Annotated in this window: 42 protein-coding genes and 1 rRNA gene (1 of these 43 only partly in view); 23 read left to right on the top strand and 20 right to left on the bottom strand. The window is 64.8% G+C overall.

Features of this window, described 5'->3' with window-relative positions; genetic code table 11:
- From dnaJ to grpE, 3 genes are all read right to left on the bottom strand, one after another.
- Window positions 1-613 carry the 5' portion of a molecular chaperone DnaJ gene (gene dnaJ / locus Q7C30_RS10335; protein ID WP_116887552.1) on the bottom strand. 512 nt of this gene lie to the left of the window's left edge, so only the first 613 of its 1,125 coding nucleotides appear in the window; it begins with the start codon at window positions 611-613; its stop codon lies off the left edge, out of view.
- 201 nt (window positions 614-814) lie between these two features.
- Window positions 815-2,740, bottom strand: a complete 1,926-nt coding sequence (gene dnaK / locus Q7C30_RS10340; RefSeq protein ID WP_039575114.1) for a molecular chaperone DnaK — start codon at window positions 2,738-2,740, stop codon at window positions 815-817.
- Between the two features lie 102 nt (window positions 2,741-2,842).
- The gene (grpE, locus tag Q7C30_RS10345; RefSeq protein ID WP_280790895.1) at window positions 2,843-3,415 is read right to left on the bottom strand and encodes a nucleotide exchange factor GrpE; all 573 of its coding nucleotides are present in this window, start codon (window positions 3,413-3,415) and stop codon (window positions 2,843-2,845) included.
- Window positions 3,416-3,576: 161 nt separating this feature from the next.
- Between grpE and recN the strand changes: the two genes are divergently transcribed.
- Complete coding sequence (recN, locus tag Q7C30_RS10350) at window positions 3,577-5,250, top strand: DNA repair protein RecN (RefSeq protein WP_039575111.1); 1,674 nt, start codon at window positions 3,577-3,579, stop codon at window positions 5,248-5,250.
- An 82-nt stretch (window positions 5,251-5,332) separates the two neighbouring features.
- Here recN and fur read toward each other — a convergent pair whose 3' ends face one another.
- Complete coding sequence (gene fur / locus Q7C30_RS10355) at window positions 5,333-5,737, bottom strand: ferric iron uptake transcriptional regulator (RefSeq protein WP_028695114.1); 405 nt, start codon at window positions 5,735-5,737, stop codon at window positions 5,333-5,335.
- Between the two features lie 97 nt (window positions 5,738-5,834).
- On the opposite strand from fur, the gene Q7C30_RS10360 reads away from it, so the two are divergent.
- On the top strand, window positions 5,835-6,359 hold the full coding sequence (locus tag Q7C30_RS10360; protein WP_317871432.1) for an outer membrane protein assembly factor BamE: 525 nt from the start codon (window positions 5,835-5,837) through the stop codon (window positions 6,357-6,359).
- Window positions 6,360-6,435: 76 nt separating this feature from the next.
- Here Q7C30_RS10360 and Q7C30_RS10365 read toward each other — a convergent pair whose 3' ends face one another.
- Window positions 6,436-6,870: a type II toxin-antitoxin system RatA family toxin gene (locus tag Q7C30_RS10365; RefSeq protein WP_029613098.1), complete on the bottom strand. Its 435-nt coding sequence runs from the start codon at window positions 6,868-6,870 to the stop codon at window positions 6,436-6,438.
- A 160-nt stretch (window positions 6,871-7,030) separates the two neighbouring features.
- Here Q7C30_RS10365 and smpB point away from each other — a divergent pair, with 160 nt between their 5' ends.
- Window positions 7,031-7,513, top strand: coding sequence for an SsrA-binding protein SmpB (smpB, locus tag Q7C30_RS10370; RefSeq protein WP_029613099.1), 483 nt, complete (start codon window positions 7,031-7,033; stop codon window positions 7,511-7,513).
- 62 nt (window positions 7,514-7,575) lie between these two features.
- Here the strand turns inward: smpB and Q7C30_RS10375 are convergent, their stop codons facing one another.
- Window positions 7,576-8,343 (bottom strand): FCD domain-containing protein, encoded by a 768-nt coding sequence (locus Q7C30_RS10375; protein ID WP_029613100.1) that lies wholly within the window; start codon window positions 8,341-8,343, stop codon window positions 7,576-7,578.
- Window positions 8,344-8,590: 247 nt separating this feature from the next.
- Here Q7C30_RS10375 and Q7C30_RS10380 point away from each other — a divergent pair, with 247 nt between their 5' ends.
- From Q7C30_RS10380 to Q7C30_RS10420, 9 genes are all read left to right on the top strand, one after another.
- Window positions 8,591-10,261 carry a lactate permease LctP family transporter gene (locus Q7C30_RS10380; RefSeq protein WP_317871433.1) on the top strand — a complete coding sequence of 557 codons (1,671 nt, stop codon included), beginning with the start codon at window positions 8,591-8,593 and terminating at the stop codon, window positions 10,259-10,261.
- A gap of 61 nt (window positions 10,262-10,322) precedes the next feature.
- Window positions 10,323-11,468, top strand: coding sequence for an FMN-dependent L-lactate dehydrogenase LldD (gene lldD / locus Q7C30_RS10385; protein WP_295486059.1), 1,146 nt, complete (start codon window positions 10,323-10,325; stop codon window positions 11,466-11,468).
- A gap of 72 nt (window positions 11,469-11,540) precedes the next feature.
- Window positions 11,541-14,351, top strand: coding sequence for an FAD-binding and (Fe-S)-binding domain-containing protein (locus tag Q7C30_RS10390; protein ID WP_116887547.1), 2,811 nt, complete (start codon window positions 11,541-11,543; stop codon window positions 14,349-14,351).
- Between the two features lie 119 nt (window positions 14,352-14,470).
- Window positions 14,471-15,694, top strand: coding sequence for an MFS transporter (locus Q7C30_RS10395; RefSeq protein WP_317871434.1), 1,224 nt, complete (start codon window positions 14,471-14,473; stop codon window positions 15,692-15,694).
- A gap of 183 nt (window positions 15,695-15,877) precedes the next feature.
- A complete protein-coding gene (locus Q7C30_RS10400) occupies window positions 15,878-17,173 on the top strand; it encodes an NCS2 family permease (RefSeq protein WP_317871435.1) in 1,296 nt (431 codons plus the stop codon).
- The gene (gene trmA, locus Q7C30_RS10405; RefSeq protein ID WP_317871436.1) at window positions 17,170-18,255 is read left to right on the top strand and encodes a tRNA (uridine(54)-C5)-methyltransferase TrmA; all 1,086 of its coding nucleotides are present in this window, start codon (window positions 17,170-17,172) and stop codon (window positions 18,253-18,255) included. Before Q7C30_RS10400 ends, trmA begins: the two co-directional genes overlap by 4 nt.
- A gap of 264 nt (window positions 18,256-18,519) precedes the next feature.
- Entirely contained in the window at window positions 18,520-18,957 is a 438-nt protein-coding gene (locus Q7C30_RS10410) for a cupin domain-containing protein (RefSeq protein ID WP_317871437.1), read from the top strand.
- 172 nt (window positions 18,958-19,129) lie between these two features.
- The gene (locus tag Q7C30_RS10415; protein WP_317871438.1) at window positions 19,130-20,038 is read left to right on the top strand and encodes a LysR family transcriptional regulator; all 909 of its coding nucleotides are present in this window, start codon (window positions 19,130-19,132) and stop codon (window positions 20,036-20,038) included.
- A gap of 100 nt (window positions 20,039-20,138) precedes the next feature.
- A complete protein-coding gene (locus Q7C30_RS10420; protein WP_317871439.1) occupies window positions 20,139-20,576 on the top strand; it encodes a cupin in 438 nt (145 codons plus the stop codon).
- Window positions 20,577-20,616: 40 nt separating this feature from the next.
- Here Q7C30_RS10420 and pcaG read toward each other — a convergent pair whose 3' ends face one another.
- Both pcaG and pcaH read right to left on the bottom strand, forming a co-directional pair.
- Window positions 20,617-21,222 (bottom strand): protocatechuate 3,4-dioxygenase subunit alpha, encoded by a 606-nt coding sequence (gene pcaG / locus Q7C30_RS10425; RefSeq protein ID WP_317871440.1) that lies wholly within the window; start codon window positions 21,220-21,222, stop codon window positions 20,617-20,619.
- A gap of 11 nt (window positions 21,223-21,233) precedes the next feature.
- Window positions 21,234-21,953, bottom strand: a complete 720-nt coding sequence (gene pcaH, locus Q7C30_RS10430) for a protocatechuate 3,4-dioxygenase subunit beta (RefSeq protein WP_029613106.1) — start codon at window positions 21,951-21,953, stop codon at window positions 21,234-21,236.
- A 199-nt stretch (window positions 21,954-22,152) separates the two neighbouring features.
- Here pcaH and Q7C30_RS10435 point away from each other — a divergent pair, with 199 nt between their 5' ends.
- Together Q7C30_RS10435 and Q7C30_RS10440 are read left to right on the top strand one after the other, a co-directional pair.
- Window positions 22,153-23,040: a neutral zinc metallopeptidase gene (locus Q7C30_RS10435; protein WP_317871441.1), complete on the top strand. Its 888-nt coding sequence runs from the start codon at window positions 22,153-22,155 to the stop codon at window positions 23,038-23,040.
- 183 nt (window positions 23,041-23,223) lie between these two features.
- Window positions 23,224-25,143 (top strand): methyl-accepting chemotaxis protein, encoded by a 1,920-nt coding sequence (locus tag Q7C30_RS10440; protein ID WP_317871442.1) that lies wholly within the window; start codon window positions 23,224-23,226, stop codon window positions 25,141-25,143.
- 47 nt (window positions 25,144-25,190) lie between these two features.
- Here the strand turns inward: Q7C30_RS10440 and ggt are convergent, their stop codons facing one another.
- The 3 genes from ggt to Q7C30_RS10455 form a co-directional block, all read right to left on the bottom strand.
- Window positions 25,191-26,858, bottom strand: a complete 1,668-nt coding sequence (ggt, locus tag Q7C30_RS10445; protein WP_317871443.1) for a gamma-glutamyltransferase — start codon at window positions 26,856-26,858, stop codon at window positions 25,191-25,193.
- Window positions 26,859-26,973: 115 nt separating this feature from the next.
- Window positions 26,974-27,870, bottom strand: a complete 897-nt coding sequence (locus Q7C30_RS10450; protein ID WP_317871444.1) for a LysR family transcriptional regulator — start codon at window positions 27,868-27,870, stop codon at window positions 26,974-26,976.
- A gap of 109 nt (window positions 27,871-27,979) precedes the next feature.
- Entirely contained in the window at window positions 27,980-28,570 is a 591-nt protein-coding gene (locus tag Q7C30_RS10455) for an NAD(P)H-dependent oxidoreductase (protein ID WP_317871445.1), read from the bottom strand.
- A gap of 159 nt (window positions 28,571-28,729) precedes the next feature.
- Here Q7C30_RS10455 and Q7C30_RS10460 point away from each other — a divergent pair, with 159 nt between their 5' ends.
- The 8 genes from Q7C30_RS10460 to Q7C30_RS10495 all read left to right on the top strand — a co-directional run bounded on the left by Q7C30_RS10460 (window position 28,730) and on the right by Q7C30_RS10495 (window position 35,336).
- A complete protein-coding gene (locus tag Q7C30_RS10460) occupies window positions 28,730-29,044 on the top strand; it encodes a putative quinol monooxygenase (RefSeq protein WP_317871446.1) in 315 nt (104 codons plus the stop codon).
- A gap of 129 nt (window positions 29,045-29,173) precedes the next feature.
- Entirely contained in the window at window positions 29,174-29,779 is a 606-nt protein-coding gene (locus Q7C30_RS10465) for a CDP-alcohol phosphatidyltransferase family protein (RefSeq protein ID WP_116887539.1), read from the top strand.
- A gap of 30 nt (window positions 29,780-29,809) precedes the next feature.
- Window positions 29,810-31,558 (top strand): bifunctional alpha/beta hydrolase/class I SAM-dependent methyltransferase, encoded by a 1,749-nt coding sequence (locus tag Q7C30_RS10470; protein ID WP_317871447.1) that lies wholly within the window; start codon window positions 29,810-29,812, stop codon window positions 31,556-31,558.
- Window positions 31,558-32,880, top strand: coding sequence for a phosphatase PAP2/dual specificity phosphatase family protein (locus Q7C30_RS10475; protein ID WP_317871448.1), 1,323 nt, complete (start codon window positions 31,558-31,560; stop codon window positions 32,878-32,880). Before Q7C30_RS10470 ends, Q7C30_RS10475 begins: the two co-directional genes overlap by 1 nt.
- Window positions 32,880-33,311, top strand: coding sequence for a hypothetical protein (locus tag Q7C30_RS10480; protein ID WP_317871449.1), 432 nt, complete (start codon window positions 32,880-32,882; stop codon window positions 33,309-33,311). The genes Q7C30_RS10475 and Q7C30_RS10480 overlap by 1 nt, the downstream gene beginning before the upstream one ends.
- A gap of 8 nt (window positions 33,312-33,319) precedes the next feature.
- Window positions 33,320-33,943, top strand: coding sequence for a lysophospholipid acyltransferase family protein (locus Q7C30_RS10485; protein WP_295486013.1), 624 nt, complete (start codon window positions 33,320-33,322; stop codon window positions 33,941-33,943).
- A gap of 1 nt (window position 33,944) precedes the next feature.
- Window positions 33,945-34,877 (top strand): phosphatidate cytidylyltransferase, encoded by a 933-nt coding sequence (locus Q7C30_RS10490; protein ID WP_039575048.1) that lies wholly within the window; start codon window positions 33,945-33,947, stop codon window positions 34,875-34,877.
- 114 nt (window positions 34,878-34,991) lie between these two features.
- Window positions 34,992-35,336, top strand: coding sequence for a cupin domain-containing protein (locus Q7C30_RS10495; RefSeq protein WP_029613387.1), 345 nt, complete (start codon window positions 34,992-34,994; stop codon window positions 35,334-35,336).
- Window positions 35,337-35,439: 103 nt separating this feature from the next.
- On the opposite strand, the gene mmsB is transcribed toward Q7C30_RS10495, so the two are convergent.
- Complete coding sequence (gene mmsB, locus Q7C30_RS10500) at window positions 35,440-36,333, bottom strand: 3-hydroxyisobutyrate dehydrogenase (RefSeq protein WP_317871450.1); 894 nt, start codon at window positions 36,331-36,333, stop codon at window positions 35,440-35,442.
- 10 nt (window positions 36,334-36,343) lie between these two features.
- Window positions 36,344-37,867 (bottom strand): CoA-acylating methylmalonate-semialdehyde dehydrogenase, encoded by a 1,524-nt coding sequence (locus Q7C30_RS10505; RefSeq protein ID WP_295486004.1) that lies wholly within the window; start codon window positions 37,865-37,867, stop codon window positions 36,344-36,346.
- Window positions 37,868-37,998: 131 nt separating this feature from the next.
- Here Q7C30_RS10505 and Q7C30_RS10510 point away from each other — a divergent pair, with 131 nt between their 5' ends.
- Window positions 37,999-38,949, top strand: coding sequence for a LysR family transcriptional regulator (locus Q7C30_RS10510; protein ID WP_116887532.1), 951 nt, complete (start codon window positions 37,999-38,001; stop codon window positions 38,947-38,949).
- Window positions 38,950-38,980: 31 nt separating this feature from the next.
- Here Q7C30_RS10510 and Q7C30_RS10515 read toward each other — a convergent pair whose 3' ends face one another.
- From Q7C30_RS10515 to rrf, 7 genes are all read right to left on the bottom strand, one after another.
- Window positions 38,981-39,481, bottom strand: a complete 501-nt coding sequence (locus Q7C30_RS10515; protein ID WP_317871451.1) for an OmpA family protein — start codon at window positions 39,479-39,481, stop codon at window positions 38,981-38,983.
- Between the two features lie 3 nt (window positions 39,482-39,484).
- A complete protein-coding gene (locus tag Q7C30_RS10520; protein WP_317871452.1) occupies window positions 39,485-40,753 on the bottom strand; it encodes a diguanylate cyclase in 1,269 nt (422 codons plus the stop codon).
- Window positions 40,750-41,319 (bottom strand): YfiR family protein, encoded by a 570-nt coding sequence (locus Q7C30_RS10525; RefSeq protein ID WP_317871457.1) that lies wholly within the window; start codon window positions 41,317-41,319, stop codon window positions 40,750-40,752. Before Q7C30_RS10525 ends, Q7C30_RS10520 begins: the two co-directional genes overlap by 4 nt.
- An 82-nt stretch (window positions 41,320-41,401) precedes the next feature.
- Window positions 41,402-43,477 (bottom strand): exodeoxyribonuclease V subunit alpha, encoded by a 2,076-nt coding sequence (gene recD / locus Q7C30_RS10530; protein WP_317871453.1) that lies wholly within the window; start codon window positions 43,475-43,477, stop codon window positions 41,402-41,404.
- A complete protein-coding gene (gene recB, locus Q7C30_RS10535; protein ID WP_317871454.1) occupies window positions 43,474-47,151 on the bottom strand; it encodes an exodeoxyribonuclease V subunit beta in 3,678 nt (1,225 codons plus the stop codon). The genes recD and recB overlap by 4 nt, the downstream gene beginning before the upstream one ends.
- On the bottom strand, window positions 47,148-50,627 hold the full coding sequence (gene recC / locus Q7C30_RS10540; RefSeq protein ID WP_317871455.1) for an exodeoxyribonuclease V subunit gamma: 3,480 nt from the start codon (window positions 50,625-50,627) through the stop codon (window positions 47,148-47,150). The genes recB and recC overlap by 4 nt, the downstream gene beginning before the upstream one ends.
- Window positions 50,628-50,777: 150 nt before the next feature.
- Window positions 50,778-50,867 (bottom strand): 5S ribosomal RNA (rrf, locus tag Q7C30_RS10545); the annotation flags it as partial.

Raw genomic sequence — 50,867 nt, forward strand, 5'->3', positions numbered from 1 at the left:
CGCCATGGCACGCCGAGCACGGATCGGTGATGATCTTGCCCTGACCGTGACAGCGCGGGCAGGTCTGCTGAACAGAGAAGAAGCCCTGCTGCATACGGACTTGACCGATACCGCCGCAAGTTGGGCAGGTAGACGGGGTCGAGCCCTTCTTCGCACCCGTGCCGTCGCAAGGCTGACAGTTGACCAAGGTCGGCACACGAATGCTGACCGTCGTGCCACGCACCGCCTCTTCCAGGTTCAACTCCAGGGTGTAGCGCAGATCGCTGCCGCGCTGGGCACCACCGCGACCACCGCCACGGCCACCGCCGAAGAAGTCACTGAAGACGTCGCCGAAGATATCGGAGAAGTTGGCGCCGCCAAAACCGGCACCGCCGCCGCCCATGCTTGGATCGACGCCGGCATGGCCGTACTGATCGTAGGCTGCGCGCTTGCTGGCGTCGGACAATACTTCATAGGCCTCGTTGGCCTCCTTGAACTTGTCTTCCGACTCTTTATCGCCCGGGTTGCGGTCCGGGTGGTATTTCATCGCCAGGCGGCGATAGGCCTTCTTGAGATCGCTTTCGCTGGCGCCACGCTCGACACCCAGGACCTCATAAAAATCACGCTTTGCCATAGGTCATTCGCACTCTTGAGGGCTTTCGGCATCTGTGCACCGTGCCGTCAGCACCTGCCGCAACACGCCTGATGCGCCCTGACAGATGCTGGAAATATTTCCCGTGTTCCAGACACGCCAACGCGGGAGCAAGCCCCCGCGCGGCGACATCCTACCAGCTCAGCGACCAATGCCGCTGAACCGGCCGACAACATGCAGAAATTACTGCTTGTTGTGATCTTTCACTTCTTCGAACTCGGCGTCGACCACGTCGTCGTGCTTGGCTTCAGGTTCCGCCTGCTGGGCGCCGCCCTGAGGCTGTTCGCCCTGCTGCTCGGCATACATCTTCTGAGCGACTGGCGCGGACACCTTGGACAGCTCCTCGACCTTGGCGTCGATGGCCGCCTTGTCGTCACCCTTCACCGCAGCTTCGAGCGCGACCACGGCCGCTTCGATCGCCGCCTTCTCGTCGGCAGTGACCTTGTCGCCTGCGTCGGCCACCATCTTGCGGGTCGAGTGAACCAGTGCGTCGCCCTGGTTACGGGCAGCGGCCAGTTCTTCGAACTTGCGGTCTTCCTCGGCGTTGGCCTCGGCATCGCGCACCATGCGCTCGATTTCCTCGTCCGACAGACCGGAGTTGGCCTTGATCACGATCGACTGCGACTTGCCAGTAGCCTTGTCCTTCGCGCTGACGTGCAGGATACCGTTGGCGTCGATGTCGAAGGTCACTTCGATCTGTGGCATGCCACGCGGCGCTGGCGGGATGTCGGCCAGGTCGAACTTGCCCAGCGACTTGTTCTGCGTGGCTTGCTTGCGCTCGCCCTGCAGCACATGGATGGTCACCGCAGCCTGATTGTCGTCGGCAGTCGAGAACACCTGCGACTTCTTGGTCGGGATGGTGGTGTTCTTCTCGATCAGCGGCGTCATCACGCCGCCCATGGTTTCGATACCCAGGGTCAGCGGGCTGACGTCCAGCAGCAGCACGTCCTTGACGTCACCGGCCAGAACCGCGCCCTGAATGGCGGCGCCCATGGCGACAGCTTCGTCCGGGTTGACGTCCTTGCGCGCTTCCTTGCCGAAGAAGTCGGCAACGGCTTTCTGCACCATCGGCATACGGGTCTGGCCACCGACCAGGATCACGTCGTCGATCTTGCTGGCGTCGATACCGGCATCTTTCAGCGCGATGCGGCAAGGCTCGATGGTGCGCTTGACCAAGTCTTCGACCAGAGATTCCAGCTTGGCGCGGGAGATCTTCACGTTCAAGTGCTTCGGACCGGTTGCATCGGCAGTGATGTACGGCAGGTTGACGTCGGTGGACTGGGCCGAGGACAGCTCGATCTTGGCTTTCTCAGCGGCTTCCTTCAGACGCTGCAGCGCCAGCGGATCGTTCTTCAAGTCCATGCCGGACTCTTTCTTGAACTCATCGACGAGGTAGTCGATCAGGCGCATGTCGAAGTCTTCGCCACCGAGGAAGGTGTCACCGTTGGTGGCCAGTACTTCGAACTGATGCTCGCCATCGACTTCGGCGATTTCGATGACCGACACGTCGAACGTACCACCACCCAGGTCATAGACGATCACGGTGTGGTCGCCCTTGGCCTTGTCCATGCCGTAGGCCAGTGCAGCGGCGGTCGGCTCGTTGATGATGCGCTTGACGTCCAGGCCGGCGATGCGACCGGCGTCCTTGGTGGCCTGACGCTGGCTGTCGTTGAAGTAGGCCGGAACGGTGATGACCGCTTCGGTGACCGGCTCGCCGAGGTAGTCTTCGGCGGTCTTCTTCATCTTTTTCAGGACTTCGGCGCTGATCTGCGGCGGAGCCATTTCCTTGCCAGCAGCCTCGACCCACGCGTCACCGTTGCCGGCCTTGACGATCTTGTAAGGCACCAGCTTGATGTCTTTCTGCACGACGTCTTCTTCGAAACGACGACCGATCAGACGCTTAACGGCGAACAGGGTATTGTGCGGGTTGGTGACGGCCTGACGCTTGGCCGACTGACCGACCAGGATTTCGCCATCGTTGGCGTAGGCCACGATCGAAGGGGTAGTACGCGCACCTTCGACGTTCTCGATGACCTTGACGTTACCGTTTTCCAGAATGGAGACGCACGAGTTGGTGGTCCCCAGGTCGATACCGATGATCTTGCCCATGTTAACTCTCCCGAAACTTGAATGAGGTAGCAGCGACTGCTATTGGCCAACTGCGGAAATACTTGAAGGCTTGACACCTAAATGGGGATGCCCCGACGGATTTCAAGCCTTTTCATCGATCGACGGTTGAGGCGCTGCTGGCGCCTTGCTGACCACCACCATGGCGGGGCGCAGCAGGCGACCGTTGAGCAGATAGCCTTTCTGGAACACCTTGAGCACGCTGTTCGGCTCGACCTCGGCGCTTTCCTGCATGGCCATGGCCTGGTGGTGCTCGGCATTGAACGGTTCGCCGTGCGGATCGACCGGCTCCAGGTTGTAGCGCTTGAGGGTGTCCTGGAACATCTTCAGGGTCAGCTCGATCCCTTCGCGCATCGGCTTGATGGCTTCGTCCTCGGCACTGGACAGCTCGAGGCCGCGTTCCAGGCTGTCGATCACCGGCAGCAGGTCGCCGGCGAATTTCTCCAGGGCGAACTTGTGGGCCTTCTCGACATCCTGCTCGGCACGCCGACGAATGTTCTGCAGGTCTGCGGCAACGCGCAGCGATTGATCCTTGGCGGCGGCCAGCTGCTCCTCGAGCACCTGAACGCGGGCACCGAGGTCCTCGGAACCGACTTCTTCGGCATTAAGGTTTTGTTCATCCAGCTGTTCGTCAGCCATCGGGGCTCTCCTCCGCATTTTCCGGTGTACAGGCCATGCCTGCCGTGTGTGGCGTTTATATGGGGTCGGAAAAATCAGCTTCAAGGGCTGGGTGATAATCCCTGTCGCCGAACGGCGCTTGGCAGGCTGGAAAAAAGTACTGTATAAATAACCAGACATGACCCTCGGGAGCGGCCCTCATGCTGGTGCATCTGTCCATACACAACTACGCCATCGTCGAACACCTGGATCTCGAGCTTGCCCGCGGCATGTCGGTCATCACCGGCGAGACCGGCGCCGGCAAGTCGATCATGCTCGATGCGCTGGGCCTGGCCCTGGGCGACCGCGCCGACAGCGGCGTGGTCCGCCCGGGCGCCGACAAGGCCGACCTCCTCGCCACCTTCGATCTGGCGGACATTCCCGAAGCGCGGACCTGGCTCACCGAGCGCGACCTCGACCACGATGGGCCGTGCATCCTGCGCCGAGTCATCACTGCCGAGGGCCGCAGCCGCGGCTATATCAATGGCACACCCTGCCCGCTCGGCGACCTCAAGGCGCTCGGCGAGCTGCTCATCGATATCCACAGCCAGCACGAGCACCAATCGCTGCTCAAGACCGACACCCATCGGCGGCTGGTCGACGAGTACGCTGGCGCCGTCGACCTGGCGCGCCAAGTGCAATTGGCCGCCCAGCGCTGGCGCCAGACCCGACTGGAACTGGAGCGCCTGTCCAACTCCAGCGATGAGCAACGTGCGCGACACCAACTGCTGAGTTACCAGCTCGAAGAGCTGGAAAACCTGGGCTTGGGCGAAAACGAACTCGAACAACTGGAGCAGGAACACAAGAACCTGACCAATGCCGAGGCGTTGTTCGGCATCTGCCGCCAGGTGATCGACCAGTGCAGCGAAAGCGACTCCGGCAATGTGCTCAGCGCCCTGACCAGCAGCCTCAATCGCCTTTCCGCCGTCAGCGATGCGCCCAAGGCGCTGGGCGAAGCGGTGAACCTGATCGCCAGCGCACAGATCCAGGTCGAGGAAGCGGTCGGCGAACTCAATCGCTTCCTCGACCACTTCGACGCCGACCCGATGCGCCTGCAAGCCCTGGAGGAACGCCTCGACACGCTCTACACCCTGGCACGCAAGCACCGTGTTCATCCGTCCGAGCTGCCACAGTTGCAGCAGCGCTTGATGGACGAACTCGAAGGTCTCAACGCCAGCGACGAATCCGTCGAACGCCTGGGCGACGAGCTGGCGGCCTATGCCCAGCACTATAAAGAGAAGGCCAGCGAGCTCAGCGGATTGCGCCGACAGGCTGCGGCGCAGTTGGCCTTGGCGGTGGAACAGGAAATCCAGCGCCTGGGCATGCCTGGCGGACGCTTCTGCATCGAATTGACGCCACTGGAAGGCAACGAGCTGTCACCGCATGGACTGGAGCAGGTCGAACTGCTGGTCAGCGCCAACCCTGGCCAACCACTCAAGGCCTTGGCCAAGGTGGCGTCGGGGGGCGAACTGTCGCGCATCAGCCTGGCGATCCAAGTCATCACCGCGCAGACCTCGCGCATTCCGACGCTGGTGTTCGACGAGGTGGACGTGGGTATTGGCGGACCGACCGCCGAGATCGTCGGCCAGCTGTTGCGCCGGCTGGGCGAGCGTGGCCAGGTACTGACCGTGACCCACCTGCCCCAGGTGGCTGCTCAAGGTCATCACCATCTGTTCGTTCACAAGGTGCGCAACAGCGAGACCACTCACACGGCAGTGGCCAACCTGGGCAAACGCGAGCGCGTCGAGGAAGTGGCGCGCATGCTCGGCGGCATCGACCTGACCAAGGAGTCGCTGGCCCACGCCCGCAAGATGGTGGTCAGCGGCAAAGCCTGACGCCTCACGCCTCAACAAGACACTCAGAAAACACAAAGGCGACCCAAGAGTCGCCTTTGTCGTCAGTCACGATCAGAAATCGTTACTTCTTCTTGCGCACATAAAGGACCAGGTTGTGGTCCACCAACTCGTAACCGTGCTCGGCCACGATCTCCCTTTGGCGACGCTCGATTTCAGCATCCATGAATTCGATCACTTCGCTGGTCTCCACATTGACCATATGGTCGTGGTGACCTCCGTCGGCCAGCTCGAACACCGCGTGGCCGCCATCGAAGTTATGGCGAACCACCAGACCCGCTGCTTCGAATTGGGTCAGTACACGGTAGACGGTCGCCAGACCGACGTCCTCACCTGCTTCCATCAGCGCCTTGTAGACGTCCTCGGCACTCATGTGACGCTGCTCGGCAGAATCGAGCATTTGAAGGATCTTTACTCGAGGCAGTGTCACCTTGAGACCGGCTTTGCGCAATTCGCTATTTTCAACCATGGTCAGCTTTCTCGCCGATGCTGCTTCGCAGCTTCTCTTAATACGGGTATGATCGGGGTTTACGTTGTCCAGCCAAGATAGTGGAAGTCGCCCACCGATGCAAAACAACACCAAGCTCTTGCTAACCAGCCTCACCCTCGTGGGACTGCTCGCACTCGCCGGTTGCTCGTTTCCCGGGGTTTACAAAATCGACATCCAGCAGGGCAATGTCGTCACGCAGGACATGATAGACCAATTGCGTCCGGGAATGACCCGACGGCAGGTAAGGTTTATCATGGGCAACCCGCTCCTGCAGGACCCCTTCAATACCAATCGCTGGGATTACCTCTATAGCATTCAGCCAGGCGGCGGTAAGCGTCAGCAGGAACGCATGAGCGTGTTCTTCAATGAAGGCGACCAACTCGTGAGCCTGTCCGGCGACTTCATGCCAGGCGTCAGCCGCGACCAGGAAATCCTGGGTGGAAGCGGCGATACCACGGTCAGCCCGGCCAAGCAGCCGTCCGGCCAGCCTGAGACGCCTGCCAAGCCCGGTTCGACCGAAGAGTCGATCCAGCGCGAAATCGATACCATCGAAACCACGCCGGTGCCGACACCCGCGCCGCTCGAGACCTCGCCCCAGTAAAGGCAGCGCTCATGAAAAAGCCCGGACATGCCCGGGCTTTTTGTTGGCCGTTGCAGCGATGAGCGTCCATGACCGTTCAGCCATGCAATTCCTTGGCGCGCTGGCAGAAGGCATCGACCAGGGTATTGGCCGCCTGATTGAACAATGGCCCAAGTGTGGCGCGAACCAACGGCCCGGCATAATCGAACGACAAGTCCAGACTGATCTTGCACGCCTTCTCACCCAGCGCCTTGAAGACCCATACCCCGTGCAACTGCGTGAACGGCCCTTCCTCCAGCGTCATCTCGATGGACTGCCCAGGCACCAGCACATTGCGCGTGACGAATTGCTGACTCATGCCGCCTTTGGCCACCTCGAGCCTGGCACGCATGTGCGTATCGCTCGACTCGATCACCGTCGAATCCGAGCACCAGGGGAGAAACTCAGGGTAACTGGCCACGTCGTTGACCAGGTCATAGAGCGCCTGGGCAGGGTATGGCAGCAGGGCGGAGCGTTGAATATGGGTAGTCATCCAGGCATCACTTCCAAGCTGGGCGGCAGCACCTCGCGGCGCTTCGGGACGTTTCCGTTCAAGGGAACTATTCCGGCATTGTCCGGGATTCATCCTGTCGGCTCAAGCACACCGAACCCCATAGCCAGAGGCCATGGCGACTGCCTATAATGCCGCCCCTATGGCTAAGCAAAAGAAACATCCGACCGGGACCATCGCGCAGAACAAGAAAGCGCGACACGATTACTTCATCGAACACAAGTTCGAGGCCGGACTGGTCCTGTCCGGTTGGGAAGTAAAAAGCCTGCGGGCCGGCAAAGCGCACCTGACCGACAGCTACGTGCTGCTCAAGGATGGCGAAGCCTGGCTGTTCGGCAGCCACATTGCCCCGCTGACCGCCGCCAGCACCCACGTCGTCGCCGACCCCATCCGTACGCGCAAGCTGCTGCTGAACAAGCGCGAGCTTGAGCGCGTGGAAGCGGCCGTGGCGCAAAAGGGTTACACCTGCGTGGCCTTGGCGCTGTACTGGAGCAAGCACCTGATCAAGTGCGAGATCGCACTCGGCAAGGGCAAGAAGGAGTTCGACAAGCGCGACACCCTGCGCGAACGCGACTCCAATCGCGAGCTGCAGCGCGCGGTGCGCAACAAGGGCAAGGAAGAATAACGCCCCGTGTCGGGCGACCCCGCTACCACGTCATCCGTGGCAGTGGGCTCGCCAGCACAACTTCACCGCCCGCTGCGCCGCTGCGCCCTTGCCACACGCTGGGCTTCCTGACGTGCCTCCTCGAGCACTTCCTGCACATAGATGATGTGTCGACTCGACACCTCCCGCGCCTCTTGCGCGCGCCCCTCGACGATCGCCTGGTACAGCTCGCGATGCTGCGCGATCAGCATGTCGCGCGTTTCCGGCCGCTGCTGGTACATGCCGCCGATATTGGTCACCACATTGCGCTTGAGCAAATCGAACAGCCCACGGATGGTGTGCAGCAGCACCGCGTTATGGCTGGCCTCGGCGATCGCCAGGTGAAAGCGCGCATCGGCCGCCCCCTCTTCTGCGCGGCTGACCTCATCGGCGCGGGCGTAGCAGTCCTGAAGCGTATCGAACGCGGCCTTGAGCCGCGCCCGATCAGGTTCGGTGGCACGCTGGGCAGCGTAGTAGGCGCATGACGCTTCCAAGGTGTGACGAAACTCCAGCAGGTCGCGCTGGGCCTCGGGATTGTCTTCGAGCAACAGCAGCAGCGGATCGCTGAAGGTCGAGCCCAGCGACTCGGCGACATAGTTGCCGCCGCCCTGACGGCTTATCAGCAATCCCTTGGCCACCAGCTTCTGGATCGCCTCGCGAAGCGACGGTCGCGAGACGCCGAACTGCTCGGCCAACGCGCGCTCAGCGGGCAGGCGCTGCCCAGCGCTCAGGGTGCCCTCGAGAATCATCGCTTCCAACCGGTCGACGATATCGTCGGACAAGCGCCGCTGGCGCACCTGATCAAACACCATCACCTGCCTCTCCACTGACCCCGCTATCGATCGCGGGGCGCCCATTGTGCGCCTCTGCCGAGCGTTCAGCCACACCACCGGCCGTGCCCAATGGATGCTCCGCTCATCGGCCTGCGACCAAAGTTCTGCTTGGGACAAATTGACACACCCCTGACCGGGCTTTTAACCTAGCCACCAGCCATTGAAAATTGGTCTTACCAATTATCCAATGCCAGCGCTGACCAACAACAATTAGGGGTTACCCCATATGCAAACCTGGCAACAACTCTACGCCCCACTCGGGAGTCTCGGCCTGTCCGCACTGACGGCAGTCATCCCCATCGTATTCTTCTTCCTGGCCTTGGCCGTGTTCCGACTCAAGGGGCATGTGGCGGGCAGCATCACCCTTGGCTTGTCGATCCTGATGGCGATCTTCGCCTTCCACATGCCCGCCGACATGGCCCTCGCCGCGGCCGGCTACGGCTTCGTCTACGGCCTGTGGCCCATCGCCTGGATCATCGTCGCAGCCGTGTTCTTGTACAAACTGACGGTCAAGAGCGGCCAGTTCGAAGTGATCCGCAGCTCGGTGCTGTCGATCACCGACGACCAGCGCCTGCAAGTGCTGCTGATCGGCTTCTGCTTCGGCGCATTCCTCGAAGGTGCCGCAGGCTTCGGTGCCCCGGTGGCCATCACTGCCGCACTGCTGGTGGGCCTGGGCTTCAATCCGCTGTACGCCGCTGGCCTGTGCCTGATCGCCAACACCGCGCCAGTGGCCTTCGGTGCGCTGGGCATCCCGATCATCGTCGCCGGCCAGGTGACTGGCATCGACGCCTTTCACATTGGCGCCATGACCGGCCGCCAACTGCCGCTGCTGTCGCTGTTCGTGCCGTTCTGGCTGGTGTTCATGATGGACGGCCTGCGCGGCGTGAAAGAAACCTGGCCAGCGGCATTGGTCGCCGGCCTGAGCTTTGCCGTCACCCAGTACTTCACCTCCAACTTCATCGGCCCGGAACTGCCTGACATCACCTCGGCCCTGGCCAGCCTGATCGCCCTGACCCTGTTCCTGAAGGTCTGGCAGCCCAAGCGCGCGCTCACCCAGACCCAGGGCAGCACAGGCGCGGCGGTGGTCGCAGGCGTCGGCGGCCAGCCATCGCCCTATAGCTTCGGCGAGATCTTCAAAGCCTGGTCGCCTTTCCTGATCCTGACCGTACTGGTGACCATCTGGACCCTCAAGCCCTTCAAGGCCGCTTTCGCGCCGGGCGGAGCGATGTACAACTTCGTGTTCAATTTTGCGATCCCGCACCTGGATCAACTGGTGATCAAGACCGCACCGATCGTCACCGCTCCCCTGGCCATGCCGGCGGTGTTCAAGTTCGACCCGATCTCGGCCACCGGCACGGCGATCTTTCTCTCGGCACTGATCGCCATGGCCGTGCTGAAGATCAACGTCAAAACTGGTCTGACCACTTTCAAGGAAACCGTCTGGGAACTGCGCTGGCCGATTCTGTCGATCGGTATGGTGCTGGCCTTTGCCTTTGTCACCAACTATTCGGGCATGTCCTCGACCATGGCCCTGGTACTGGCCGGCACCGGGGCGGCATTCCCGTTCTTCTCGCCGTTCCTCGGCTGGCTGGGCGTGTTCCTGACCGGCTCCGACACCTCCTCCAACGCCCTGTTCAGCTCCTTGCAAGCCACTACGGCGCACCAGATCGGCGTCAGCGACACCCTGCTGGTCGCCGCCAACACCAGCGGCGGCGTGACCGGCAAGATGATCTCGCCGCAGTCGATCGCCGTGGCTTGCGCCGCCACCGGGCTGGTGGGCAAAGAGTCGGATCTGTTCCGCTTCACCTTAAAGCACAGCCTGTTCTTCGCCACGATCGTCGGCCTGATCACCTTGATTCAGGCCTATTGGCTGACCGGCATGCTGGTTACTCACTAAAGTGAAAGGGGCCGGGCGCCCAGGCTTCCGGCATCTCCTTCAACCCACGCTGCGAGATTCCATGATCATTTCCGCCTCCACCGACTACCGCGCCGCAGCCCAGCGCAAGCTGCCCCCCTTCCTGTTCCACTACGCCGACGGTGGCGCCTACGCCGAGCACACCCTGCGCCACAACGTCTCGGACCTGGCCAGCATCGCCCTGCGCCAACGCGTACTAAAGAACATGTCCGAGCTGAGCCTCAAGACCGAGCTGTTCGGCGAGACCTTGAGCATGCCGGTGGCCCTGGCGCCGGTCGGTCTCACCGGCATGTACGCCCGCCGGGGCGAGGTACAGGCGGCGCGCGCGGCGGCCGAGCACGGCATCCCGTTCACGATGTCCACCGTGTCGGTCTGCCCGATCGAGGAAGTGGCGCCGGCGATCGACCGACCGATGTGGTTCCAGCTCTACGTGCTCAAGGACCGTGGCTTCATGCGCAATGCGCTGGAGCGGGCCAAGGCCGCTGGCGTGCGCACCCTGGTGTTCACCGTCGACATGCCCACCCCGGGCGCCCGCTACCGCGACGCCCACTCCGGCATGAGCGGCAGGAACGGCCCGCTGCGCCGCATGCTGCAGGCCATGACCCATCCGCAATGGGCCTGGGATGTGGGCGTCATGGGCCGTCCGCACGACTTGGGCAACATCTCCGCCTACCGCGGCAACCCGACGGGCCTGGCCGACTACATCGGCTGGCTGGCCGCCAACTTCGACCCGTCGATCTCCTGGAAGGACCTGGAGTGGATCCGCGAATTCTGGGACGGCCCGATGATCATCAAAGGCATCCTCGACGCCGACGATGCCCGCGATGCCGTGCGTTTCGGTGCCGACGGCATCGTCGTTTCCAACCACGGCGGTCGCCAACTCGACGGCGTGCTCTCCAGCGCCCGCGCCCTGCCGGCGATTGCCGACGCGGTAAAAGGCGATCTGAAGATCCTCGCCGACTCTGGCATTCGCAGCGGCCTGGACGTGGTGCGCATGATCGCCCTGGGCGCCGACACCGTGCTGATCGGTCGCGCGTTCCTCTGGGCCTTGGCCGTGCATGGCCAGGCCGGAGTGAAGAACCTACTGGAATTGTTCGAGAAGGAAATGCGCGTGGCCATGGTGTTGACCGGCACCAAGACGATCGGCGAGATCACCCGCGACTCGCTGGTCCGCGAACTGGGCGCCTGAGCCCTGCGTAACCAAGCCTGATAGCCCGGGGCACGCCGCGCACCAGACGCGCCGGCCCCGTGAGGAGATTGCATGAGTCTGCCCGCTGCGTTCCTGCGCGATGCCGAGCGCCTGATCCCCGCCGAACGCCGGTTCGACGACCCGACCTCGACCCTGGCCTTCGGTACCGACGCCAGCTTCTACCGCTTGATTCCCAAGCTGGTGGTGCGCGTGGAATCCGAGGACGAGGTGATCGGCCTGCTGCGCCTGGCCCAGCGCGAGCGCGTGCCGGTCACCTTCCGCGCCGCCGGCACCAGTTTGTCCGGCCAGGCCCTGAGCGATTCGGTGCTGATCGTGCTGGGCGAGCGCTGGAATGGCCGCGAGATCCGCAATCAGGGCGAACAGATTCGTCTGCAACCGGGAGTGATCGGCGCCCAGGCCAATACCTGGTTGGCGCCCTATGGGCGCAAGATCGGCCCGGACCCGGCGTCGATCAACGCCTGCAAGATCGGCGGTATCGTCGCCAACAACGCCAGCGGCATGTGCTGCGGCACCGCGCAGAACACCTATCACACCCTGGCTGGCCTGCGCCTGGTGCTGGCCGACGGCACCTGCCTGGACAGCGAGGACCCGGCCAGTGTGGCCGCCTTCGAACGCAGCCACGCCGATCTCCTGGACGCGTTGGCGCGCCTGGGCCGCGAGACCCGCGCCAACCTGCCCCTGGCCGAGCGCATCCGGCACAAGTACCGGCTGAAGAACACCACCGGCCTGTCGCTCAATGCACTGGTGGACTACGACGCGCCGCTGGACATCCTGCAGCACCTGCTGGTCGGCTCCGAAGGCACGTTGGGTTTCATCAGCGCCGTCACCTACCACACCGTGCCCGACCACCCCCACAAGGCCAGTGCGCTGCTGGTGTTTCCCAGCGTCGAGAGCTGCTGTCGGGCGGTCACCGTGCTCAAGCAGCAGCCGGTGTCCGCCGTGGAACTGCTCGACCGCCGCAGCCTGCGCTCGGTTCAGCAAATGCCAGGCATGCCGGACTGGGTCCGGGGATTGTCGGACCACGCCTGTGCCCTGCTGATCGAGTCGCGCGCGGCCAGCCAAAGCCTGTTGCACGAACAACTGAACCAAGTGATGGCCTCCATCGCCGATTTCGCCCTGGAACAGCAGGTCGATTTCAGCGAAGACCCTGCCGTCTACAACCTGTTGTGGAAGATCCGCAAGGACACCTTCCCGGCGGTCGGTGCCGTGCGCCAGACCGGCACCACGGTGATCATCGAGGACGTGACCTTCCCGGTGGAACTGCTCGCCGAAGGCGTCAACCGACTGCTGCAGTTGTTCGACAAGCACCACTACGACGAGGCGATCATTTTCGGCCACGCCCTGGAAGGCAACCTGCATTTCGTCTTCACCCAGGGCTTCAACAGCGCCGAGGAAGTGGCGCGCTATCAGGCGTTCATGGACGATGTGGCGCAGTTGGTGGCCGTGGAATTCGGTGGTTCGCTCAAGGCCGAACATGGCACCGGACGCAACATGGCACCCTTCGTCGAACTGGAGTGGGGCCAGGACGCCTACCAATTGATGTGGCAGCTCAAACGGCTGCTCGATCCCAATGGCATCCTCAACCCGGACGTGGTGCTCAGCGACGACCCGGACATTCACCTGAAACACCTCAAGCCGCTACCGGCCGCCGACGAGATCGTCGACAAGTGTATCGAGTGCGGTTTCTGCGAGCCGGTGTGTCCGTCACGCGGACTGACCCTGAGCCCGCGCCAGCGCATCGTCATGTGGCGCGACATCCAGGCCAAACGCCGCGCCGGCATCGACACCCGTGAGCTGCTGCAGACCTACCAGTACCAGGGCCTCGACACCTGCGCCGCCACCGGGCTGTGCGCCCAGCGTTGCCCGGTGGGCATCAATACCGGCGAGTTGGTGAAGAAGCTGCGCGGCCAGGCGGCGAGCCACCTCCAACGGGCCGATTGGCTCGCCGAACATTTCCACACCGTGCTGCGCGGTGCGCGTCTGACCCTGGCCGTGGCCAACGGTGCACGCAAGCTGCTGGGCGCGCCGCGCCTGGAGAGTTTGAGCAGCGGCTTGCGCAGGGCCAGCCGGGGTCGCCTGCCGCAGTGGACAGCGGCCATGCCGCAACCGCTCGCGCCGATCAGCGTGATCCCGGTCAGCCAGGACGCACGCCCCCGGGTCGTCTACCTGGCCGCTTGCGTGTCGCGGGTGATGGGCCCGGCGTACACCGACGGCGAGCAGCGCTCGTTGCTGGACAAGACCCGTGCACTGCTGGAAAAAGCCGGTTATCAGGTGATCTTCCCTGAGCAGGCCGACAGCCTGTGCTGCGGGCAGCCGTTCGCCTCCAAGGGCTATGCCGAACAAGCCGAGCACAAGCGCCAGGAACTGATCGCTGCGCTGCTGCAGGCGAGTCGCGGCGGGCTCGACCCGATCTACTGCGACACCAGCCCCTGTACCCTTCGCCTAGTGCAGGATCTGGGCAACTGCCGCCTCGACCTGTACGACCCCGTGCGCTTCATCCGTACCCACCTGCTCGACAAGCTGGAGTTCACCCCACAGGATGAACCGGTGGCCGTGCATGTCACCTGCAGCACCCAGCACCTGGGCGAGAGCCAGGCGCTCATCGACCTGGCGCGTCGCTGCAGCAAACAGGTCGTGATACCCGAGGGCATTCACTGCTGTGGTTTCGCCGGGGACAAAGGCTTCACCACACCGCAGCTCAATGCCCATGCACTGCGCACGCTCAAGGGTGCGGTGCAGCAGTGCAGCGAAGGGATCTCCACCAGTCGGACCTGTGAGATCGGGTTATCGACCCACAGTGGTATCGACTATCACGGGCTGGTGTATCTGGTGGACCGGGTGACGCGGGCGCGCAGCCTCTGAGCCTGAACGCGGCGCCGCCTTCTGATGCGGGCGGTCGCCACAGACCGGCCTGCTCGCAACCATTTGTTACAACTAGATGCTACTCTGCAGCCCTCCCCCTTGGCCGCCGTTGACCTCCGATGTCAGAGTCCGCACCGCTGCTGCTGCGTCACCACCGTCCTTTCATCGCCTTCTGGCTCGCCCGGGTGTTCACCGCCAGCGGCTTCCAGATGCTCACCGTGGCCATCGGCTGGCACCTCTATCAGCTCACCGGCAATGTGCTGGACCTGGGCCTGGTCGGCCTGGTGGAGTTCGCCCCGCGCGTGCTGTTCATGCTGCACACCGGGCATGTGGCCGACCGCTATGAACGGCGCAAGGTGGCGGCACTGTGCCAAAGCCTGCAGGGGTTGATCGCCCTCGCCCTGGCGCTGGGCAGTGCCACCGACAACGTCAGCCGCGAACTGATCTTCCTGCTGGCGTTCCTGCTCGGCGCCACCCGCGCCTTCGAGATGCCCGCCACCCAGGCCCTGCTGCCGAACGTGGTGCCCGCAGGGCTGTTCCCGCGTGCCGTCGCCGCTTCGGCCTCCGCCACCCAGGCAGCGACCATCGTCGCCCCGGCGCTCGGCGGGCTGCTCTACGCCTTGGGCAGCGTCTGGGTGTATGGCCCGACCGTTGCGCTGTACGCCATCGCCTGCGCACTCACGCTCAGCCTCCAGGCCCGCCAGCAGACGCCGCAGCGCGGCCGAGCCACCGTGCAGTCCCTGCTGGCCGGCATCCACTTCATCCGCAGCCGCCCCGACATCCTCGGCGCCATCTCGCTGGACCTGTTCGCCGTGTTGCTGGGCGGCGCCACGGCATTGCTGCCGGTGTTCGCCCGCGACATTCTGCTCACCGGCCCGTGGGGCCTGGGCCTGCTGCGCTCGGCGCCGGCGGTGGGGGCGCTGTTGATGTCGTTGTGGCTGGCGCGCTTCCCGGTCGAGCGCAAAGTCGGTCGAACCATGTTCACCGCCGTGGGCGTGTTCGGCGTGGCGACCATCGCCTTCGGCCTGTCGACCTCGTTCTGGTTCTCCCTGGCGGTGCTGGTGGTGCTCGGCGCGGCGGACATGATCAGCATGGTCATCCGCAGTGCCTTCGTGCAGTTGGAAACGCCGGACGACATGCGCGGACGGGTCAGTGCAGTGAACGGGCTGTTCATCGGTGCCTCGAATCAGCTCGGAGAATTCGAATCCGGCGTCACTGCGCACTGGTTTGGCACAGTGCCGGCCGTGGTGCTCGGTGGCGTGGGCACGCTGCTGGTCACCGGGGTGTGGATAAAGCTGTTCCCGACCCTGGCGCACCGCGACCGGATGCACAATCCCGAGTAGCCCTGGCCAAGCCGCTTCGCACCGCGCAGCGGCCACCCGCGACAGCCATAGGCCCCCGCCCACCATGCTGGTATGATGCGCGGCTTTTTTGCACCCCGCACAAATCCACGGCACCCGGTACGGTCTGTGCTTTGCTGTTGAGGTCCAACACATTCACGGCGCTGCGGCGTCATGGGAGCAGGCATGCTGGAAAGGCTGTTTCAACTCAAGGCACACAATACCAACGTGCGCACCGAGATCCTTGCGGGCGTCACCACCTTCCTGGCCATGGCCTATATCCTGTTCGTCAACCCGAGCATCCTGGGCGAGACCGGCATGGACAAGGGCGCGATCTTCGTCGCCACCTGCCTGGCCGCAGCCATCGGCTCGGTGACCATGGGCCTGATCGCCAACTACCCGATCGCCCTGGCGCCAGGCATGGGCCTGAACGCTTTCTTCACCTACACGGTGGTCCTGCACATGGGCCACACCTGGCAGGTGGCACTGGGCGCAGTGTTCCTCTCGGCGGTGCTGTTCTTCCTGCTGTCGATCTTCCGCATTCGCGAATGGATCGTGAACAGCATCCCGCTGCCACTGCGGTCGGCCATCGCGGCGGGCATCGGTCTGTTCCTGGCGCTGATCGCCTTGCACAACGCTGGCATCGTCGTCGATAACCCGGCGACCTTGGTGGGTCTGGGCGACTTGCGCAATCCCGCCCCCATCCTTGCCACCCTCGGTTTCTTCCTGATCGTCGCCCTGGAGGCATTGAAGGTCCGCGGGGCGGTGCTGATCGGCATTCTCGCCGTGACCGTGGTGTCGATCCTGATCGGCGCCAGCCCGTTCGCCGGCATCGTCTCGCTGCCGCCCTCACTCGCACCGACCTTCCTGCAACTGGACATCAAGGGCGCGCTGGACGTTGGCCTGATCAGCGTGATCTTCGCGTTCCTGTTCGTCGACCTGTTCGACAACTCCGGCACCCTCATCGGCGTGGCCAAGCGCGCCGGGTTGATGGGCAAGGACGGCCACATGCCGAAGATGGGCCGGGCACTGATCGCCGACAGCACCGCCGCCATGGCCGGTTCCCTGCTGGGCACCTCGACCACCACCAGCTACATCGAGTCGGCGGCCGGCGTCAGTGCCGGCGGGCGTACCGGCCTGACCGCCATCGTGGTCGCCGTGCTGTTCCTGCTGGCGCTGTTCTTCGCACCGCTGGCCAGCAGCGTGCCGGCCTTCGCCACCGCACCGGCATTGCTGTTCGTTGCCGTGCTGATGGCTTCGGGCCTGGCCGAAATCAACTGGGACGACGTCACTGAAGCGGCACCGGTCGTAGTCACGGCCCTGGCCATGCCACTGACCTACTCGATCGCCAACGGCATCGCCTTCGGCTTCATCGCCTGGACCGCCATCAAGCTGATTTCCGGTCGTCGCCACGACCTGAACCCGGCGTTGGTGATCCTGTCTATCCTGTTCGTCATCAAGCTGGGCTGGTTCAACGCATGAGTGCTGCCTTCGACCCTTCGCAATACGCCACGCAACTGCAGGCCAAGGTCGAGCGCCTGAACGAGTTGCTGGCACCGTTCGATGCGCCGGCTCCGTCGGTGTTCGAGTCGCCGCGCGAGCACTATCGCCTGCGCGCCGAGTTCCGCCTGTGGCGCGAGGAGGGCCAGCGCCACTACGCCATGTTCGCGCCGGGCGAGAAGCACAAGGCGATCCTCATCGACGACTTCCCCATCGCCAGCCAGCGCATCAATGTGCTGATGCCGCAGTTAAAGGCCGCCTGGCAGGGCAACGAAGACCTGAGCAACCGCCTGTTCCAAGTGGAGTTCCTCACCACCCTGGCGGGCGACGCGATGGTCACGCTGTGCTATCACCGCCCGCTGGACGCCGCCTGGGAAGCCGCCGCGCAACAGTTGGCCGCCGACCTTGAGGTCAGCGTGATCGGCCGCTCCAAGGGCAAGCGCGTGGTGATCGGCCGCGACTATGCGCTGGAGCAACTCGACATCGGCGGGCGAACCTTCAGTTATCGCCAACCCGAAGGCGCCTTCACCCAGCCCAACGGCGCGGTGAACCAGAAGATGCTGGCCTGGGCCTGCGAAGCCATGGGCCGACGCGACGACGACCTGCTGGAACTGTACTGCGGCAACGGCAACTTCACCCTGCCGCTGGCCACCCGCGCACGCCAGGTGCTGGCCACCGAAATCAGCAAGACCTCGGTCAATGCCGCCCTGCACAACCTCGACGAGAACGGCATCGACAACGTGCGCCTGGTGCGCCTGTCGGCCGAGGAACTGACCCAGGCCCTGAACGAAGTCCGCCCGTTCCGGCGTCTGGAAGGCATCGACCTGAAAAGCTATGCCTTCGGCACCGTCTTCGTCGACCCGCCGCGCGCCGGCATGGACCGGGACACCTGCGAGCTGACCCGACGCTTCGAGCGTATCCTGTACATTTCCTGCAACCCCGAGACCCTGGCGCAGAACATCGCCCAGTTGCAGGACACCCATCGTATCGAACGTTGCGCGCTGTTCGACCAGTTCCCCTACACCCATCACATGGAAAGCGGGGTGCTGCTGGTCCGGCGCTGACACTCCGCCAGCGCGGCTACGAGGGGCTCGTCCCTTCCTGGCTGTGCTGGCGCTGGGCTGGACACCTGGCACCTGACATTTTTGCCAGCAGCGCGCGTGCGCCGTCTCCTCTACCGTATTGCCTGCACGCCTACCCTTGGGGCGAGGGGCTGTCAGCACCTCATGCCGCGCGCTTCAACGCGCTGACGTGAGGTGCACCTGTGGTTCGTCCGATGTCTGCGGTTGCTGGCTGCATGTCCATTCCATCGGTCGAGGAAGCACATCATGCGCACGTTCACCTTCCCCCTGGCAATCGCCATCGTCGCCACACTGGCCGGCTGCGCCCGCGAGCCCGGCCCGCCACTGATATCGGTCCCCGACAGCGCCAAGCTCACCTGGCAAGAGGTGCCAGGCACCCAGGGGGCGGTCACCTATGCCAATGTCGAAGGCGACATTTTCGGCCGCGGCGATTATCTGGCCTATGTCCGCTTTCGCAAAGGCACCGACAACGGTCTTCACCTGCACAGTCAGACCCTGCCCACGGTGGTCCTCAGCGGGACGTTCTACGCCGTGATCGACGGTAAGCGAACCGACTATCCGGCCGGGGCGTTCTATCGGCTGCCCGCGCGCCTGGTCCACGAAAGCGGCTGCACAGCGGCCGCCGACTGCCTGCTGTTCCAGTACCAGAGCGACGCGTTCGACCTGATTGGCGCCAAGCCCTGAAGCGAGGCGCGAAGCAAGACCGGCGCCAATACCGGGCGCGCGCGTAGCCGTCTGCCTATGGCACGAAGTGTCGCTCGGATGCAGGATGAGCGCTCACCCCAGACGGCGCGACAACCGCGCCGGCCTGGCTCTCACCGTTACCCGGTCACTACCGCGAGGAAAACGCTGGCCCATGGACCAGTTGAGCGCCATGCACACCTTCCGCCGGGTCGTCGACCTCGGCAGTTTCAGCGCCGCCGCCAGCCAGGCCGGCGTCTCCCACACCGTGCTGTCGCGCCAGGTGAAGAACCTGGAACGCGCCCTCGGCACGCAACTGCTCACGCGCACCACGCGCCGGCTGCATCCGACCGAAGCAGGCCTGCTGTTTTACCGTCACTGTGTACTGATCCTCGACCAGGTGCAGGCCATGACGCTGGAGCTGTCCGAGCACCAACTGCAACCCACCGGCACCTTGCGCCTGAGCGTGGGCTCGGCGTTCGGCGATCTGGAGCTGGGCCGCTGGTTGCCTGACTTCGTCGAGCAGTATCCGCACCTGCACGTGGAGCTGAACTGCACCGACCGCTTCGTCGATCTGCTGGAAGAGGAGGTCGATGTCTGCCTGCGCATCACCGATCACCTGCCCGACTCGAGCCTGGTCGCCCGGCTGCTGACCCCCAGCCCGGTACTGCTGGTGGCTGCACCGGGCTACCTCGAACGGCAGGGCTCTCCCAGCACGCCAGAAGCCTTGAGCACCCATCCGCTGCTCGGTTACAGCCGCCTGCAGCAACCCCAGCGCCTGACGCTCAGCGCTGCCGATGGCAGCCGCCGCGACGTGCTGATGCCCAGGCGCCTGAGCGCCAATTCACCGATGGCCCTACGTGCGGCAGCCATCGGCGGACTGGGTATCGCCAGCTTCGACCGTTTCATCGTCGACGACGCGTTGCGCGACGGGCGACTGGTGCCAATACTGCGCGACTGGCATCTGCCGGGGCGAAACCTGTATGCGGTGTATCCGCAAAGTCGTTATCTGGCGCCGAAGGTCCGCGCCCTGATCGATTACGCGCAGCAGTACTACGCAACAACGCGCTGGGGTTACGATTAGTGCAAAAACTGCACAGGCGCTGGCACGTTTTGCCCGTATCTGGACATCGACACCCTGACTAACCTTCGCCTCCTCACTGAACAGGCGAAGGAGCCTCTGCATGAATACCCTGACTAAACTCTTGGCAGGTCTGACCGTGGGCGCTATGGCCCTCACCGCCCACGCCGCCGATGACACCTTGATTTCGGTGCCGAACAGCGCTGCGCTGAAATGGCAGGACGTACCGAACACCCAAGGCGCCGTCAGCTACGCCAACGTCGAGGGCGACCTCTTCGGCAAAGGGCCTTACTCGGCCTACGTGAAGTTCAAGAAAGGTGTGGACAACGGCCTGCACCAGCACACTCAGGTGCTGCCGACAGTGGTACTGGCCGGCACCTTCTACGCGGTGATCGACGGCAAGCGCGTCGAGTACCCGGCAGGTGCTTACTACAAACTGCCGGCCGACCTGGTTCACGAAAGTGGCTGCACCGCCGAGGCTGACTGCCTGCTGTTCCAGTACCAGGCCGATGCCTTCGACCTGAAGCCGGTCAAAGGCTGACCAAGCCGTCGGGGCGGCCTTACGCTGCCGCCCCATCCCGTCAGAAGTCGAAGAACACCGTCTCCCCTTCCCCCTGAATACGCATGTCGAAACGGTAGGCGGTCTTGCCGTCCACTTCGCAGCGCTTGGCGATCAGGGTTTCCCGGCGCTGCGGCTGCTCGATCAGGTTGAGCACCGGGCACTGCGCGTTGGCCTCGGCTTCGTCATCGAAGTACAGCCGCGTGTGCAAGTGGATGTTGATGCCCCGGGCGAACAGGCTGATGTTGATGTGCGGCGCCATGGGCACCCCGGCAGCGTTGTTCACAACCCCCGGCTTCACCGTGTGCAGCGTCCACTCGCCCGCATCGAAGGTGGTGGCGGTACGACCGAAACTGTTGAAGGCATTTTCCAGGTTGAACTGATCCTGATATTGGCCGTTGGCATCGGCCTGCCACACCTCGAGGAAGGAGTCGCGTACCAGGTGACCATTGCCGTCGTAGACGTGGCCGAGCAGCAGAATATGCTCGCCAGGCGCATCGGGGCGGGCAAGTCGGCTCCAGATTTCCTGATCACGGGTGGGGTTGCCCGCCGCTTCCAGGGCCAGGCCGATGTGCACATAGGGGCCGGCGGTCTGCGAAGGGGTTTCCGGCAGCAGTTCGATAGGCATGACGGCGCTCCTCAGCGGTTCTCGAAGTGGGTCTGGCGCTGGCCACGCAGCACGATGTCGAAGCGGTAGGCCAGGCAATCCATCGGATTGGCCTGGCTCATGTCCAGGCGCGCGATCAGGCTCTGCACCGCTTGTGGATTGGCGATCGACTTGACGATCGGGCACATCGGGATCAACGGGTCGCCTTCGAAGTACAGCTGGGTGATCAGCTTGGTGGCGATCGCCGGGCCGCTGATGGAAAAGTGAATGTGCGCCGGACGCCAGTCGTTCGGCCCGTTACGCCAAGGGTACGGACCCGGCTTGATGGTGCGGAAGCTGTAGTAGCCATCGCGGTCGGTCAGGCACCGACCGACGCCGCCGAAGTTCGGGTCCAGCGGCGCCAGGTAGCGGTCATTCTTGTGTCGGTAGCGGCCACCGGCGTTGGCCTGCCACATTTCCACCAGGGTGTTGGCCACCGGCTTGCCGTACTGGTCGACCACACGGCCGGCAACGATGATCCGCTCGCCGATGGGCAAGCCGCCGTTGTTGAAGTTCAGCAGCAGATCATGGTCATGCTCGCCGAACCGCAGGTGGGAAAAGTCCGGGCCTGTGGTTTCGCTGATCGACTGGGGAATGCTCACCAGCGCCTGGCGTGGCGAGCGGGCAATGGAGGTCTTGTAGTCTGGGGTCAAGGCCTTGGGGTGCCAGTTGCGATCACGGATCGCGAAGCGGCGGTTATCCTGGGCAGGCATGCCGGTGTCCTCTCTTGGAATTGTGCGGGCCGCCTGTGCGTGGCAGGCGGACGCACAGTGTCCGGTAGGCGGCGCGCCCGGCCTATTGAAAACTTGCTGGGCAGACATAACCATACGGTTATGCAACTTTCCGGTAGCTGACCGGCTCTCAAGCGCAGGACTATCCTGCATGCACTGCCCCTTACAGCGGAGACACTCTATGGACTGGCGAAAAGGCCGACGCAGCGACAACGTGGTCGACGCACGCGGCTCAGGCGGGGGCGGCGGTATGCGCTTCGGAGGCGGTAAAGGCCTGGGCCTTGGCGCGGTGCTGTTGATCGTCGGCATCGGCTGGATGACCGGCCAGGACCCGTTGCAGTTGCTCGGCCAGCTCTCCGGCCAGATGCAGCAGCAACAGCAGGCCGCACCAGGCACCACGGCCAGCAAAGCGCCGCCAGCCAACGACGAACAGGCGCAGTTCGTCGCCTCGATCCTCGGTGACACCGAAGACACCTGGAAAGCCCTGTTCGCCCAGGCCGGCAAGCAGTACCGCGATCCCAAACTGGTGCTGTTCAGCGGTCAGGTCAATTCGGCGTGCGGCTTTGCGTCTTCTGCGGTCGGGCCGTTCTACTGCCCAGCCGACCAGCGCGTGTACCTGGACATGTCGTTCTTCCGCGAAATGGAGACCCGCTTCGCCGCCGCTGGCGACTTCGCCCAGGCCTACGTGATCGCCCACGAGATCGGCCACCATGTGCAGACCTTGCTCGGCGTCTCGGCCAAGGTCGATGCCGCCCGTCGCAGCGGCCAGCGTATGGAAGGTGACAACGGTCTGCTGGTACGCCAGGAGCTTCAGGCCGACTGCCTGGCCGGTGTCTGGGCCTATCAGGCTCAGAAGCGCCTGAACTGGCTGGAACCCGGTGACGTGGAAGAAGCCCTGAACGCCGCCAATGCCATCGGCGACGACCGCCTGCAGCAGCAGGGCCAAGGCCGCGTGGTCCCGGACTCCTTCACCCACGGCACCTCGGCGCAACGCGTGCGCTGGTTCAAGACCGGCTTCGGCAGCGGCGACCTGAACCGCTGCGACACCTTCAATACCCGTAATCTGTAACGCCCTTCGGGGCGTTTCTTCGCTTCTCCAGATCGCAATACGACCAATGGGGCATTTTTCCGCTGAAAAACGTTTCAGCGACAGCGCTTGCTGCCGATAACCCCTGGATCCAAAGCTGGCCCTCTAAAACAACAACGCCCAGCGACGTGAATCCTTGCAACACACATTTTCTGGAGAGCGTGCATGAACAGATGGTTTGCCGATAAGAGCGTGAATCTCAAACTCGGACTGGGCTTCGGCCTGGTCCTGTTGTTGACCGGCCTGCTGGCCCTGGCCAGTTGGAGCAGCCTGGGCAGCATGATCAACCGCAGCAACTGGATGAGCGACATCACCCGGCTCAACATCGACCTCACCAACCTGCGCGTGGCGCGCCTGCAGTACATGATCGCCAATGGCGACGACGCCGCTGCCGCCACCACCCTGGCCAAGCTCGACACCTTCACCGCCCAGCAGCAGCGCCTGGAAAACACCTTCAAGAGCCCTGAGAACGTCAAGCTGCTGCGCGAGCTGGGCAAGACCATCGCCGACTATCGCGTCTCGCTCGACAAGATGCGCGCTGGCTACAAGGTCACCGTCGCGGCCCGGCAGACTCTCGACCAGAACGCGGCCAGTGCCGTGCAGGCGATCGAGGCCCTGAGCCAGACCGTGCTCAATCGCGACGAAAGCGACGCCAGCCGTTTGCAGCAGTACCTGGCGATCAGCAAGGCGCGTCAGCAACTCACGCAGTTGCGACTGACCATGCGCGATTACATCGCCGCTTCCAGCGCAGCGACTGAGCAAGCAATGCTGACTCAACTCGAGCAGACCCTCGGCGAAATCGACGGCCTCAAGCGCCAACTGACAGGCGATACCGCAGGCATCCAGCCGTTCGAGACCGCCGTGCGCGGTTATGGCGAAGCCGTTCGCCAACTGCGCGATGCCACCGCGCAGATCGCCGTGGCCCGCCAGGAAATGACCGTGCAAGGCGCCGACATCGTCAAGGTCAGCGACGAGCTGTACAAGATCCAGCTCGAGCGCCGCGACATCGAAAGCGGCGATGCCCGTACCCTGCAGATCGGCGCCACTTTGCTGGCCCTGCTGTTCGGCGTGCTGGCTGCCGTGATCATCACCCGTCAGATCACCCGTCCTCTGCGCGAAACCCTCGAGGTGGTGGAGCGCATTGCCGGCGGCGACTTGACGCAGAACCTGCAGGTCACCCGCCGCGACGAACTCGGCGTGCTGCAACAAGGCATCGCACGCATGGGCACGACCTTGCGCGAGCTGATCGGCGGCATTCGCGATGGTGTGACCCAGATCGCCAGCGCGGCCGAAGAACTCTCGGCCGTGACCGAACAGACCAGCGCCGGCGCCAATAGCCAGAAGGTCGAAACCGACCAGGTGGCCACCGCCATGCATGAAATGGCGGCCACGGTGCAGGAGGTGGCACGCAACGCCGAGCAGGCCTCGCATGCCGCGACCCAGGCCGATGACCAGGCCCGTGCTGGCGACAAGGTGGTGGGCGAAGCGATCAGCCAGATCGAACGCCTGGCCAGCGAAGTGCACCGCTCCACTGACGCGATGAACCTGCTGCAACAGGAAAGCCAGAAGATCGGCAGCGTCATGGACGTGATCAAGTCGGTGGCCGAGCAGACCAACCTGCTGGCCCTCAATGCCGCCATCGAAGCGGCCCGAGCCGGCGAAGCCGGACGCGGTTTCGCGGTGGTCGCCGATGAGGTGCGCGGCCTGGCCCAGCGCACGCAGAAGTCCACCGAGGAAATCGAAGAACTCATCGCCAGCTTGCAGAACGGCACCCAGCAGGTGGCCAACGCCATGCTCGGCAGCCAGACCTTGACCGACAGCAGCGTGGACCTGGCGCGCAAAGCGGGCGATTCACTGGCGAGCATCACCCGCACGGTGTCGGGCATCCAGTCGATGAACCAGCAGATCGCCGCAGCGGCCGAACAGCAAAGTGCAGTGGCTGATGAGATCAGCCGCAGCATCCTCAACGTGCGCGACGTGTCGGAACAAACCGCCGCCGCCAGCGACGAGACCGCGGCGTCCACCGTGGAACTGGCGCGCTTGGGCGGGCAGTTGCAGACGCTGGTCAGCCATTTCCGCGTCTGACGCTGTACAGGACTGACGCCGCCCCTTGAGGGGCGGCGCTCAGCCGATCACTTGACGACCATGCCCACCCCACGCCCACGCGGATCGGACGCAGTCTCCAGCGCCTGCCCGGTCACGCGGATCGCCTGCACGTCGCCCATCTCCCAGCCCTGGTCCTCCAGGACATAGCCCATCTTCTTCAGTTCGTCGGCCACCGGGCCGGTGAGCGGTGCATAGCTGTCGAAGTAGATCGTGTCCTTGGGCAGCAACTGGTGGTGCACACGCTGCGCGGCGACGGCTTTTTCCAATGGCATGCCGTAGTCGTACAGGTTGTTCATCACCTGGAAGATCGAGGTGAAGATCCGTGAACCGCCCGGCGTCCCCAGCACCAGGGTGACCTTGCCGTCACGCGTGATCAGGCTCGGGCTCATCGATGAGAGCATGCGCTTGCCCGGTGCGATGGCGTTGGCGTCACCGCCGACCACGCCGAACACATTGGCCGCCCCCGGCTTGGCGCTGAAGTCGTCCATTTCGTCGTTGAGCAGGAAGCCCGCGCCCTTGACCACCACGCCACTGCCATAGTCGAGGTTGAGGGTATAGGTGTTGCTCACCGCATTGCCCTGGCGGTCGACGATGGAGAAGTGCGTGGTCTGGTGCGGCTCGAGGCCCGGCTTGACCTGGTCGGTGGCGGAGATGGCCGTCGGATTGACCTGCGCGGCGCGCTTGGCCAGGTAGTCCTTGGCCATCAGTTGCTTGACCGGCACCTGGGTGAAGGCCGGATCGCCCAGGTAATCGGCGCGGTCGGCGAATACCCGTTTCTCGATCTCGGACAGCAGGTGAATGTACTTCGCCGAGTTGTGCGCCACACCTTTGAAGTCAGAGGCACGGTCCTCCTTGATGCCCAGCAGTTGGCCTAGCGCGACACCACCGGAGCTTGGTGGCGGCGCCGTGTAGACCACGTTGCCGCGCCACTCGATGGCGATCGGATCGCGCCACAGCGCCTTGTAGTCCTTCAGATCGTCCTTGGTGATCAGGCCCTTGTCGGCCTGCATCTGCGCCACCAGCAGGTCGGCGGTCTTGCCCTGATAGAACTCGCTCACGCCTTTGTCGGCGATGCGCTCGAGGGTCTGGGCCAGTTCCGGCTGCTTGAACAGCTCGCCCACTTTCATGCTGCCGAAGTAGTCGTTGAAGTTGGTCGCGGTCTTGAACAGGCCTTGGGCGTCATCGCGGTACTGGTACTGCTTCTGGGCGATCTTGAAACCGTTCTGCGCATAACCGATGGCCGGCGTGAGCAGCTCGCTCCACGGCAGCTTGCCGAACTTCTGGTGCGCCTCCCACAGGCCCATGACCGTGCCTGGCACACCAGCGGCGCGAGCACCGACCAGACTGAGGTTTTCGATCACCTCGCCTTTGTCGTTCAGGTACATGGTCTTGGTCGCGGCCTTCGGCGCCACTTCGCGGTAGTCGAGGAAATACGGCTTGCCGTCGACGAACAGGGTCATGAAACCGCCGCCACCGATGTTCCCGGCTTCCGGGTAGGTGACCGCCAGGGTGAACGCGGTGGCGACGGCGGCGTCCACCGCGTTGCCGCCCTTCTTGAGAATATCGGCGGCGACCTGGGCGCCGTACTGATCGGGCGCGGCGACCGCGCCGCCTTCGAGGGTCACGGCATAGGCCGAGGAACAGCTCAGGATCGCGGCCCCGAGGGCCAGGGACTGGAACATGACGATACGCATGACGCTTCCTTAGTCGTTCTTGTCGAACCTCCATTTAAGGCGCAGGCATCGCGTTCAGGCAAACGGCAGGCACTGAGGTGGACGTCTTTGGGCAACCGTGTCGCGATCAGACAACTCAGCAGGCGTATGTCGACAGCTTGGCCTGGATGAAATCCAGGAAGCATTGAATACGCAGCGCCAGTTGCGTGTTGCGGTAATAGACCGCATGAATCGGCTGGCGATAGCCACTGTTGGCCTCGGCCAGCAGCACCTGCAGACGGCCCGTGCGGATGTCGTCATGGGTCATGAAGTGCGACAGGCAGACGATCCCCTCACCCGCCAACGCCAACTGACGCAGGGTTTCGCCGCTGGAGGCCAGCAGCGCCGGACGGATCGCCCAGCGGTCGCCCTGGGCGTGACGCAGGGGCCAGTGGTTGAGACTTTCCGGCGCGCTGAATCCGAGCAGCCCATGCTGGCTCAGGTCCTCCACCGCGCGTGGCGTACCATGGCGCTCCAGGTACTGCGGGCTGGCCAGGATCAGCAGCGGGCTGCACCCCAGCGAACGGGCGTGCAGGCTGGAGTCGGCCAGCTCGCCGATGCGGATGGCGACATCGGTGCTGTGCTCGAGCAGGTCGATGATCAGGTCGTCGCTGTTGAGTTCGAGCTCGATGCCGGGGTACTGGCGGCGGAACTCGCCGATCCACGGCAAGATCGCGTGGAGCATGAACGGTGCAGCGGCATTGATGCGCAGGCGGCCGGTCGGTGTCTGACGGTTGATCGACAGGCGCTCTTCCAGATCGTCCATCTGCGCGAGAATCTGCCGCGCGCGTTCGAGGAAGAAGCGGCCTTCCTCGGTGAGGTCCATGCGCCGGGTGGTGCGGTTGACCAAGGTGGTGCCCAGCTTGGCCTCCAGACGCGACAAGGTCCGACTCATGGCCGAGGGCGTCTGGCCCATCTGCTCGGCAGCAGCGGAGATCGATCCGCCATCGATGACGGCCACGAATGCCTGAAGTTCTTCGGATCGAGTTTTCACGCGTGCGCCTTGGCGGGAGGAAGGAGTGATTGATAGCGGTTGATCGCTCACCGTGCAAGCACGCGCCCAGGCCATCGCTGCCCGACAGCGGACGAAAACAGCGCAGCCATCACTCAGCCTTGTCGAACAGCGCGCCCAAGTGCGCCTCGTATGCCGCCACCGCCGCTGGCACATCCGGACGTTTCATCACGTCGGTGGCCACGAAGCTGGGCAGGCCCGTCATGCCGAGGAACTGGTTGGCCTTGTGGAACGCGAAATACACCGCGTCCACACCTTTGCCTTCGAAGAAATCGGTCGGGTCGTCGAAGGCCTGCTGCGGCGCGTTCCAGGTGGCCGAGATCATGTAGCGCTTGCCCATGAGCAATCCGCCGCTGCCGTACTTCTGCGAAGCGTCGGAGCGGGTACGGCCATCGTTGGCGTACAGACGACCATGGCCTGCGGTGAACACCTCATCGATGTATCGCTTCACCGTCCAGGGCGCGCCCATCCACCAACCCGGCATCTGGTAGATCACCACGTCGGCCCAGAGGAATTTGCGCACCTCTGCCTCGATATCGTAGCCGCCGTCGATGAAGGTCTGCTGCACGTCGAAGCCCGCGTGGTCCAGGTAGGCCATGGCGGCTTCGTGCAAGGTGGTGTTCAGGCGGCCGTCGGAATGGGCGAAGTGCTTGCCGCCATTGAGCAAGAGGATATTTCTCATGGGAGGATCTCGTCGCAACGTTTGGGATGGCGGCAGGTTAGGCCGTCACGCAAGCTGGAAAAAGTCGGTCAGCGGCAAAAGGCTTTTGCCTGACAGTCACGAATCACGCACCGATTACTGCCCTACAATCGCACTTCATCTTTCCTGAGGATCCCACCGATGAACGAACCGGTCGCCTTCATTCTCAAAGCCAAGACCCGCCCGGAACAGGCAGCGGCCTTCGAGGCGTTGTTCCGCGCCTATGTCGAGCCCAGTCGCCAGGAACCGGGCTGCATCGAATACCACATGCTGCGAGACAAGGAAGATCCCAGCCTCTTCGTGTTCTACGAAGTGTGGGCCGACAAGGCCGCGTTCGACGCCCACTGCGCGTTGGCGCACATGACGAGCTTCTTCGAACGACGCATGGACTTCCTGGAGCGCGACTTCGATATCCAGCACGTCGACGTGCTCAGCCCTGACTTAGCGCGGCGCTGATCAGCGCCAGGCACGGGTATCCAGACTCCAGACACTGCCTGGTTCACAGGACCGCCACATAGCGCTTGCCGCCCCGCGAACTCTTTCCCCACAATCGGCTCCTACCTGCACCCGGATAGGGAGTCCCCCGTGCCATCCATCTACCAGCTCAAACCTCGCTTCCAGGCCCTGCTGCGACCTACGGTGCAGCGTCTGCACGATCGCGGGGTGACCGCCAACCAAGTGACCGTCTTCGCGGCACTGGTGTCGGTGCTGCTCGGGCTGTTGCTGGCCGCCCTGCCCGACGTCACCGGGTTGTTCATTCTGCTGCCGGTGTGGATGCTGCTGCGCATGGCGCTCAATGCCGTAGACGGCATGCTGGCCCGGGAATTCGGCCAGCAGTCGACCCTCGGCGGCTACCTCAACGAACTCTGCGACGTGATCGCCGACGCCGCGCTGTACCTGCCTTTCGCGCTGCTGACCGGCGTCTGGCCGGTGCTCGTGGTGCTGGTGGTGATCCTGGCGATCGTCAGCGAATACGCCGGCGTGATGGGTCCACTGGTCGGGGCTTCGCGGCGCTACGACGGGCCGATGGGCAAGAGCGATCGCGCCTTCGCGTTCGGCGTGCTGGGCACCGGCGTCGCCTTCGGCCTACTGCCGGCGAGCTGGATCAACGGCCTGCTGCTGGTCATCCTCGCGCTGTCGCTCTATACCCTCTACAACCGGGTGCGCCACGGGCTGGCCGAAACCCGCTGATTCCACTGCCGCAGGACAAGGACTTTCGCCATGCGCCAAGCGCAATCGCTGCACTTCCCGACCCACGATGGCGTCGAACTGCACTACCGGCACTGGCCGGCCACCCGCAACGCGTACCAGCCACGCCGGGCGCTGGTGATGTTCCACCGCGGCCACGAGCACGGTGCGCGCCTGGCGCACCTGGCCGACGAACTGAACCTGCCGGGCTACGACCTCTTCGCCTGGGACGCCCGCGGCCATGGTCTGTCACCCGGCGCGCGAGGCGACAGTCCGAGCTTCGCCACCAGCGTGCGCGACGTGCAGACTTTCATCGAGCATATCCAGTCCCGGCATGGCATCGCCGAGGCCGACATGGTGGTACTGGCGCAGAGCGTCGGCGCGGTACTGGTCGCCACCTGGGCCCACGACTACGCCCCCAAGGTGCGCTGCCTGGTGCTCGCCTCGCCGGCGTTCAAGGTCAAGCTCTACGTGCCCTTCGCTCGCCCCGGCCTGAAGCTGCTCAAGGCCGTGCGTGGCAATTTCTTCGTCAACAGCTACGTCAAACCGCAACTGCTGACCCACGATCCCGACCGGGTCGCCTCCTATGCCGCCGACCCACTGATCAGCCGACCGATTTCGGTGACCGTGCTGCTGGGCCTGTACGAAGCCGCCGAACGTGTGGTGGCCGATGCCCAGGCGATCCAGGTGCCGACTCAACTGTTGGTGTCCGGTGCGGACTTCGTGGTCGAGCGCGCGCCGCAGGAGCGCTTCTTCGAGCGCCTCGGCAGCGCGCGCAAGGAGCTGCACGTGTTGCCCGGTTTCTTCCATGACACCCTCGGCGAGCGTGATCGCGCCCACGCCCTGGCGCGCATCGAGCGCTTCATCGCCCATTGCTTCGACGCGCCGCTGGCGCCGCCCTCGCTGCTCGACGCCGACAGGACCGGCGCCAGTTGCGCCGAAGCCGAGGCACTGGCTGCCCCACTGCCACGCCACTCGCCGCGCGCGCTGTACTGGCGCAGCTACCGCGCTGGGCTGCGCCTGGTCAAAGGCTTGTCCGATGGCGTCAAGCTGGGTTTCGACACCGGCTTCGACTCGGGCAGCACACTGGACTACGTGTACCGCGACCAGGCCAGCGGCAAGGGTCGGCTGGGTCGCCTGATCGACCGCAACTACCTCGACGCCATCGGCTGGCGCGGCATCCGCCAGCGCAAGCTGCACGTCGAGGAACTGCTGCGCCTGGCCATCGAGCGGCTGCGCGAACAAGGCCGCGCGGTGCACATCGTCGATATCGCCGCCGGTCACGGCCGCTACATCCTCGACGCCTTGCAGACGCACCGGCCGGACTCGATCCTGCTGCGCGACTACAGCGAGCTGAACGTGCAACAGGGCACTGCCCTGATCCAGGAAAAAGGCCTCGGCGAGATTGCGCGCTTCGTCCAAGGCGACGCCTTCGACCGCCAGAGCCTGGCCAGCCTCGACCCGCGCCCAACGCTGGCCGTGGTCTCCGGCCTCTACGAACTGTTCGCCAGCAATCAGTGGGTGGGCAACTCCCTGGCCGGTCTGGCCGACGCCGTGGAAGACGGCGGTTACCTGGTCTACACCGGCCAACCCTGGCACCCGCAACTGGAGATGATCGCCCGCGCGCTGACCAGCCACCGGGGTGGCGACGCCTGGGTGATGCGCCGGCGTAGCCAGGCGGAAATGGACCAACTGGTGGAGGCGGCAGGCTTTCGCAAGATCACCCAGCGCATCGACCCCTGGGGCATCTTCAGCGTCAGCCTGGCCCAGCGGGTACGTTGATGGCCCGCGAGGCCGGTTTGATCCGGCGCGGGGTGCTGTGGCTGTTGCTGCTGGGGCCGCTGTTCTTCCTCAGCTATGGCCTGGCCAACAGCTACACGGCCACGCGCGACGACGTCGGCAGCCTGGTGTTCGACTGGGAACGGCATATGCCGCTGTGGCCCTGGACCATCATTCCCTATTGGTCGATCGACCTGCTGTACGGGCTGTCCTTCCTGCTGCCGCGCAATCGCCGGGAAATGGATCGGCATGCCCTGGCGCTGCTGACGGCGCAACTGCTCAGCGTCAGTTGTTTCCTGCTGTGGCCGCTGCGCTTCACCTTCGAGCGACCGGAGCTGGCCGGCCTGTTCGGCTGGCTGTTCGACGTGCTGATGGGCTTCGACAAACCGTTCAACCAGGCGCCGTCGCTGCATATCGCGCTGCTGGTGATCATCTGGACGATGTTCGCCCGCCACACCCGGCGCCCACTGCTGCGTGGGCTGGTGCACGGCTGGATGGCGCTGATCGGGGTGTCGGTGCTGACCACCTGGCAGCATCATTTCATCGACCTGCCCAGCGGCGCGCTGGTCGGCCTGTTGTGCGTCTGGTGGTGGCCCCATCGAGGGCCGCTGCCCCTGCACGCGGCGAGGCTTGCGCGCGAGCCGAAACGCTGGCGACTGGGCCTGCGCTACGGCCTCGGCGCCGGGCTGTGTGCCTGGCTGGGCGTGTCGCTCGGCGGGCTGTGGCTAGGCCTGCTGTGGCCGGCGCTGGCGTTGCTGATGGTGGCGCTGAACTACGTGCTGTTCGGTGCCGGTGGCTTCCAGAAGGATGCCACCGGACGCCTGTCGACGGCGGCAACCTGGCTGCTGGCACCGTACCTGATCGGCGCCTGGATCAACTCGCGCCTGTGGACCTGGCGACACCCTCACGCCGATGAAGTGTGTGACGGGGTCTACCTGGGGCGGATACCTGGTCGGGGTCAGGCGACTTCATTTGCTGGCGTGCTGGACCTGAGCGCCGAGTTGCCCTGCTGCTGCGATTTCCCCGCGATGCAGCAGGAACAGCCCGCCTACCTCAACCTGCCCACCCTTGACCTCATCCCCCCCAGCCCCGCGCTGCTGAATCAAGCCGCCGAGGCCATCGAACACCTGCGCCAGCACGGCAGCGTCCTGGTCTGCTGCGCCTTGGGCTATTCACGCAGCGCCAGTGCCGTGGCTGCCTGGCTGATCCACACCGGCCGCTGCGCCGATATCGAGGCGGCCCAAGCCCTGATCCGTAAGGCGCGCCCCGGCGTGGTGCTGCACCCAGGCCATCGCCAAGCCCTGCGACGCAAGGAGGTGCGTTGATGGACTTGCACCTGATTGCCGCCCTGCTTGGCCGCGGCCGACAACTGGAGCGCCTGTCCGATGGCCTCACGTTGTTGGCCATCGGCTACGGCCTCACGCCCCTGCTCGGCGTGCACCTGCCTGCGCTGGCCAGTGCCCTGTGCGCGCTGCTGCTGATCCTCGGCCTTGCCCACAAATACTGGGCGCTGCGCGTGGCCCTGGACGCCGAGCTGTTCACTCGCCTGGCCAGCAGCCCCCAGCTCGACGAAGACACCAGTGCGCTGGACCGGGCGCTGTTCGACCTCAAACTCAAGGCCAGTGCCGACGACCCGCGCCACTGGCCAGCCCGCAGCCAAGGCGCCCTGGCGCTGCTGCGGCGCCAGGCGCTGTGCCTGGCACTGCAACTGCTGCTGGCCTTGACGACCCTGCTGACGCTGCCTTTCACAGGATGAACCGCACCATGCTTCCAGCCCTCACCGCTTTTGCCATCACCTGCGCCGCACGCCTGATCACCGGAGCGCGCGCCCTCTGGCTTGGCTGCACGCCACAGCCGATACAACGCCTGTATTTCGCCAACCACAGCAGCCATGGCGACTTCGTATTGCTCTGGGCCTCGTTGCCCGAGCCGCTACGGCGGCGCACGCGGCCGGTGGCCGGCGCCGATTACTGGTGCCAGCCCGGCCTGCGCGATTTCATCATCCGCAAAGTGTTCAACGGCGTGCTCATCGACCGCCAGCGCAGCGATGCCCAGAGTAATCCGCTGCAACCGGTGCTCGACGCCCTGGCCCAGGGCGACTCGCTGATCTTCTTCCCGGAGGGCACGCGCAATCTGGGTGACGAGCCGCTGCTGCCGTTCAAGAGCGGGTTGTTCCACCTGGCCTCGGCCCAGCCGCAGATCGAAGTGGTGCCGGTGTGGATCGCCAACCTCAACCGCGTGATGCCCAAAGGCCGCGCCCTGCCGCTGCCGTTGCTGTGCACCCTGAGCTTCGGCGAGCCGTTGCACGTACAGCCTGATGAAGACAAGCAGGCGTTTCTCGAGCGGGCCCGGCAGGCCCTGCTGAACCTGGCCCCGAAGGAAGCCTGAAATGGAAGACAACACCCTGTCCCTGTTCATCGGCATCGGCGCCCTGCTGCTGCTCGCCAGCCTGATCGGTCGCCTGCTGAAATGGCGCGCCGGCCCCGGCCCGCATGCGGTGATCGACAACCTCAACGCCCGCATCAACGCCTGGTGGGTGATGGTGCTGGTGATCGGCCTGGCCTTCGTGTTCGGCAAGTACGGCGTGATCGTGCTGTTCTACTGCGTGTCGTTCTACGCGCTGCGCGAATTCATGACCCTCACTCCGACCCGGCGCAGCGATTACCCGGCGCTGGCGGCAGCCTTCTACGTAGCCTTGCCGGTGCAATACCTGCTGATCGGTATGGACTGGTACGGGCTGTTCAGTATCTTCATTCCGGTCTACCTGTTCCTGCTGCTGCCGATCCTGGCCAGCTTCGGCGGCGACACCACGCGCTTCCTGGAACGCGCCTCGAAAGTGCAGTGGGGGCTGATGATCGCGGTGTACTGCGTGTCGTCGGTACCCGCGCTGATGACGCTGGACATTCCGGGCTACGAGGGCCGCAACCTGTTGCTGATCGCCTGGCTGATCCTGGTGGTGCAGATCAGCGACGTACTGCAGTACGTGTGCGGCAAGCTGTTCGGCAAGCGCAAGGTGGCGCCCAACCTGTCGCCCTCCAAGACCGTCGAAGGCCTGGCCGGCGGCGTGGCCCTGGCCACCTTGGTGGGGGCGCTGCTGTGCTGGATCACGCCGTTCAACTTCTGGCAGGCGGCGCTGATGGCGTTGACGGTCAACGCCATGGGTTTCTTCGGCGGCCTTGTGATGTCGGCGATCAAGCGCGACCGTGGGGTGAAGGACTGGGGCCACATGATCGAAGGCCACGGCGGCATGCTCGACCGCATGGACTCGGTGTGCTTCGCCGCTCCAGTGTTCTTCCACTTCGTTCGCTACTGGTGGGCCTGACTGGAGCGAGTCGAACAGCGCATCCAGACACATGAAGGTCGAGCCCAGGCAACCGCAGCCACCGTTCAGCCCCTATGGTGACGGGTCATTCAGCCCGTCATCAGGAGCTCTGCCATGTCCGACTTCATCACTGTCCTGCGCGAAACCTGCCCGACGCCGGTCGTCAACGCGACCAAGTGGAAACGCATCGGCGGCGATCCGCACACCGTCAACCTCAACGCCTACCTGTCGGCCGACGGCAGCAAGATCATGGGCACCTGGATCTGCACGCCCGGCAAGTTCGAGGTGAACTACGACAAGTGGGAGTTCTGCCACTTCCTCGAAGGCTATTGCATCATCACCCCGGAGGGCGAAGAGCCCAAGCACCTGAAGGGCGGTGACGTGTTCGTCATCGAGCCCGGCATGAAGGGCACCTGGGAAGTGGTGGAGACCGTGCGCAAGTACTTCGTGTTCGCCTGACGCCTGAAGGGCCGCCAAGCGGCCCATCGCGACGCAAGGCCGCGTGCACAAAGGCCACGTGAGCCCGCTGATCGGAGCATCACGTGGCCTTTTTGCGTTCAGCTCAGTCGTCCTTCTTCCGATAGCCCTCGACGATCGCCGAGAAATCCTTGCCGCCCTCGCCGCGCAAGCTCATGGCTTGGTACAACTGCTGCGCGACTGCACCGAGAATCACCGGCTGGTGCGCCTGGCGCGCGGCCTCGGTGGCCAGGCCCAGGTCCTTGAGCATCAGTTCGGCGCCAAAGCCACCGGTGTAGCCGCGTGCAGCCGGCGCGGTGTCGATCACACCGGGCCAAGGGTTATAGGTATCGGAGCTCCAGCAACGGCCGGTGGAGCTGTTGATGATCCCGGCCAGCACCTGGGTGTCGATGCCCAGCGCATTGCCCAGGGCCATGGCTTCGGACACGCCGATCATGGAGATGCCCAGCAGCAGGTTGTTGCAGATCTTGGCAATCTGCCCAGTGCCCACTGCACCGCAGTGCACGATGTTGCGGCCCATCTGTTCGAGCACCGGCTTGAGCGTGGCGAACAGCTCGGGGCTGGCGCCGACCATGAAGGTCAAGGTCCCCGCCGCGGCACCACCGGTGCCCCCCGACACCGGCGCGTCGCCCATGTCGATGCCCTTGGCCGCCGCGGCCTTGGACACGTCGCGGGCAGTCTGCGGATCGATGGTGCTGCAGTCCAACGTCGGTGTGCCGGGCTTGATGCCGGCGAGCACACCGTCGTCCTCGTTCAGGTACACCGAGCGCACGTGGGCAGCGGCCGGCAGCATGGTGATCACCAGCTCGCTGCGGGCAGCGGCGTCCTTCGGCGAGGTGCTGACCTGCCCGCCCAGTTCGGCAAGCTCGGCCAGCACGGTTTTGTTGAGGTCGAACAGGTTCAGCGTGTGCCCGGCCTTGATCAGGTTGCGGGCCATGGGGGCGCCCATGTTGCCCAGACCGATGAATGCGATACGCATGACCAACTCCTTAACGCAGGCTGATGGTGGTGTTCACGCCGTCGTTGACGCTGTCATCGTCGAACCAGCGGGCCGTGACCGTCTTGGTCTGGGTATAGAACTGCACCACCTGTTTGCCATAGGGGCCCAGATCGCCCAGCTTGGAGCCGCGCGAACCGGTGAAGCTGAAGAACGGCACCGGCACCGGGATCGGGATGTTGATGCCAACCTGACCGACGTCGATCTCGCTCTGGAACTTGCGTGCCGCCGCGCCGCTCTGGGTGAACAAGCCGGTGCCGTTGCCGAACGGGTTGGCGTTGACCAGGGCGATGGCCTCATCGAGGGTGTCGACTTCAAGCGTGACCAACACCGGGCCGAAAATTTCCTGGGTGTAGATCTGCATGTCGGTGGTCACGCCGGAGAACAGGGTCGGGCCGACGAAGTTGCCGTGCTCGAAGCCCGGCACCTGCACGTCACGGCCGTCCAGCTCGAGCGTGGCGCCTTCCTTCACGCCGCTGTCGATCAGCCCCAGCACGCGCTCCTTGGCGCGCTTGGACACCACCGGACCGACGTCGGTCCCCGGCTCGCTGCCAGCGTTGACCTTGAGCCTGCTCGCCGCCGCCTTGATGTCCGGCAGCCACTCGCGGGCCTTGCCCACCAGCACCGCCACCGAGGTGGCCATGCAGCGCTGGCCGGCTGCACCGAAGGCCGCGCCGACCAAGGCATTGATGGTTTGGGTGCGGTTGGCGTCGGGCAGCACCACGGCGTGGTTCTTGGCGCCCATCATCGACTGCACGCGCTTGCCGTGCTGACTGGCAAGGTTGTACACGTGGGTGCCGACCTCGGTCGAGCCGACGAAGGACACCGCCTTGATGTCCTGGTGGGTGCACAGCGCATCGACCACCTGCTTGCCACCGTGCACCACGTTCAGCACGCCCGCCGGCACTCCGGCTTCCAAGGCCAACTCGACCAGCATCAGCGTCGACAGCGGATCCTGCTCGGACGGCTTGAGCACGAAGGTGTTGCCGCAGACGATGGCCATGGGGAACATCCACAGCGGAATCATCGCCGGGAAGTTGAACGGGGTGATACCGGCGCACACGCCGATCGGCTGGCGCAAGGTGTAGGTGTCGACGCCACCGGCCACATTCTCGGCGAACTCGCCCATCTGCAGGGTGCCGATGGACGCGGCGTGCTCCACCACTTCCAGACCGCGGAAGATGTCACCCTCGGCATCGGCCAGGGTCTTGCCTTGCTCGGCGCTCAGGGTCGCGGCGATGCGCTTGCTGTGCTCGCGGATCAGCGCCTGCAGCTTGAGCATGATGCGCATGCGCGCACCGATCGGCGTGTCACGCCAGGTCTTGAAGGCACGCTGGGCGGCAGCGATGGCGGCGTCGACTTCGGCGGCGGTGGCGAACGGCACGCGCGCCAGTACCTGCTGGGTGGCCGGATTGACCACGTCGCGCCATTCCTGAGTGGTCGACTCCACCCATTGCCCGTCGATCAACAACTTGGCCTGCTGCACGTGGGTCGTGGGGGTGTGGGGTGCGTTCATCTGCGCTCTCCTTGGAATTATTGTCGGAACGAAGACGCCTACGCCGCAGCGAACGGGGTGGCGTGCAGGGAGTGAGTTCGAGTATAGATGTGCAAACATCCAACAAGAATGCACAAAAAAACCGGATCAACATGCAAAAAGACCTGACCTCCCTCAGCGCGCTGAACTGGGACGACCTCAAGTTCTTCCTCGAAGTGGCGCGCACACGCAAGGCCAGCAGCGCCGCCAAACGCCTGTCGGTGGACTACACCACGGTGTCGCGACGCATCAGCTCGCTGGAAGGTGCCATGGGCACGCTGTTGTTCGAGAAGTCGCGCACCAACGGCTTCGTACTCACCGCCGAAGGTCAGCGCCTGCTGGGCTACGCCGAGTCGATCGAAAGCACCTTGCACATGGCCTGCGAACAGGTGTCCGGCTCCGGCGTGGCGTTGTCGGGGCATGTGCGCATGGGCTGCACCGAGGGCTTCGGCAGCTTCTTCGTCACCCCGCAACTGAGCCGCTTCGTCGACACCTGGCCAGCGATCTCGGTGGATATCCTGCCGCTGCCCCACTTCATCAGCCTGTCCAAGCGCGAGGCGGACATCGTCATCGCCCTGGAGCGCCCGGAGCACGGGCCGTATGTCTGCTGCAAGCTGTGCGACTACCGCCTGCGGCTGTATGCCACCCGGGAATACCTGGACAACCACGCGCCGATTGGCGAGGTGGCCGACCTGGCGCAGCACCCTTTCATCAGCTACGTCGACGACCTGGCCTTCAGTTCCGAGTTGCTGTACCTGGCGAACCTGATCCCTAACGCCCATGCCCACCTGCGCAGCACCAGCGTGATCGCCCAGTACACCGCCGCACTGCAAGGGCGTGGCCTGGCAATCCTGCCGTGCTTCCTGGCAGCGCAGGACGCGCGGCTGGTGACGGTACTGGAGGATGAGGTCGAGGTGACACGGCAGTTCTGGATGTACTGCCGGGAGGATCTGCGCAAGTTGAAGCGCATCACCCTGCTGTGGGACTACATCCGCGAGGTGACTGAGGCGAATGCGCCGTTGCTGATGGGCCAGACGCGCGAGATGGTGTTCGCGCAGGACTGAGGGCGACGGGCGTTAGCCGCACACTCGTCTTTCAATGGGCGCCCACCACGATCGACACCCGCCGGTTCTCGGTACGGCCGGCGCTGGTGCGGTTGTCGGCCACCGGCTGGCGGCTGCCCAACCCGCGTGTCTGGATATCGCCTGGCGGCATACCGATCCCCACCAGCGCCTGCGCCACGCTCTGCGCACGGCGCTCGGACAACTGCTGGTTGTACGCCGCCTTGCCCGAGGCATCGGCATGGCCATCGACGCGCACCCGCTGGATGCCGACCGACAGCAACGCGCGGCCAACGCGTTCGACGATCGCCTGGCTTTGCCCGTTGAGCCGGTCCAGATCGCTGCCGAACAGCACCTTGCCAGACAGATCGAACGCCCAGCCCTCTTCGCTGGGGGTAAAGCCCTCGCGCTGCAGCACAGCGATTTGCTCGGGACTCAGGCCGACGGGCGGCGCCGTCTTGCACGCACTCAACGCAGTCAGTGCCAGCAACAAAGCCAGCCAGGCGAGCGGCTGGCGGTAAAAAGGGTGTGTCACGGTTCAGCTCCTGTCATCGGGGTCCGTGGCCCAGTCACCACGCGCCGCTTGCCGGTGGCCGCGACGGCTGCGCTTGGCCTGGTACATCGCCGCATCGGCGGCATTGAGCAGACTGGCCGGGTCCTGGCCATCGTCCGGATAGAAGGCGATACCGACACTCAACGCACTGGGCACGCGGCGGCCATCGTCGAGCTGGATCGGCAAGCGCATGCTGGCGACGATCTTGTCGGCGATGCGCTCGGCGTCTTCACGCGAGTGCAGCGGGGTCAGCAGCACGGCGAATTCATCGCCGCCCAGGCGCGCCACCAGGTCGTGCTCGCGCAATTGTGCGCGTACGCGACTGGCGACGTTGATCAGCACCTCGTCGCCCACCGCATGGCCGAGGCTGTCGTTGATCTGCTTGAAGTGATCGCTGTCGAGAAACAGCACCGCCATGTGGTCTTGAAGGCGGGCGGCGTTGCGCAGGCTGCGGTTGAGCCTTCCTTCGAAGAACGCGCGGTTGGGCAGGCCGGTCAGGCTATCGTGGCTGGCCTGGTGAGCCAGGGTCGCGTTTTCGCTTTGCAGGTGGCTTTGCCAGACTTCCAGTTCGTCGAGCAGGGCATTGAAGTCGGTACCCAGTTCGTTGAGCTCGGCGATGCGTGCCTCGGGGACGCGTCGGTCGAAACTGCGCTCGCGGCGGGCGGCGTGGGCGACGCTGGCCAGGCTGCGCAGCGGTCGGACGATATCGCCGAACAGACGGCGCGACAGGTGCAGGGCGACCAGCGTGCTGAGCAGGATGCAGCAGAGAATGCCGAACAACCCACTGAGCAGGAAGCGCAGCAGGCTGCCGCCCTGCCCGGTCAGCTCGATATGCCCGACCGTGCGCTGCTGGTGGACGATGGGCCGATAGATGGGCTCGTCCAGCAAGGCCTTCGCCACCTGGCGCTCCAGCGGTGCAAGCAGCCCGGTGTCGTCGCGCTGCCAGTGCGCTAGCAGATCGCCGTCGAGGGCGAAGACCTTGGCGTCGGCGACCTCCTCGCTGCCTGCGATCACTGCCAGGGCCTCATTGGCGGCGGGGCTGTCGTCGAACACCACCGCGGCTTCCACGGTGTAGCTGATCGAGCGAGCGATCAGTTCCAGGTTGTGATTGGCATGCACACGCAGGGCGGCAACGCCGAGCAAGGTTCCCGAGATACCGGCCAGGCCGACCGCCAGCAGGGCGATGGCCAGATGGCCGCGGCCGAGTGCGGCGCGCAAGGTCGGCCGGCGTCTGCGCGTGAGGCGAGAGGTCATGGCTGCGCAGCCCGACGCCGCGACAATTGCAGCACGCTGGGATGAATACGCAAGCCGCTGCGCGCCACCGAGTCGAGGTTGACCGCGAAACTCACCTGCTCGTCCTCGACGCGCAGGCAGAACAGGCTGCCGACCGTACACGGGTCGTCCGCCTCGCTGATGCTCAGCACCGGATGGCCGACCAGCGCGTTGAACAGCCGATCACGCTCACCCGTGTCGAGTCGACCGATATACACCGCATCGCAGGTCTCGGCGGTGCGGGGGTCGTCGGCCAGCAGACGACGCACCAGCAAGGGTTGCGATGCAGTCTGCAGCTCGCCCTTGATCAGGTCATCGGCGTACTCGGTGGGACCGATCAGGCACAGGCGCAAGGGCGCGGGCTCCACCGGCCACCGGGCGTAGCTGAAGATTCCCAGGACCACTTGGGTCACTGCCTTGGCGCGCTGTTGCACCTGCACCGCAGTGGCCGGCGCATACGCCCGCGCAGGCTCGGCGAACGACGACAGGGCGACGATCAACAGCGACAACGCACAGCTCGCCACCCGCCACCGAGGCGAGACAACCACTGACATCTAGGAAACTTCTCAAGTTAAATTCAGATGTGTCGCACGATAGCACAAGGCCGCGATGCCAAGGTATTGACGAATGTCAGATATTTTCCAGCGCAAGGCCAGAAATCCGTCGCACCTTGCGCTTGACGGCCTCCTCGAACACGCCGGCTCGCGGCTCGATCAAGCTGAAGCAGGCTTTGGCACGGGTGATACCGGTATAGATCAGCTCTTTGGTGAGTACCGGATTCAGCGCATCGGGCAGCACCAGGGCGGTATGACTGAATTCCGAACCCTGGGACTTGTGCACCGTCATGGCGAAGACGGTTTCCACCTCGTTGAGCCGGCTGGGCAGCACGAAGCGTACGCCGCCTGAACCGTCGTTGCGCGCGAATGCCACGCGCAGCGAGGTTTCACCCGTCTCGTCTGGCAGCCGCAGGGCAATGCCGATATCGCCATTCATCAAGCCCAGGCCGTAATCGTTGCGGGTGACCAGCACGGGTCGCCCCTCGTACCACGGCAGGCGTGTATCGATCAGGCCGGCGCCGTGCAGCACCCGCGCTACGCGTTCGTTCAGACCCTCCACACCCCAGGCACCGCGGCGCACGGCACACAGCAACTGGAAACCCTCGAAGCTGCCCAGCACCCGCGCCGCCCAGTGCTCCCACTCGCTCGCGTCAGCCGGTGTACCCGGTGCCGGCCGATGGCGGCCGAGGGTGCGCAGGTAACTGCGGTAACCCTGGGGCCCCTCTTCGCCACGCCCCAGCCCCTCCAGCAACAGACGGTCGAAGGCCCGGTCGTGCTCGCCGCGCAGCGCCAGGCCGAACACATCGTCCGGCGGCAGGCTGAGCAGCGCGCGCGCCTGCTCGGCCTGCTGCAGGTTGACCCACCGTGCCAGCCGACCAATACCGCTGCCTTCACCGAAGCGCCGGGAGTGACGCAGCATCACCACCTGCTGCGCCAGGGCATGCTGCTGCGCATCGCCGGACAGCAGCCCGCTGTCATGCAACGACTGGCCACCGACCTGCTCCAGCCAGGCCTGGGTCGCCGCCGTGTAGCGCCCCTCCTCGGCATAGCGACACAGATCGCCCAGCACCGCGCCGGCTTCCACCGACGCCAACTGGTCCTTGTCGCCGAGCAGCACCAGGCGCGCGCGGCTCGGCAAGGCGTCGAGCAGGTTGGCCATCATTTCCAGGTCGATCATCGACGCCTCATCCACCACCAGGACATCCAGCGGCAGCGGGTTACCGGCGTGGTGGCGGAAATGCCGCGAGCCGGGGCGACTGCCGAGCAGGCGGTGCACCGTGCTCACCTCGGTGGGAATCTGCGCACGCAGCGTAGCGTCCACCTGCAAGCGCTCGACTTGCTGACCGATGGACTCGGTCAGGCGCGCTGCCGCCTTGCCGGTGGGCGCCGCCAGGCGGATGCGCAAAGGCCTGCCCTGCTCCACTGCCGGGCCTTGGAGCAGGGCCAGCAAGCGCACCACGGTGGTGGTCTTGCCGGTCCCAGGGCCGCCGGTAACGATGCTGAAGGCGGCGCGGGTGGCCAGGGCGCAGGCGAGCTTCTGCCAGTCCACCTGGCCAGCCGGCGCGCCGCCTTCGAACAACTGCGCCAGACGCGCCGGCAGGTCGTGGGGAATCGCTTCGTGGGTCGCGATGCGCTGCTGCAGCGAGTGGTCGACACGCCGCTCATAGCGCCAGTAGCGGCGTAGATACAGGCGCTGAGCACTGAGCACCAGCGGCCGCGCCTCATGCCCGGCGCTATCGCCATCGGCCACCAGTCCACTCGCTGCGATACGCTGCCGCCAGAGGGCGGGTTCGAGGGCGGCGAGCAGTTGTGAGGGCAGCAGCAACGGTCCGGCCAGGGCGTCGCCCTCCGGCGGCAGCGACAGCGCGAAGTCAGGCTCGGCCAGCGTCTGCTCCAGGTCCAGGCACACATGCCCATGCCCCAACTGATGACTGGCCAACGCCGCCGCCAGCAGCACCAACGGATCGCCGCCCGGCTCACGCTCCGCGAGAAAGCTGACGAATGCGCGGTCCAGCGCACGCAACCAGCCGCGTTCGACCCACCGGTCCAACAGCGCCAGCAGATCGTGGCTGTCGGCAAGCGGCGCCAAGGCCGCCAGGTGCTCGGCCTGCAACGGGGTGGGCAGCAGGTCGTCGAGGGTGCGGCTCATGGTGTGGCTCCGGCAAACAGGTCCTGCTGTTCGGGCTGGAGATCGCCGCGAAACAGCGCATCGAGCTGTTCGATCAGCTCACGGGGTGGCCGCACCGCGTACAGGCCGCGACCGGCACTGCCGGTGCCGCGCAGGAAAATGAACAGCGCGCCGCCGACATGGCGGTCGTAGTCATAGTCGGGCAGGCGCGCGCGCAGTTGGCGGTGCAGGGCCAGCAGGTACAGCACGTACTGCAGGTCGTAGCGATGATCGAGAATCGCCTGCTCCATGGCCGGTGCGTTATAGGCGTTGCCGTCCGGGCCGAGCCAATTGGATTTGTAGTCGGCCACGTAGTAGCGACCGTCCAGTTCGAAGGCCAGGTCGATGAAGCCTTTGAACATGCCATTGAGCTGACTGGCCAGTGCCGCCGGGCGCGCGGCGCCGCTGTGGGTGTGGCGCACGACGAGTTGGTCGAGACGGCGCACGTCGACCCGGTGGCTGGCAAACCAGAACTCCATCTCGATCTGGTACTGCTGCAGGTGCGCCAAGCGCAGCAGCGTACCCTCGGGAGCTAGCGGTAAGTCCTGAATGAGCAGGTGCTGCAACCATTGGCTGAGCGTGGGAATCCAGCCACTCCAGTCGCGACGATTGCAGCGCTGGCCCACGGTACGCTCGATCAACGCGGGCTGGCTGGCGATCTCGGCGAACCCCTCGCGGCCGGCCCATTCCAACAAGCCGTGGAGGAAGGTGCCGGGGTTCGGTCCGCGTGGGAAACGGTGGATATCACCGTTTTCCGGCGGTACCTCGCGCAGCAGTTGCGGATCGATGCTTTCGTCGTCGAGCAGTTGCTGGGCCTGGGAGCTGTCGGCCAACACGGTCTGGTCACCCACGCGCAACGCACTGTAGGACGCAATCCACCACTGCTCCGTCGCCGCACGTCGCGGCTTGAGTGCAGCTCGCCATTGCGTACCGTGACGCGGGGCCTGGAAGACCTGGTCATCGACCTCGGGCAGCGCTGGGCAGGCAATCGCAGCGCTTTGCGCGCACAGCGTCTGCAACCAGCCGGCCAACTGAGCGGAGTCGGACAGCGGCTGTCCGCCACCGAGCAGGTAGCCCAGGGCCGAGCGGTGCAACTGCGAGCTTTTCTGGTTGCCGCGCTTGAGGTCGGCCACCCCCAGCCAGCAGGCATGCTGGGCGCGGGTCAGGGCGACATAGAGCAGGCGCAGGTCTTCGGCCAGGCGTTCGTCATCGGCCAGGGCGATCTGTTCGGCTGTGGGGCTGAGGGTCAGCAATGGCTGACCGTCACGGTCGTGCCAGGCCAAGGGCAGGCGCTGACCGTCCACGGCCTTGCTGGTGCAGATGAACGGCAGGTAGACCAGCGGGTACTCCAGGCCTTTGGACTTGTGGATGGTCACCACCTTGACCAGTTGCTCGTCGCTTTCCAGGCGCAGGATCTGCTCCTCGCCCGCCAGCGCGGCATTGGCCAGTTGCTCGCTCAAATGGCGAATCAGCGCCTGCTCGCCGTCCAGCTCGCCGGCCGCCTGCTGCAGCAGTTCGGCCAGGTGCAGCAAGTTGGTCAGCACGCGCTCGCCATCGCTACGACCGATCAGGCTGCGCGGCAACTGAAAGTCGTGCAGCAAGCGACGCAGCATGGGCAGCACACCCTGGCGCTGCCAGGTTTCGCGATACAGGCGAAAGCGCATGACCCAGGCCTCCCAAACCCGCTCGTCTTGATTCAGACGCTCGAGCTCCATTAACGGCAGGTCCAGCGTCAGGCTGGCCAAGGCAGCCTTGAGCAGACGTTCGGCGTCGGGCTCGGCGCACGCCTTGAGCCAGGCCAGCAGGTCGTGAGCCTCTTGCGCGGCGAACACCGAATCCTTGTCGGACAGGTAGACGCTGCGCACGCCGCGCGCAGTCAGCGCGCTGCGGATCATCTGCGCTTCGCGGCCATCGCGCACCAGAATGGCGATGTCCGACGGACGGCAGCCACGTAACGCACCCTGTTCATCAGCGAAGCCACTCACCCCGAGCTGGCCGCCCATGAGCAACGCCACGATATGGCTGGCGCAGCGCGCCGCCAATTGCTGACGGTACTGGCTGCTGGACAGCGGTTCGTCGCTGGGCAGGTGCCAGCACTGCAACGCGGCGCACGCTTGACCGTCGATCAGCAGGCGTTCGCTGCGGCCCTTGGCGCGCACTTCGACGAAGGGCAGCGGGTTGTCATCGGCCTCGCGGAACAGGAAGGCACCGCGCCCCTGGGCACGCCGCTCGGCCAACAGGAAGGTGCTGTTGACCGCCTCGACCATGGCCTGGCTGGAGCGGTAGTTGGTGTCCAGGCTGTGCAGGCGTCCGGCAGTGGCTCGCCGGGCGTCCAAGTAGGTGAAGATATCGGCGCCGCGGAAAGCGTAGATCGCCTGCTTCGGGTCGCCGATCATGAACAGGCCGGTTTCGCGACGATTCTCGCCAATGCGATAGATGCGCTCGAAGATGCCGTACTGCACCGGGTCGGTGTCCTGGAACTCATCGATCAGCGCCACCGGGAACTGCTCGCGAATCAGCCCGGCCAAACGTTCGCCGGCCTCGCCACGCAAGGCCTGTTCCAGGCGCAGGAGCATGTCGTCGAAGCCCATTTCCGCGCGTCGGCGTTTTTCCACCTCGAAGCGCGCCGCGACCCAGCCGGCGGCATGCCCAAGCACTGCCGCATCGGGGCCGGGTAACGCCTGCAATTGAGCGCGCAGCTCGGTCATGGCCTGCAGTGCCGGGTGCTCGGGCGGTTGGCCGGACTTCCAAGCTTCGGCCATCCCGTCCGGGGTCAAGCGGGTGAAGCCCGTGCCCAGGTCGAGCTCCATGAGCTGATCATCGCCGGCCCAGGTGCGCAGCTTGTCGAACCAGGGTTCGAAGAAGCGCGCCTGTAGCTTGCGCCCGTCAGCCTGCTTGGCGGCCACCGCCGCGCGACAGATCTCCTGCAACTCATCGGCCCATCGCGCCCAGGGCGCCTTGAGCGCCTGCAGTTGCTGCTGGCGTTGCGCCAGGGCGGCGTCGATCAGCGCTTGCGGCTCAGGGCCTTCGGCGTCAGCGGGAAAGCGCCCGAACAATGGGCGGATACGCGGCAGCAATGCATCCGGGCTGAGCCAATGGCTGCGCACCCAGGCCAGCGCCTCGCCGTGCATGCCATAGCAGAAGCGCCGCCAGTAATCGCGCATGACTTGGCCGAGCAGTTCACTGTGATCGGTCTCCAGGCTCTGGGTGAACAGGCTGCCGCTGTCGAAGGCATGCTCGCGCAGCATGCGCTGGCACCAGCCATGGATGGTCGAGACCGCCGCTTCGTCCATCCACTGCACCGCCACTTCCAGGCGACTGGCGCACCGTGGCCAGTGGTCGTGTGGATAGTCGTCGCGCAGTTGATACAGCAAGGGGTCGGCGCCGTCCAACTCTCCACGGAAAAAGCGCGCCGCCTCGGCCAGGCGTGTGCGAATGCGCTCGCGCAGCTCTTTGGTGGCGGCATCGGTGAAGGTCACCACAAGGATCTGTGGAGGCAGCAATTCGCGGCCAAAGCCGTGTTCGCCGCCGTGGCCCAGAATCAGGCGCAGGTAGAGTGCGGAGATGGTGAAGGTCTTGCCGGTGCCGGCACTGGCTTCGATCAGTTGGCTGCCGTGCAGGGGAAAGCTCAGGGCCAGAGGCCGGGCCTGGGTCATGCGGCGGTCTCCGGCGAGTCCTGGGTTTTCCAGGCGGCGGTGAACAGAGGTCGATACAGGGCTTCGCACCAGCCTTCGAAGGTTTCGTCGGCCGTGAGTGCGGCGAAGTCGCGGAACTGACGGATCAGCGCAAGGCTTTCGCTGCGCTCGCCGAAACTGTTCTGGCCATCGCCTTCGTAGGCCTTCGCCGCAGCGGCCTGGGCTTTGTCCGGGTCTGACTGAGCGAGCCAGGCGAAAGCGGTTTTCGGCGCCACCGGCAGGGGCGCATTCATGCCCGCTTGACGCGCGACCAGCAGGTCGGCGAGCAGATCGCTGGCCTGGGCGTTGGGCAGAGGCGCGAGCAGCAGGGTCTGGTCGCTGGCCACCAGCGCGGTGTGCAGTGGATAACCCACGGCGCAGGCGGCAAGGTGCATGACCCACGCGGGGATCAAGCGATGCCACTTGAGGCTGTTGCGCCCGGCGCCGAGGCTGTTCGGGACGGTGGTAATGCTCAGCAAGTCCTCGCCATCGCCTTGATAGACACGGCCCAACCAACCTTCCAGGCGCAGGGCGCCACGCTCGAAACGAATCGGCAGCGCACCTTCGACCACGCGGGGCCAGCGCTGCAAGAGTTGGCGGTGCCGTGTCAGCAAATCAGGCAGTGGCTGGATCAGTTCAACCTGCAGCGACTCGCCAAAGCCCGCCAACGGCAGCAGCCCACAGGCTTGCAAGCGCCGCGCTTGGCTATGCAAGGCCTGCTCCGGGTCGTCAGTCGCGGTCAGTGCGGCATCGAGCAGGCGCTCGCTCAGGCTGTAGCGCTGCAGGGCATCCAGCACGAAGGGCTCTTCGTCGGGAGTGGGCGCTTGCAGGGCTTCGAAAAACACCTTGAGCCGCTGACTGAAGAAATGCCTCACCGGATGACGGAGAAAGTCCTGCAACTGGGTCAGGGTCAGCGGCTCATCGCTCTCGTACGCTGGCAGTACCAGGGTGTCCGGGATCGCTGTTTGATCAGGCTGGTGCAACACCTGCCACTCGTGGGCATAGCTGAACAGCGGGCTGTCCTTCTGGAAGTAGCGCTGACTGAACGGCTGCAACGGATGTTCCTGGGTGAGCGCGTGCAGCAATTGTTGACCAGAATCGTCGCGTTCGCCCTGCTCGGCACCGGCCAACTGCCAGCCGGTGGCGAGGTGATCGCGCAATTGACCGATCAATACCGACGCCGGGCGCTCGCTGTTGTCGCGGATACTGCGCCCGACCCAACTGACATACAGCTGATCGCGGGCCGAGAGCAGCGCTTCGAGCAGCAAGTAGCGGTCGTCCTCGCGTCGTGAGCGATCGCCGGGTCGGTAGTCGCTGGCCATCAGATCGAAATCCAACGGCGGCTGGGCGCGCGGGTAATCGCCGTCGTTCATGCCCAGCAGGCAGACGATGCGGAAGGGAATGGCGCGCATGGGCATCAGTGTGCAGAAATTCACCGAGCCAGCCAGGAAGCGTTGCGACAACTTGCCTTGATCGAGACCCGACAACCAGGCCTCGCGCACGACCGTCAGGGGCAGTTGTTCGTCCAAGCCGACCGTTTCGCAGGTTTCCAGCCAGGTGTCGCGCAGGTCCTGCAACTCGACCAGCAGCAGTTCGTCATGTTCTTCCTCGGCCAGGAAGAACACCTGCAGCAGGGCATGCAGGCGCGCGCCCCACTGCTGAACGCTGGCAGGTTCGGCGAGGTGCTGGCAGGCCACTTCCAACGCATCCAGCAAGGCGACCAGCGGACCGATCAGGGCGGCATCGAGACCGCCGATCTCATCGAACGGCTCGATGCCGTCACAGCCTTCACCGACACCTACCGCATAGCCCAGCAGCATACGCCGCAAGCCGAATCGCCAACTGTTCTGTTCCAGCCCCTCCGGCAGGCCGAGGCTGGCTCGCTGCTCGCCGCTCAGGCCCCAACGGATGCCTGCGCCTTCGATCCAGCGGTGCAAGGTCGGCAGGTCGCTTTGCTTGATGCCGAAGCGTGCGCGCAGCGCGGGCACGTCAAGCAGGTCGAGGATCTCGCTGACGGCAAAGCGGCTGTCGGGCAGCTTGAGCAGGTGCTCCAGGGCGATGAGCAGCGGATCGCGGCCACGCTGGCCCTGGTCGGTGAGGGTGAAGGGGATGTAGCGCGGGTCATGGCGGTCGAGTTGACCGAACACGGCGCGGATATGCGGGGCATAGTCGTCGATGGCCGGTAGCATGACGATGACATCGCGTGGGCGCAGCGTCGGGTCGTTGCTGAACCGAGCGAGCAGTTGATCGTGCAGGATCTCGACCTCGCGCTGCGGACTGTGCGCCACGTGAAAACGAATCGAGCGGTCGCTCGCGGCATTGACGGCAGGCCAGGTTTCGCGGGTTTCCGACAGCGGGCGCAACTCGAGGATGTCGTCCTGCAACTGATTGAGCAACGTCAGCGGTTGCGCCTCGCTGAACAAGTCGATACGGCCGTCGCTGAAGACACCACGGTAGCTGCCAGGGTCATCGTAGCTGTCGAGCAGGTTGATGTAGTCACGGCCTTGCTTGCCCCAGGCGGCCAACAGGGGATGGGCGTGCTGATGAAGCGCCTCGTCGTCCAGTTGCAGCGGCATGCTGTGTTTACGCTGCAGACGCTTGTACTGATGCCGGAGCAGGTCCTTGTCGGCGACGATGTCGCCCCAGTGGTGGCGGCAGGGGTTGTGTACGCACAGCAGCACTTGGCTGAAGCGGGCCAGACCGGCCAGTGCTTCGAGGGTTTGGGCGGGCAGCGATGAGATACCGAACACCATCACCCGCGCAGGCAATCCCGGGGGCGCGTGCTCCAAGGCATCGACTCGCTCGATGAAGCGCTGATGCACACCGGCGCGGCTTTGCGCCATGCCCTCTGCCCCGACATCGTCCAGCAGCGCCCGCCACAATTCGGCCTGCCAGCGATTGCCGTCCGCCAAAGGCTTGCGCTCGCCACGGGCGGTGTTGAGTACGTGGTGGCCTGAGGCCCAGTCTTTGAGCCAATCGGCGCGATAGACCTGGTATTGGTCGAACAGGTCGGCCAGACGTTCAGCCAACTGGTAGCGTTTGCGCAGGTCCGTGTCGTCAGTGAGGAAGCGTTTGAGCGGCTCGAAATGGGGGCGCTCGATCAGGGCCGGCAGCAGGCGCATCAGGCGCCAGGTCAATGGGGCTTTGTCGAGCAGCGAAACTTCTGGAATCTGATCACGGCCCAGCACGCGACGGTAGAGTTGCCACATGAAACTGCCGGGCAACTGCACATCGATGGCGGCCGCGATACCGCAGCCGCCGTCATCGTCTTCAGGGTCTTCGGCCAATGCGAGCTTGAGCCATTGGGCGATGCCGTTGCTCTGCACCAGGGCGATTTCGTTTTCAAGCGGAGCCAACGGGTAATTACGCATGACGCTCACCACCAGGCTGCGCAACTCGTCGAGGCGGTTGCCTTGAACGATCATGAAGCCGGGTTGCAGTGAGGTGGTGGTGGCCATTGCGGGTTCTCTGGAAAACGGATTCGCTGACGGAACCATACTGGGTGGCGAGAGTGGCAGCAATGCGCCTCTTGGAATGGCCTTGTTTTGAGCGTCGTGAAAAGACAAAACCCCTACCTGCTCGTGCAGATAGGGGTTTTGCGAAATGAATCTTGACGATGACCTACTCTCACATGGGGAAACCCCACACTACCATCGGCGATGCATCGTTTCACTGCTGAGTTCGGGATGGGATCAGGT

Source organism: Pseudomonas sp. RAC1 (assembly GCF_030658255.1).
Lineage (GTDB): Bacteria > Pseudomonadota > Gammaproteobacteria > Pseudomonadales > Pseudomonadaceae > Aquipseudomonas > Aquipseudomonas boreofloridensis.

What these genes read in the sequence shown, in the direction of transcription:
- dnaK (WP_039575114.1), bottom strand. Translation starts at nt 2,740, where the DNA reads ATGGGCAAGATCATCGGTATCGACCTGGGGACCACCAACTCGTGCGTC.
- grpE (WP_280790895.1), bottom strand. Translation starts at nt 3,415, where the DNA reads ATGCGGAGGAGAGCCCCGATGGCTGACGAACAGCTGGATGAACAAAAC.
- recN (WP_039575111.1), top strand. Translation starts at nt 3,577, where the DNA reads ATGCTGGTGCATCTGTCCATACACAACTACGCCATCGTCGAACACCTG.
- fur (WP_028695114.1), bottom strand. Translation starts at nt 5,737, where the DNA reads ATGGTTGAAAATAGCGAATTGCGCAAAGCCGGTCTCAAGGTGACACTG.
- Q7C30_RS10360 (WP_317871432.1), top strand. Translation starts at nt 5,835, where the DNA reads ATGCAAAACAACACCAAGCTCTTGCTAACCAGCCTCACCCTCGTGGGA.
- Q7C30_RS10365 (WP_029613098.1), bottom strand. Translation starts at nt 6,870, where the DNA reads ATGACTACCCATATTCAACGCTCCGCCCTGCTGCCATACCCTGCCCAG.
- smpB (WP_029613099.1), top strand. Translation starts at nt 7,031, where the DNA reads ATGGCTAAGCAAAAGAAACATCCGACCGGGACCATCGCGCAGAACAAG.
- Q7C30_RS10375 (WP_029613100.1), bottom strand. Translation starts at nt 8,343, where the DNA reads ATGGTGTTTGATCAGGTGCGCCAGCGGCGCTTGTCCGACGATATCGTC.
- Q7C30_RS10380 (WP_317871433.1), top strand. Translation starts at nt 8,591, where the DNA reads ATGCAAACCTGGCAACAACTCTACGCCCCACTCGGGAGTCTCGGCCTG.
- lldD (WP_295486059.1), top strand. Translation starts at nt 10,323, where the DNA reads ATGATCATTTCCGCCTCCACCGACTACCGCGCCGCAGCCCAGCGCAAG.
- Q7C30_RS10390 (WP_116887547.1), top strand. Translation starts at nt 11,541, where the DNA reads ATGAGTCTGCCCGCTGCGTTCCTGCGCGATGCCGAGCGCCTGATCCCC.
- Q7C30_RS10395 (WP_317871434.1), top strand. Translation starts at nt 14,471, where the DNA reads ATGTCAGAGTCCGCACCGCTGCTGCTGCGTCACCACCGTCCTTTCATC.
- Q7C30_RS10400 (WP_317871435.1), top strand. Translation starts at nt 15,878, where the DNA reads ATGCTGGAAAGGCTGTTTCAACTCAAGGCACACAATACCAACGTGCGC.
- trmA (WP_317871436.1), top strand. Translation starts at nt 17,170, where the DNA reads ATGAGTGCTGCCTTCGACCCTTCGCAATACGCCACGCAACTGCAGGCC.
- Q7C30_RS10410 (WP_317871437.1), top strand. Translation starts at nt 18,520, where the DNA reads ATGCGCACGTTCACCTTCCCCCTGGCAATCGCCATCGTCGCCACACTG.
- Q7C30_RS10415 (WP_317871438.1), top strand. Translation starts at nt 19,130, where the DNA reads ATGGACCAGTTGAGCGCCATGCACACCTTCCGCCGGGTCGTCGACCTC.
- Q7C30_RS10420 (WP_317871439.1), top strand. Translation starts at nt 20,139, where the DNA reads ATGAATACCCTGACTAAACTCTTGGCAGGTCTGACCGTGGGCGCTATG.
- pcaG (WP_317871440.1), bottom strand. Translation starts at nt 21,222, where the DNA reads ATGCCTATCGAACTGCTGCCGGAAACCCCTTCGCAGACCGCCGGCCCC.
- pcaH (WP_029613106.1), bottom strand. Translation starts at nt 21,953, where the DNA reads ATGCCTGCCCAGGATAACCGCCGCTTCGCGATCCGTGATCGCAACTGG.
- Q7C30_RS10435 (WP_317871441.1), top strand. Translation starts at nt 22,153, where the DNA reads ATGGACTGGCGAAAAGGCCGACGCAGCGACAACGTGGTCGACGCACGC.
- Q7C30_RS10440 (WP_317871442.1), top strand. Translation starts at nt 23,224, where the DNA reads ATGAACAGATGGTTTGCCGATAAGAGCGTGAATCTCAAACTCGGACTG.
- ggt (WP_317871443.1), bottom strand. Translation starts at nt 26,858, where the DNA reads ATGCGTATCGTCATGTTCCAGTCCCTGGCCCTCGGGGCCGCGATCCTG.
- Q7C30_RS10455 (WP_317871445.1), bottom strand. Translation starts at nt 28,570, where the DNA reads ATGAGAAATATCCTCTTGCTCAATGGCGGCAAGCACTTCGCCCATTCC.
- Q7C30_RS10460 (WP_317871446.1), top strand. Translation starts at nt 28,730, where the DNA reads ATGAACGAACCGGTCGCCTTCATTCTCAAAGCCAAGACCCGCCCGGAA.
- Q7C30_RS10470 (WP_317871447.1), top strand. Translation starts at nt 29,810, where the DNA reads ATGCGCCAAGCGCAATCGCTGCACTTCCCGACCCACGATGGCGTCGAA.
- Q7C30_RS10475 (WP_317871448.1), top strand. Translation starts at nt 31,558, where the DNA reads ATGGCCCGCGAGGCCGGTTTGATCCGGCGCGGGGTGCTGTGGCTGTTG.
- Q7C30_RS10480 (WP_317871449.1), top strand. Translation starts at nt 32,880, where the DNA reads ATGGACTTGCACCTGATTGCCGCCCTGCTTGGCCGCGGCCGACAACTG.
- Q7C30_RS10485 (WP_295486013.1), top strand. Translation starts at nt 33,320, where the DNA reads ATGCTTCCAGCCCTCACCGCTTTTGCCATCACCTGCGCCGCACGCCTG.
- Q7C30_RS10490 (WP_039575048.1), top strand. Translation starts at nt 33,945, where the DNA reads ATGGAAGACAACACCCTGTCCCTGTTCATCGGCATCGGCGCCCTGCTG.
- Q7C30_RS10495 (WP_029613387.1), top strand. Translation starts at nt 34,992, where the DNA reads ATGTCCGACTTCATCACTGTCCTGCGCGAAACCTGCCCGACGCCGGTC.
- mmsB (WP_317871450.1), bottom strand. Translation starts at nt 36,333, where the DNA reads ATGCGTATCGCATTCATCGGTCTGGGCAACATGGGCGCCCCCATGGCC.
- Q7C30_RS10505 (WP_295486004.1), bottom strand. Translation starts at nt 37,867, where the DNA reads ATGAACGCACCCCACACCCCCACGACCCACGTGCAGCAGGCCAAGTTG.
- Q7C30_RS10510 (WP_116887532.1), top strand. Translation starts at nt 37,999, where the DNA reads ATGCAAAAAGACCTGACCTCCCTCAGCGCGCTGAACTGGGACGACCTC.
- Q7C30_RS10520 (WP_317871452.1), bottom strand. Translation starts at nt 40,753, where the DNA reads ATGACCTCTCGCCTCACGCGCAGACGCCGGCCGACCTTGCGCGCCGCA.
- recD (WP_317871453.1), bottom strand. Translation starts at nt 43,477, where the DNA reads ATGAGCCGCACCCTCGACGACCTGCTGCCCACCCCGTTGCAGGCCGAG.
- recB (WP_317871454.1), bottom strand. Translation starts at nt 47,151, where the DNA reads ATGACCCAGGCCCGGCCTCTGGCCCTGAGCTTTCCCCTGCACGGCAGC.
- recC (WP_317871455.1), bottom strand. Translation starts at nt 50,627, where the DNA reads ATGGCCACCACCACCTCACTGCAACCCGGCTTCATGATCGTTCAAGGC.